The organism is Methylobacterium sp. W2 (genome assembly GCF_020662345.1).
GTDB lineage: Bacteria > Pseudomonadota > Alphaproteobacteria > Rhizobiales > Beijerinckiaceae > Methylobacterium.
Genome location: NZ_VMOA01000036.1, coordinates 1 through 56,016, shown reverse-complemented (window position 1 = coordinate 56,016; position 56,016 = coordinate 1). Strand labels below are relative to the sequence as shown.

The 56,016-nt window shown below is 68.7% G+C and carries 51 protein-coding genes and 1 other RNA gene (1 of these 52 only partly in view); 25 read left to right on the top strand and 27 right to left on the bottom strand.

Annotated features, from left to right (window positions below; all coding sequences use genetic code 11):
• Together FPV16_RS18695 and FPV16_RS18690 are read left to right on the top strand one after the other, a co-directional pair.
• Window positions 1–1,652 carry the 3' portion of a CHASE2 domain-containing protein gene (locus FPV16_RS18695; protein ID WP_227439882.1) on the top strand. The gene continues 205 nt to the left of window position 1, outside the view, so only the last 1,652 of its 1,857 coding nucleotides appear in the window; its start codon lies off the left edge, out of view; it ends in the stop codon at window positions 1,650–1,652.
• A 131-nt stretch (window positions 1,653–1,783) separates the two neighbouring features.
• A complete protein-coding gene (locus tag FPV16_RS18690; RefSeq protein WP_227439881.1) occupies window positions 1,784–2,698 on the top strand; it encodes a calcium-binding protein in 915 nt (304 codons plus the stop codon).
• A 69-nt stretch (window positions 2,699–2,767) separates the two neighbouring features.
• Here FPV16_RS18690 and paoC read toward each other — a convergent pair whose 3' ends face one another.
• The 4 genes from paoC to ssrA all read right to left on the bottom strand — a co-directional run bounded on the left by paoC (window position 2,768) and on the right by ssrA (window position 7,259).
• The gene (gene paoC / locus FPV16_RS18685) at window positions 2,768–4,975 is read right to left on the bottom strand and encodes an aldehyde oxidoreductase molybdenum-binding subunit PaoC (RefSeq protein ID WP_227439880.1); all 2,208 of its coding nucleotides are present in this window, start codon (window positions 4,973–4,975) and stop codon (window positions 2,768–2,770) included.
• Between the two features lie 3 nt (window positions 4,976–4,978).
• Complete coding sequence (locus FPV16_RS18680) at window positions 4,979–5,929, bottom strand: FAD binding domain-containing protein (protein WP_227439879.1); 951 nt, start codon at window positions 5,927–5,929, stop codon at window positions 4,979–4,981.
• Window positions 5,926–6,561 (bottom strand): aldehyde dehydrogenase iron-sulfur subunit PaoA, encoded by a 636-nt coding sequence (paoA, locus tag FPV16_RS18675; RefSeq protein WP_227439878.1) that lies wholly within the window; start codon window positions 6,559–6,561, stop codon window positions 5,926–5,928. Before paoA ends, FPV16_RS18680 begins: the two co-directional genes overlap by 4 nt.
• Before the next feature lie 370 nt (window positions 6,562–6,931).
• Window positions 6,932–7,259, bottom strand: a transfer-messenger RNA (tmRNA) gene (gene ssrA / locus FPV16_RS18670).
• A gap of 140 nt (window positions 7,260–7,399) precedes the next feature.
• Here ssrA and FPV16_RS18665 point away from each other — a divergent pair.
• Window positions 7,400–7,969, top strand: coding sequence for a peptidase S14 (locus FPV16_RS18665; protein ID WP_319802253.1), 570 nt, complete (start codon window positions 7,400–7,402; stop codon window positions 7,967–7,969).
• A gap of 34 nt (window positions 7,970–8,003) precedes the next feature.
• On the opposite strand, the gene FPV16_RS18660 is transcribed toward FPV16_RS18665, so the two are convergent.
• A complete protein-coding gene (locus tag FPV16_RS18660) occupies window positions 8,004–10,763 on the bottom strand; it encodes a molybdopterin-dependent oxidoreductase (RefSeq protein WP_227439876.1) in 2,760 nt (919 codons plus the stop codon).
• Window positions 10,760–11,587, bottom strand: a complete 828-nt coding sequence (locus FPV16_RS18655; protein ID WP_227439875.1) for an FAD binding domain-containing protein — start codon at window positions 11,585–11,587, stop codon at window positions 10,760–10,762. The genes FPV16_RS18660 and FPV16_RS18655 overlap by 4 nt, the downstream gene beginning before the upstream one ends.
• A 170-nt stretch (window positions 11,588–11,757) precedes the next feature.
• On the opposite strand from FPV16_RS18655, the gene FPV16_RS18650 reads away from it, so the two are divergent.
• Entirely contained in the window at window positions 11,758–12,654 is an 897-nt protein-coding gene (locus FPV16_RS18650; RefSeq protein WP_227439874.1) for a DUF6925 family protein, read from the top strand.
• Here the strand turns inward: FPV16_RS18650 and FPV16_RS18645 are convergent.
• From FPV16_RS18645 to FPV16_RS18630, 4 genes are read right to left on the bottom strand one after another with little or no spacing between them, the layout of a single operon-like run.
• Window positions 12,651–13,499: an alpha/beta hydrolase gene (locus tag FPV16_RS18645; protein ID WP_227439873.1), complete on the bottom strand. Its 849-nt coding sequence runs from the start codon at window positions 13,497–13,499 to the stop codon at window positions 12,651–12,653. The genes FPV16_RS18650 and FPV16_RS18645 overlap by 4 nt on opposite strands.
• Window positions 13,496–14,275: an ABC transporter ATP-binding protein gene (locus tag FPV16_RS18640; RefSeq protein ID WP_027170607.1), complete on the bottom strand. Its 780-nt coding sequence runs from the start codon at window positions 14,273–14,275 to the stop codon at window positions 13,496–13,498. Before FPV16_RS18640 ends, FPV16_RS18645 begins: the two co-directional genes overlap by 4 nt.
• Window positions 14,268–15,083, bottom strand: a complete 816-nt coding sequence (locus tag FPV16_RS18635) for an ABC transporter permease (RefSeq protein WP_227439886.1) — start codon at window positions 15,081–15,083, stop codon at window positions 14,268–14,270. Before FPV16_RS18635 ends, FPV16_RS18640 begins: the two co-directional genes overlap by 8 nt.
• Window positions 15,084–15,124: 41 nt before the next feature.
• Entirely contained in the window at window positions 15,125–16,072 is a 948-nt protein-coding gene (locus FPV16_RS18630; protein WP_227439872.1) for an ABC transporter substrate-binding protein, read from the bottom strand.
• A gap of 252 nt (window positions 16,073–16,324) precedes the next feature.
• On the opposite strand from FPV16_RS18630, the gene FPV16_RS18625 reads away from it, so the two are divergent.
• From FPV16_RS18625 to FPV16_RS18615, 3 genes are all read left to right on the top strand, one after another.
• Window positions 16,325–17,227 carry a LysR family transcriptional regulator gene (locus FPV16_RS18625; RefSeq protein WP_227439871.1) on the top strand — a complete coding sequence of 301 codons (903 nt, stop codon included), beginning with the start codon at window positions 16,325–16,327 and terminating at the stop codon, window positions 17,225–17,227.
• Between the two features lie 407 nt (window positions 17,228–17,634).
• Window positions 17,635–18,381 (top strand): PIG-L deacetylase family protein, encoded by a 747-nt coding sequence (locus tag FPV16_RS18620; protein WP_227439870.1) that lies wholly within the window; start codon window positions 17,635–17,637, stop codon window positions 18,379–18,381.
• Window positions 18,378–19,226, top strand: a complete 849-nt coding sequence (locus FPV16_RS18615; protein ID WP_227439869.1) for a glycosyltransferase family 2 protein — start codon at window positions 18,378–18,380, stop codon at window positions 19,224–19,226. Before FPV16_RS18620 ends, FPV16_RS18615 begins: the two co-directional genes overlap by 4 nt.
• A 210-nt stretch (window positions 19,227–19,436) precedes the next feature.
• Here FPV16_RS18615 and FPV16_RS18610 read toward each other — a convergent pair whose 3' ends face one another.
• The 4 genes from FPV16_RS18610 to FPV16_RS18595 form a co-directional block, all read right to left on the bottom strand.
• Complete coding sequence (locus FPV16_RS18610) at window positions 19,437–20,513, bottom strand: glycosyltransferase (protein ID WP_227439868.1); 1,077 nt, start codon at window positions 20,511–20,513, stop codon at window positions 19,437–19,439.
• Entirely contained in the window at window positions 20,510–21,625 is a 1,116-nt protein-coding gene (locus FPV16_RS18605) for a glycosyltransferase (RefSeq protein WP_227439867.1), read from the bottom strand. The genes FPV16_RS18610 and FPV16_RS18605 overlap by 4 nt, the downstream gene beginning before the upstream one ends.
• Complete coding sequence (locus tag FPV16_RS18600; protein WP_227439866.1) at window positions 21,618–22,727, bottom strand: glycosyltransferase family 4 protein; 1,110 nt, start codon at window positions 22,725–22,727, stop codon at window positions 21,618–21,620. The genes FPV16_RS18605 and FPV16_RS18600 overlap by 8 nt, the downstream gene beginning before the upstream one ends.
• A 208-nt stretch (window positions 22,728–22,935) precedes the next feature.
• Entirely contained in the window at window positions 22,936–23,322 is a 387-nt protein-coding gene (locus tag FPV16_RS18595; RefSeq protein WP_227439865.1) for a tautomerase family protein, read from the bottom strand.
• 114 nt (window positions 23,323–23,436) lie between these two features.
• On the opposite strand from FPV16_RS18595, the gene FPV16_RS18590 reads away from it, so the two are divergent.
• From FPV16_RS18590 to FPV16_RS18565, 6 genes are all read left to right on the top strand, one after another.
• The gene (locus FPV16_RS18590) at window positions 23,437–24,351 is read left to right on the top strand and encodes a LysR substrate-binding domain-containing protein (protein ID WP_227439864.1); all 915 of its coding nucleotides are present in this window, start codon (window positions 23,437–23,439) and stop codon (window positions 24,349–24,351) included.
• A gap of 209 nt (window positions 24,352–24,560) precedes the next feature.
• Window positions 24,561–24,860 (top strand): hypothetical protein, encoded by a 300-nt coding sequence (locus FPV16_RS18585; protein WP_227439863.1) that lies wholly within the window; start codon window positions 24,561–24,563, stop codon window positions 24,858–24,860.
• Between the two features lie 338 nt (window positions 24,861–25,198).
• Window positions 25,199–26,692 carry an HWE histidine kinase domain-containing protein gene (locus FPV16_RS18580; protein ID WP_227439862.1) on the top strand — a complete coding sequence of 498 codons (1,494 nt, stop codon included), beginning with the start codon at window positions 25,199–25,201 and terminating at the stop codon, window positions 26,690–26,692.
• A 58-nt stretch (window positions 26,693–26,750) separates the two neighbouring features.
• Complete coding sequence (locus FPV16_RS18575; RefSeq protein ID WP_227439861.1) at window positions 26,751–27,356, top strand: sulfite oxidase-like oxidoreductase; 606 nt, start codon at window positions 26,751–26,753, stop codon at window positions 27,354–27,356.
• Complete coding sequence (locus FPV16_RS18570; protein WP_227439860.1) at window positions 27,349–28,071, top strand: FAD-binding oxidoreductase; 723 nt, start codon at window positions 27,349–27,351, stop codon at window positions 28,069–28,071. Before FPV16_RS18575 ends, FPV16_RS18570 begins: the two co-directional genes overlap by 8 nt.
• A gap of 75 nt (window positions 28,072–28,146) precedes the next feature.
• On the top strand, window positions 28,147–28,572 hold the full coding sequence (locus tag FPV16_RS18565) for a GFA family protein (protein WP_227439859.1): 426 nt from the start codon (window positions 28,147–28,149) through the stop codon (window positions 28,570–28,572).
• A gap of 14 nt (window positions 28,573–28,586) precedes the next feature.
• On the opposite strand, the gene FPV16_RS18560 is transcribed toward FPV16_RS18565, so the two are convergent.
• A complete protein-coding gene (locus FPV16_RS18560) occupies window positions 28,587–29,681 on the bottom strand; it encodes an NAD(P)/FAD-dependent oxidoreductase (RefSeq protein ID WP_227439858.1) in 1,095 nt (364 codons plus the stop codon).
• A 283-nt stretch (window positions 29,682–29,964) separates the two neighbouring features.
• Here FPV16_RS18560 and FPV16_RS18555 point away from each other — a divergent pair, with 283 nt between their 5' ends.
• Entirely contained in the window at window positions 29,965–31,680 is a 1,716-nt protein-coding gene (locus tag FPV16_RS18555) for a DEAD/DEAH box helicase (RefSeq protein ID WP_227439857.1), read from the top strand.
• Window positions 31,681–31,881: 201 nt separating this feature from the next.
• Here FPV16_RS18555 and FPV16_RS18550 read toward each other — a convergent pair whose 3' ends face one another.
• Window positions 31,882–32,589, bottom strand: coding sequence for a hypothetical protein (locus tag FPV16_RS18550; protein ID WP_227439856.1), 708 nt, complete (start codon window positions 32,587–32,589; stop codon window positions 31,882–31,884).
• Window positions 32,590–32,614: 25 nt separating this feature from the next.
• Window positions 32,615–33,199 carry a DUF308 domain-containing protein gene (locus FPV16_RS18545; protein ID WP_227439855.1) on the bottom strand — a complete coding sequence of 195 codons (585 nt, stop codon included), beginning with the start codon at window positions 33,197–33,199 and terminating at the stop codon, window positions 32,615–32,617.
• Window positions 33,200–33,360: 161 nt separating this feature from the next.
• Between FPV16_RS18545 and FPV16_RS18540 the strand changes: the two genes are divergently transcribed.
• Window positions 33,361–34,236, top strand: coding sequence for an AraC family transcriptional regulator (locus tag FPV16_RS18540; protein WP_227439854.1), 876 nt, complete (start codon window positions 33,361–33,363; stop codon window positions 34,234–34,236).
• 57 nt (window positions 34,237–34,293) lie between these two features.
• Here the strand turns inward: FPV16_RS18540 and FPV16_RS18535 are convergent, their stop codons facing one another.
• Window positions 34,294–35,319 carry a hypothetical protein gene (locus tag FPV16_RS18535; protein WP_227439853.1) on the bottom strand — a complete coding sequence of 342 codons (1,026 nt, stop codon included), beginning with the start codon at window positions 35,317–35,319 and terminating at the stop codon, window positions 34,294–34,296.
• A 333-nt stretch (window positions 35,320–35,652) separates the two neighbouring features.
• On the opposite strand from FPV16_RS18535, the gene FPV16_RS18530 reads away from it, so the two are divergent.
• A complete protein-coding gene (locus FPV16_RS18530) occupies window positions 35,653–37,128 on the top strand; it encodes an ATP-binding protein (protein WP_227439852.1) in 1,476 nt (491 codons plus the stop codon).
• The gene (locus FPV16_RS18525; RefSeq protein WP_227439851.1) at window positions 37,125–37,787 is read left to right on the top strand and encodes a response regulator; all 663 of its coding nucleotides are present in this window, start codon (window positions 37,125–37,127) and stop codon (window positions 37,785–37,787) included. The genes FPV16_RS18530 and FPV16_RS18525 overlap by 4 nt, the downstream gene beginning before the upstream one ends.
• A gap of 39 nt (window positions 37,788–37,826) precedes the next feature.
• Here FPV16_RS18525 and FPV16_RS18520 read toward each other — a convergent pair whose 3' ends face one another.
• Window positions 37,827–38,732, bottom strand: a complete 906-nt coding sequence (locus FPV16_RS18520) for a LysR family transcriptional regulator (RefSeq protein WP_227439850.1) — start codon at window positions 38,730–38,732, stop codon at window positions 37,827–37,829.
• A 173-nt stretch (window positions 38,733–38,905) separates the two neighbouring features.
• Between FPV16_RS18520 and FPV16_RS18515 the strand changes: the two genes are divergently transcribed.
• The gene (locus tag FPV16_RS18515) at window positions 38,906–39,796 is read left to right on the top strand and encodes an alpha/beta fold hydrolase (protein ID WP_227439849.1); all 891 of its coding nucleotides are present in this window, start codon (window positions 38,906–38,908) and stop codon (window positions 39,794–39,796) included.
• A gap of 29 nt (window positions 39,797–39,825) precedes the next feature.
• On the opposite strand, the gene FPV16_RS18510 is transcribed toward FPV16_RS18515, so the two are convergent.
• Genes FPV16_RS18510 through tsaD form a run of 5 tightly spaced genes read right to left on the bottom strand, consistent with a single transcriptional unit; the run spans window position 39,826 to window position 43,708 of the window.
• On the bottom strand, window positions 39,826–40,242 hold the full coding sequence (locus tag FPV16_RS18510) for an EVE domain-containing protein (RefSeq protein ID WP_227439848.1): 417 nt from the start codon (window positions 40,240–40,242) through the stop codon (window positions 39,826–39,828).
• 50 nt (window positions 40,243–40,292) lie between these two features.
• Entirely contained in the window at window positions 40,293–40,751 is a 459-nt protein-coding gene (locus FPV16_RS18505) for an opioid growth factor receptor-related protein (protein WP_227439847.1), read from the bottom strand.
• Between the two features lie 2 nt (window positions 40,752–40,753).
• Window positions 40,754–41,743, bottom strand: a complete 990-nt coding sequence (locus tag FPV16_RS18500) for an NAD(P)H-dependent glycerol-3-phosphate dehydrogenase (RefSeq protein WP_227439846.1) — start codon at window positions 41,741–41,743, stop codon at window positions 40,754–40,756.
• Window positions 41,740–42,657 (bottom strand): GNAT family N-acetyltransferase, encoded by a 918-nt coding sequence (locus FPV16_RS18495; RefSeq protein WP_227439845.1) that lies wholly within the window; start codon window positions 42,655–42,657, stop codon window positions 41,740–41,742. Before FPV16_RS18495 ends, FPV16_RS18500 begins: the two co-directional genes overlap by 4 nt.
• Before the next feature lie 7 nt (window positions 42,658–42,664).
• Window positions 42,665–43,708 carry a tRNA (adenosine(37)-N6)-threonylcarbamoyltransferase complex transferase subunit TsaD gene (tsaD, locus tag FPV16_RS18490; protein ID WP_227439844.1) on the bottom strand — a complete coding sequence of 348 codons (1,044 nt, stop codon included), beginning with the start codon at window positions 43,706–43,708 and terminating at the stop codon, window positions 42,665–42,667.
• Window positions 43,709–43,849: 141 nt separating this feature from the next.
• Here tsaD and FPV16_RS18485 point away from each other — a divergent pair, with 141 nt between their 5' ends.
• The 4 genes from FPV16_RS18485 (at window position 43,850) to FPV16_RS18470 (ending at window position 49,920) form a co-directional block, all read left to right on the top strand.
• Window positions 43,850–44,602 (top strand): uroporphyrinogen-III synthase, encoded by a 753-nt coding sequence (locus FPV16_RS18485; protein WP_227439843.1) that lies wholly within the window; start codon window positions 43,850–43,852, stop codon window positions 44,600–44,602.
• A gap of 102 nt (window positions 44,603–44,704) precedes the next feature.
• Entirely contained in the window at window positions 44,705–46,957 is a 2,253-nt protein-coding gene (locus tag FPV16_RS18480; RefSeq protein WP_227439842.1) for a hypothetical protein, read from the top strand.
• A gap of 141 nt (window positions 46,958–47,098) precedes the next feature.
• Window positions 47,099–48,679, top strand: coding sequence for a heme biosynthesis protein HemY (locus FPV16_RS18475; RefSeq protein ID WP_227439841.1), 1,581 nt, complete (start codon window positions 47,099–47,101; stop codon window positions 48,677–48,679).
• A 107-nt stretch (window positions 48,680–48,786) separates the two neighbouring features.
• The gene (locus FPV16_RS18470; protein ID WP_227439840.1) at window positions 48,787–49,920 is read left to right on the top strand and encodes a DUF2336 domain-containing protein; all 1,134 of its coding nucleotides are present in this window, start codon (window positions 48,787–48,789) and stop codon (window positions 49,918–49,920) included.
• Window positions 49,921–49,944: 24 nt separating this feature from the next.
• Here the strand turns inward: FPV16_RS18470 and FPV16_RS18465 are convergent, their stop codons facing one another.
• Window positions 49,945–50,286 (bottom strand): DUF1491 family protein, encoded by a 342-nt coding sequence (locus FPV16_RS18465; protein WP_227439839.1) that lies wholly within the window; start codon window positions 50,284–50,286, stop codon window positions 49,945–49,947.
• 68 nt (window positions 50,287–50,354) lie between these two features.
• On the bottom strand, window positions 50,355–51,494 hold the full coding sequence (locus FPV16_RS18460) for a diguanylate cyclase domain-containing protein (RefSeq protein WP_227439838.1): 1,140 nt from the start codon (window positions 51,492–51,494) through the stop codon (window positions 50,355–50,357).
• Window positions 51,495–51,587: 93 nt separating this feature from the next.
• Here FPV16_RS18460 and FPV16_RS18455 point away from each other — a divergent pair, with 93 nt between their 5' ends.
• The 3 genes from FPV16_RS18455 to FPV16_RS18445 all read left to right on the top strand — a co-directional run bounded on the left by FPV16_RS18455 (window position 51,588) and on the right by FPV16_RS18445 (window position 55,092).
• Window positions 51,588–52,061, top strand: coding sequence for a hypothetical protein (locus tag FPV16_RS18455; RefSeq protein WP_227439837.1), 474 nt, complete (start codon window positions 51,588–51,590; stop codon window positions 52,059–52,061).
• Between the two features lie 14 nt (window positions 52,062–52,075).
• Window positions 52,076–52,845, top strand: a protein-coding gene (locus FPV16_RS18450; RefSeq protein WP_156467730.1) for an IS5 family transposase whose coding sequence is annotated in 2 segments (ribosomal slippage) — window positions 52,076–52,391 and window positions 52,391–52,845 — 771 coding nt in all. Because the reading frame shifts where the segments join, the coding sequence is not laid out codon by codon here.
• A 213-nt stretch (window positions 52,846–53,058) separates the two neighbouring features.
• Window positions 53,059–55,092 (top strand): YgiQ family radical SAM protein, encoded by a 2,034-nt coding sequence (locus tag FPV16_RS18445; protein ID WP_227439836.1) that lies wholly within the window; start codon window positions 53,059–53,061, stop codon window positions 55,090–55,092.
• A 327-nt stretch (window positions 55,093–55,419) separates the two neighbouring features.
• On the opposite strand, the gene FPV16_RS18440 is transcribed toward FPV16_RS18445, so the two are convergent.
• A partial coding sequence (locus tag FPV16_RS18440; RefSeq protein WP_227439835.1) for a peptidoglycan-binding domain-containing protein occupies window positions 55,420–56,016 on the bottom strand: 597 nt, incomplete at its 5' end.

Genomic DNA, 56,016 nt, shown 5'->3' with positions numbered 1-56,016 from the left:
ACGCGACCATCGCCGCGGCCGGGGCCTACCCGGTGCCCCGCACTTATCTGGCGAAGCTCCTGCGGACCCTGGCAGCCAAAGCGCCGAAAGTCATCGCAGTCGACGTCTTGTTCCTCGATCCGGGAAAGCCGGATAGCGACGCGGATCTTGCGGACGCCCTGGCGAGTTCTCCCACCATCATCGGCATGGCGGCGAGCTTCCCACGCGGCGGGCGGGAGGCGCGGGCCCGCCAGGGGCCGGTCGAGAACATTCCCGTCGCGCAGACGATCCTGCGTCCCGTTATGGAGTTGCGGTCCGCGACACGGCTCGGCCTCGTCAATGTCTCCATCGACGCGGGCGGCACCCCTCGTCATATTCCCCTCCTGATTGCCGAGGACAACACCCTCCAGCCTGCCCTCTCGCTCCGAACCGTCAGCCTGGCGACCGGAAGCCAGCCAATTCTCACAGCTGATTCCGTCATCCTGGGCGCCCGGGAAACCCCCATCGACATCGGTGCCGGACTGGCCCTGCGCTTCTACGGCCCCCAGGGCACGATCCGGACCGTGAGTGCCAGCCGTGTGCTGGACGGGAATGGAGGAGAGAATTTCGACGGAAAGGTTCTTTTCGTCGGCTCCACCGCCCTCGCCAGTGGCGATACGTTGGGCACGCCGTTCGATCCGGTCTTTCCGGGCGTCGAATTGCTCGCCACTGCCGCGTCTCATCTGATGCATAGCGATGCTCTGAAGCGGACCTCCACCGTGCGGCTCGCCGATGCGGCGACCGCCGTCATCCTGCCGATCCTGATGGTGATGGCGCTGTCCATCCGCCGCGTCGCCCTTGGTATCGCGCTCGCTTCCCTTTTGCTCGGCGCTTTCATCGTCGTCACGATCGTCTCGTTCGCCCACGGTATCTGGCTCGCCATGGCCCTTCCTCTCGTGGCCGTGGCCTTTCCCCTCGCGCCGTTCCTGGCGGCCCGGCTCTGGCTCGACCGGCGCAGCGAGCGGCGATTGACGGCGGCCCGCGACGGGTTGCTGCGCTTCCATCCCCCTGCCGTGGCGGCAAAGCTGTCGATTCAGCCGGACTTCCTGATGAATCCGGTGGAGCAACGCTCGGCCATCCTCTTCATCGACCTGTCCGGCTTCACCGGCATGAGCGAGCGCTTCGGTCCGAGGCGAACACGCGCGCTCCTTAAGGAGATGCACGATCTCGTCGAAGACACCGCCACCCGCCGCGACGGATCGGTGACGACTTTCATGGGCGATGGGGCGATGATTCTGTTCGGATTGCCGGAGGCGCGGCCCGACGATTCCGGGCGCGCCGTGGAGACGGCCTTTGCCCTCCTCACCGATCTTGAAGGATGGATCGCGCGGCTATCGGCCGAGACCGGGGCGGTGACCGGATTGCGCATCGGCGGCCATGTCGGACCGGTGGTGATCTCTCGACTCGGCGGCTCCCACAACCAGCACATCACCGCCACCGGTGACACCGTGAATGTCGCGAGCCGCCTGATGGATGTGGCGAAGGCGGAAGGCGTTGCCGTCGTCCTGAGCCGGGAGCTCGTTGCGGGTCTCGATCCGCCCGAGGCCGGCCGGGCCAAGCGGGTCATTCTGCGGGGACGGCGTGAGCCGATCGACGTCCTCTGCCTTCGCCCGCTCTCGTCGCGCGAGGGGTAAAGCCGGGAACACCACTCCCCCGTGCTGCCCCTCGACCTTTGTGTGATCCGCATCACGGAAGGCCGCCTGAGTTGAGAGCAGTCTGCGGTCATGGAGATCGATCACCGATCGCCCGACCTCAGGAGCACATCATGGCGACGATCCACGGCGACAAGAACTGGTTCTTCAAAGATGATGAACTCGTCGGCACCACCAACGCCGACTGGATCTACGGTCTCGACGGCAAGGACGTCCTGTTCGGCAGGGACGGCAACGATCGCCTCTACGGCGGCAGTCATGATGACCGCCTCTACGGGGAGGATGGACGGGACACCCTCAGGGGCGAATGGGGCAACGACCGTCTCTACGGCGGCGCGGGGAACGATACCTTCATCGACATCAACGGCACCGACCTCATGTCGGACGGTACGGGAGTCGACAGCGTCGATTACAGCGGGTTCTACGGCCGCGTGACCGTTGATCTCACGCAGGGCACCGCGGTTCAGCGAGAGGCGATCTACCACCTCGATTCCGGTATGCTGTTCCACTACGTCGACACGGACACGCTCCGCAGTATCGAAGACGTCAAGGGCGCCCAGTTCGACGACGTTCTGTCCGGCAACGCTTCGGCCAACCGCCTGGAAGGCGGGACCGGCGCGGATACGCTGAACGGGAGGGGCGGGAACGATGTGCTGATCGGCGGGAGCGATACCGATAGGCTCACCGGCGGCGCCGGCCTCGATACCTTCGTCTTCGACAGGTCAGTGACCCCGAACAATCCGGTCACCATCACCGATTTTCGGCACGCTGACGATACGATCCAGCTCGATGGTGCGTTCTTTACCGCCCTGGGACGCGGCGAAGTATCAGAGCGTGCGTTCAAGATCACCGACACGTACGATGCCAGCGACCTCGATGTGAGCGACAGGATCGTCGTCTCGACCTGGAACAACCTCGTCTTCTATGACGCTGACGGATCGGGCTCCGCCTTCGATCCGGTTGCCATCGCGAGGATGACGCAGACGGCGGTCGCCTCCATCGCGGCGGACGATTTTCTGGTCGTTTGAGTGACGTCCACCGCCGCGACCACCGACGAGGGCGCGAACGAAGCGCGCCCTCGGTCGATATCAATTGTCTCAGGCCGCGTCGGGCATCCGGTCCAGGAGCTTGTCGAGGGTGAGCGGGTAATCGCGCACCCGTATGCCGGTGGCGTTGTAGACCGCATTCGCCACCGCCGCGCTGACTCCGCAGATGCCGAGTTCGCCCACCCCCTTCGCCTTCATCGGCGAGGAGATCGGGTCGGTCTCGTCGAGGAAGATCACCTCCTGATGCGGAATGTCGGCATGGACCGGGACTTCGTATCCGGCAAGATCGTGATTGACGAAGTAGCCACGCCTCGTGTCGACGGCCAACTCCTCCATCAGCGCGGCACCGACACCCATGGTCATGCCTCCGATGACCTGGCTGCGGGCGGATTTCGGGTTGAGGATGCGTCCGGCCGCGCAGACTGCCAGCATCCGTCTCACCCTGATCTCGGCCGTGCTCACATCGACGCCGACCTCGACGAAATGCGCGCCGAAGGTCGATTGCTGGTACGTCTTCGACAGATCGCCGCCGAACTCGATCGTATCCTCGGCGACGATGTCGCCAGCCTTCACCGCTTCGGCCAGCGGCACGGAGCGGTTGCCCGAGCGGACGCGCCCATCCTCGAACACGGCATCGTCCGAATTGAATCCGAGCGCTAGCGCCACCGCCTCACGGAGCTTGACGCAAGCCGCGTAGACCCCCGACGTCGAGGAATTCGCACCAAATTGGCCACCAGATCCCGAAGAGACGGGATAGGCGGAATCGCCGAGCCGCACCACGACCCTGTCGAGGCTCAGGCCCATCATCTCGGCGGCCGTCTGGCCGATGATGGTGTAGCTGCCGGTGCCGATATCGGTCATGTCGGTCTCGACCGTCACCACGCCCTGTGCGTCGAGACGGACGCGCGCACCCGACTTAACGTTCATGTTGTTGCGGAACGCCGCGGCGACGCCCATTCCGACGAGCCATCGTCCGTCACGGACCTGACCGGGCTTGACGATCCGCTTGTCCCATTCAAAGCGCGCCGCGCCCTGGCGCAGGCATTCGATCAGGCTGCGCTGGGAGAACCGGCGCTCGGGCTTCTCGGGATCGACCTGGGTGTCGTTGCGGATGCGGAACTCGACAGGATCGAGGCCGAGCTTCTCCGCCATCTCGTCCATGGCGATCTCCAGCACCATCAGGCCCGGCGCTTCGCCTGGCGCGCGCATGGAATTGCCTTCCGGCAAATCGAGCATGGCGAGACGGGTCTGAGTCATGCGGTTGGCACCGGCATAGAGTAGGCGCGTCTGCTGCACCGCCGCCTCCGGCTTGCCGCCGGGCAGGTTGCCGGACCAACTCTCATGGCCGATGGCCGTGATCGTGCCGTCCGGCGTCGCACCGAGGCGGATCCGCTGGATCGTGGCAGGCCGATGCACGGTGTTGTTGAAGCTGAGCGGACGCGTCAGCGCCACCTTCACCGGCCGCTTCGCGGCGCGGGCACCGAGGGCGGCCAGTACCGCCTCCGCCCGCAGGAACAACTTTCCGCCAAAGCCGCCGCCGACGAAAGGCGAGACCAGACGGACCTTCTCCTTCGGGATGCCGAGGGTCAGGGCGAGATCCCGCGTGCCCCAGGCGATCATCTGGTTCGAGGTCCAGACCGTCAGGGCGTCGCCATCCCAGGACGCGATGGACGCATGCGGTTCCATCATCGCATGAGCCTGATCGGGCGTGGTGTAGGTGGCGTCCAGTTGAACCGGGGCCGAGGCGAAGGCCCCGGTGAAATCACCGATGGCGGTATCGGACGGGGCACCCGCCAACTTCTCGGGCTTGCCTGTATCCTTCACCGCCGCAAGGTCGAACGCGCCTTTGGTTTCGGCGTAATCGACACGAATGAGAGCCGCTGCGGAACGGGCCTGCTCGAACGTCTCCGCCACGACCAAGGCCACCGCCTGGTGATAATGCTCGATCTCGGGGCCGCCAAGAAGCTTGGCGGCGTTGAGCTTGCCCTTGTCGAGGGGACCGGCATTCTCTGCCGTGACGATGGCGAGCACGCCGCGCGCGGCCCTGGCCTCGTCGAGAGCCATCGCCTCGATCCGCCCCTTGGCGATGGTCGCGCCAACGACGAAACCGTAGACCGCTTTCGATTGGGGATCGTGCCAGTCATAGGCGTAGTTCGCGGTGCCCGTGGTCTTGAAGGGACCATCGATCCTGTCGGTCGCCTTGCCCACCACCTTCAATTGATCGATGGGGTTACGGCCTGCGGGAGTGTCGAACTTCATGGTTCAGGCCCTCGCTTCGGACAGGACGGCACCGAGCGCACGCTCGGTGAGCTTGAGCTTGTAGGCGTTGTCGTGAGTTGGCTTCGCTCCCGCGAACAAACGCTCCGTCGCGGCCTTGGCGCCCTTCGGCAGCTCCGCTTCGGCGGCCTCGTCGCGCCATGGCTTCGGGGCGACGCCACCAACGGCGATGCGTCCGCTCCCGTCGCGCCGGACGATTCCCGCAATGGAGATCAGTGCGAAGGCGTAGGAGGCCCGGTCCCGGACCTTGCGGTAGACATGCGTCCCCGCCACCGGCTTCGGCAGCGTCACCGCCGTGATGAGTTCGCTGGGCTGCAGGCTCGTCTCGATCTGCGGCGTGTCACCCGGCAGGCGGTGGAAGTCGGCAATGGGGATCGTCCGCGTGTCACCCTTGTCGTTCACGGTCTCCACGTTTGCGTCGAGCACCCGCATGGCGACAGCCATGTCGCCGGGATGCGTGGCGATGCAGGCCTCGCTGGCCCCCACGACCGCGAGCTGGCGGCTGATGCCACCGATGGCCGAGCAGCCGCTTCCCGGCTGGCGCTTGTTGCAGGGCTGCGCCGTGTCGTAGAAATACGGGCAGCGGGTGCGCTGAAGCAGGTTGCCCGCCGTCGTTGCCTTGTTGCGCAACTGGCCGGATGCCCCGGACAGAAGAGCCCGGCTCAGCACGCCGTAGCCGCGCCGCACCCGCAGATCGGCAGCGAGATCCGTGTTGCGCACCAGGGCGCCGATCCGCAGACCGCCCTCCTCCGTCGGCTCGATCGTATCGAGATCCAAGCCATTGACGTCGACGAGATGGGTCGGCGTTTCCACCTGCAACTTCATCAGGTCGAGGAGATTGGTGCCCCCGGCAATGAACTTCGCGCCGGGCACGCGAATGACGGCTGCGGCGGCCTGCGCCGGCGACGTGGCGCGCTCGTAGGTAAAGGACTTCATGCCTGCCTCCCCGCAACTTCGGTCATGGCGTCGATGATGTTGGAATAGGCGCCGCAGCGGCAGATGTTGCCGCTCATGCGCTCACGGATCTCGTCCGCCGTGATCGCGGCACTCGCCGTGAGATCGGCGGTGACGTGGCTCGGGATGCCGGCCTTGATCTCGTCCAGAACCGCCACACCGGAACAGATCTGTCCTGGTGTACAGAATCCGCATTGATAGCCGTCATGCTTGACGAAGGCGGCCTGCATCGGATGCAGGTTGCCGGGCTTGCCCAAGCCTTCGATTGTAGTGATGGCATCGCCCTGGTGCATGACCGCGAGGGTCAGACAGGAATTGATGCGCCTGCCATCGACGATCATCGTACAGGCCCCGCACTGGCCGTGGTCGCAGCCCTTCTTGGCACCGGTCAGATGCAGATGCTCGCGCACGGCGTCGAGAAGCGTCGTACGGGTATCGATGTCGATCTCGTGCGGCGTCCCGTTCACCGTGAGCGACACTTTGGACGTGACCGGGTCGGACGCGTTCCCGGTGGCCGCCCAGGAAGGGGAGGGACAGGCCGTGGCGACGGCACAGGCAGAGGCTCCCGCCATCAGATGGCGCCGGTTGAGTTCGAGGTCTTCAGAGCCATGCATGGCGTTCTCCGAACCTGATCCATAAGACGTGAGATTCCGTTGGTCGTGTCGCGGAAGTCCTCGCAAGGCTTCGACCAGCCCCTGGCAAACGCCCGATGGCGCAGAACTTTCCCTGATGGTGCGAAGTAGCGCAGGCGGGCCGTGCTGCAACGCCTTGGAAGAGTTCCAAAATCCGCATGTGCGTGCGCACACGCGCGCTACGGTCGTCATTGAGCGGCTAAAGGGACGGGTAAAATGCCACTGAACCGGGCGAGACGGGCTCATAGCCCACGCCGGTGAAAGCGAAACACAACAAAGCAGCCTAAAACGGCAATGCCGCGGCTGACTAAACTGCACCAATGATAATCAGAAAAGTGGGTCCCGGAGCCGAAGCCCCGGGTTCTGTTTCGACGGTTACCCTACCGCAAGATGCTTACGCCGCGAGGCGGGCATCCATGACAACGTTATCGTTGGCATTTAGAGTTTTGGCCAAATACTTGGAACAGGGGTTACCTGCGCCAAACCGGTCGAGTCCTTACCGACGCTCTCGCGATCCCTTTACCGCCCAGTCGATCCTATTTCGCCCCCATCAGAAACGCATCACGATGCGCTTTTGGTGGAGGCGCCGGAGTACTGCCCTCCGGGTCCTGAAACGTTATTACGAACCGGTCATCAAACGCAGGTTCGATATAGACGCGGCGACCCGAAAAGTCCAGATCGGCGCCCCAACCGGATGCCAATTGCTGCCGCATGGGGATTTTTCACCGCCCCGGCAACCAGGGGGGCGCGTATGGCTTCTCGATCCGGCACGAGGCATGCGGGGATGCGTCCCGACATGCCTTTCGGCAGAGGATCGATGATGGACAACACGCTGCTTTCCGCCCCGGACTTCAAGGGACCCGCCATCCTGCTGTCGGGGCCGGTCGATCACGACATGTACAAGGCTTTCCGGCGCCAACTCGACGCCGCCTCCGGTCTCGACCTCGTCGTGGTCGAACTCACCACCCTCGGCGGCGACCCGGAAGTCGCCCGGATGATGGGCGAAGACATCCGCTTCGCCAGCGAAGTCACCCCGCATCGCCGTTTCGTCTTTCTCGGCAAGGCGGCGATCTACTCGGCTGGCACGACGCTCATGAGCTTCTTCGCGCGCCCCAACCGCTATCTCACGCGCGGCACACGGCTGATGATCCACGAGCGCAAGATGGCTAAGGCCCTGGAGATCCACGGTCCCCTCACCACCTGCATCGCCACCCTCAAGGCGACGTTGCACGAGATCGAGACCTCCATCGAGATTCAGAACGAGGGCTTCGCCAACCTCGTCACCGGCTCGCAAGTCACCCTGGACGAGGTCATCCAGAAAGCCCCGTACAATTGGTACATCGAGGCCGAGGAAGCCAAGGGCCTCGGGCTGATCGAGGCCGTCTTGTAGCCCCTGGCGCGAACTCCTCTGCGACAGGGCGAGATCATATCGACCCGTCCCGATACCCCACCGCCTCCATCACGGCGAGGTAGATGCGGTCCGGCGCGAAGGGTGTCGCGGTGAGCCGCGCGCCCGTGGCGTCGCGGATCGCATTGGCCAGGGCCGGGGCAACGGGGTTGAACGGGCTCTCGCTCATCGATTTCGCGCCGAGCGGACCGATGCCGTCATAGGTGTCCGCGAACAGGACGCGGGTGCGCGGCACGTCCGCGAAGGCGGGAATGTGATAGTTGCGGAAGGTCTGCGTGAGGACGCGGCCCTCCCCGTCGATCCGCATCGCCTCGTACAATGCCGCACCGATCGCCTGCGCGACGCCGCCCTCGACCTGGCCACGGCACTGCATCGGGTTGAGAACGCGGCCGGCATCGGCGGCGTGCACGCTGTCGAGGATGCGAACCTCCCCGCTCGATCGATGGACCGCGACCCGGAACCCCTGGACGTTGAAGGCGACGGACCGCGGTGAGCCATCGGCTTTCGCTGCGCGCCCGATGGTCCCGCTCGAGACGAGGTTTGCGAAATCGATCTCGCCGTTGGGAGTCGAGACGCCGTCGCGGTGCGGGCGGCATTCGGACGGCGCCCCCCCTCCCCTCTCGGCGGCGGCCTCGCGAAGGGCCTGCGCCAAGGCGAGTGCGGCTTTCAGCGTCGCCTGCCCGGCCACCACGATGCCAGTGGATCCATAGGCCCCGGTATCATGGTCGACGTGGTCGGTGTCGCCGTGGCGCAGGACGATACGGTCGGGGCTCGTGCCGAGCGCCGAGGCAGCGATCTGCGCGTGGACGGTGGTCGTCCCGTTGCCGAACTCGGCGGTGCCGACATCGAGGTGGTAGCGGCCGTCCGCCTGAAGCGCGATCCGCGCCTCGGCGAAATGCCCGCGCGGTGGGATCGTGTCGATCATCGCCATCGCCATCCCCTTGCCGACGAGCCAGTCGGCGGGCGGGGTCTCGGCAGGACCAAGGTCGTCCATGGCGGACGCGACGAGATCCAGGCACTGGTCGAGCCCGTAGCTTCCGTACTCCACGTCATGGGGTTCGAGGCTGTTCGACACCATCGGGTCGCCCGGGCGCACGACGTTGCGGCGGCGCATCGCGAACGGGTCCAGCCCGAGGCCGCGCGCGAGTTCGTCCATGGCCGATTCCACCGCGAAGATGGTCTGGCTCAGGCCGTAGCCCCGGAAGGCGCCGCTCGGCAGCGTGTGCGTGTAGACGGCGTAGCCATCGACGCGTTTGTTGGGACAGCGATAGACGCCGATCACCTCGTTACAGCCGTGATGGATGACGCCACCGGCATGGTTGCCATAGGCGCCGGTGTTGGAGACCACATGCAGCGCGATTGCCGTCAGCGTACCATCGCGGCGGGCGCCGATCTTCACAGTTACCCGCATCGGGTGGCGGGTGGTGGTGGCGGTGAATTGGTCCTGGCGGGTCATCTCCCACTTCACCGGCCGGCCGGTGGCGAGTACCGCCAGGGCCACGAGATCCTCGGTGAGCATCTCCTGCTTGCCGCCGAAGCCGCCGCCGACGCGGCCGCAGAGCACGCGCACGGAATCCCGCTCCAGGCCGTACAGGTTCGCCAGCGCGTCGCGGGTGAGGAACGGTGTCTGGGTGCTCGAGCGGATGACGAGGCGTCCGTCCGCGTCGCGCCAACCGACGGCACCATGGGTCTCGAGATGGGCGTGCTGGATCCGCTGGGACTCGTAGGTCGCCTCGTGGACGAGGTCGGCTTCGGCGAAACCCGCCGGGACGTCACCGATCTCGCCATGCACCTCGGCGGCGAGGTTGGGATGGGATAGGCGCGGCGGCGCATCCTCGCCGGGCCGGTCAGCGCCGTCATGCACGGAAGGCGAGCCGGGCCGCAGGGCCTCGTCCGGGTCGAACACCGCGTCGCGGATCTCGTAATCCACGATCAGCGCCGCGCAACCGGCCTCGGCCGCGGCCTCGCTCGTCGCCACTACCGCCGCCACCCGTTGTCCGACGAAGCGGAGGATCGGATCGAGCACCCGCGTATCCGGTGCGTCGTCGAGGGGATTCTCGTGCCGCCCGGTGGAGAACCGTCCGGCGGGGACATCCTCGTGGGTAAAGACCGCCGCCACACCCGGCACGGCGAGAGCACCCGCCCGGTCGATCCGCAGGATGCGGGCATGGGCATGGGGCGAGCGCAAGACCTTGAGATGGAGCAGGTCGGGCACGGCTAGATCGAAGGTGAAGGCGGCGCTGCCCGAGACGATTCCAGGCCCGGCCGGGGCCGGGACGCTGCGCCCGCACGGGTCGTCGCCCCCATCCGCCGGGCGTTCCACACGCACCACGCCCGCCACGGCGTCGGCGATGGCGCCGTAGCCGGTGCAACGACAGAGATTGCCCTTGAGGGCGGTAGCGAGATCGCCCGTCTGCCCCTGGTCCAGGGCCGACGCGGTCATGATCATGCCGGGGGTGCAGAACCCGCACTGGTACCCCTGGGCGCCGAGAAAGGCCGCCTGCATGGGATGGAGCGGGTGCGCTCCCCCCTCCCCCGGCCGACAGGGGCCTCCGAGCCCCTCGATGGTGGTGACGCTGCGCCCCTCGGCACGGAAGGCTGGCAACAGGCAGCTATGCACCGGCTCCCCGTCGAGATGCACCGTGCAGGCACCGCAATCCCCGGCATCGCAGCCCTTCTTCACCCCGAACCAGCCGAGTTCGCGCAGCATCGTGCGCAGACATTGGCCCGGAAACGGGGACGCATCCTGCTCGTGGCCGTTGACGTGCAGGATCATGCCCGAATCTCATCCTCGAACGCGCGCCTGATCTCTTCGGCAAGGGTGAAGGTCATATGTCTGCGCCAATCCGGCGTGCCGTGAACATCGTCGTGATACAGCGCCACCGGAACCGCCTCGGTGAGGGAGGCGGCCAGAACCGCGGCATCGGGGAGCGTCGGGAAGACCAGGCGCAGCGGGCGTCGCGTGGAGGCCGTGATCGTCAGCGCGAAGGCGCCGCTCGCGTCCAGGGTGCCGATGAGCAGGGCGCCGGAGCGTCCGTTTGGGCTCAAGGAAACCTGGCGGAAGGCGGTCCGGCGCTTCAGCGCGGCCAGGGGAAGATCGATGCGCCGCAGGATTTCGCCGGGTGCGAGCGACGTGCATTGCGCGCCGAGGACGAGGTCGGTGATGGCGACCTCACGCTCGGCCCCCTCCGGTGTCCAGACCAGGCAGGTTCCCTCCAGGGCGGTGGCGAGCGCAATCATCGGCGCGGCCGGCAGGGCGAGGCAGACGTTGCCTCCCACGGTGGCCATGTTCCAGATCTTGAACGATCCGAGCAGCGCCCGGCAGCATTGTGCGAAGAGGGGCGCCGCGGTCCAGGATGCGGGCAAATCGAGGCGGAACAACTCGGCGATGGTACAGGTCGCGGCGAGCGAAAGGCCCCGTTCGCTCACCTCATGGGCCTGCCAGCCGAGGCTTGAGAGATCGACGAGGCGGCGCAGGCGCGGCTGAGGCTCGGAAAACAGCCATGTCCCTCCGGCCAGCCAGGCATCGCCGTCCCGCCACCCGGAGAGGTCGGAGCGGTTCCGCGGCACGGCGACGGCGCCGATCGAGTTCAGGTCCATCGTTGGATTCCAGGGACGAGCCTGCGGCGAGATTGCCCGGTCGGGACGGCGATGGGAAGCTCACGAGCCAAGCGAGGGCGCCTGGGCTTGGGGCAAAGTCAGTGGAGCAAAATCAGTGCCGCCCGGAATCGCATCTCGCGCGCTTCGGTCCGCCCCGCTAAGCTGCGACGATGGAACACGAAGCCGTCGCGAGTCTTCTGGCGAGCGCCCTCGACGACCCGTTCACCACATGGAGCCTTGGCAGTTTCGGCGCCGTCGCGAGCTTCCTCCGCGATCCGGAGGAGGTGGCGATGCCCGTGGCCGATGCCCGGATGGGTCTCGTCACGGCGCGGGGGGCCATCGCCCTCGACTCCGCCGCCCTGCTTCGTCCGGTGGCCTTCGAGACCGGGTTCGCTTTCGGCTGGAACCACGCCCTGGCCCTGTGCCTGCCGCGCGACGCCTGCGCCATGGGACGACGGTCCGTCGTCACCGAACTCGGGCCGGATCGCGAGGCCGCCGGGATCGCGCATCGCGACCATATCCTGTTCGATCTCGGCCTGAACCTGCTGGCGGTGGATGCCTGTGTCCGGACTGGCGACCCCGTCCTGATCGATCTCCTCCGCAGCCGAGCCGGGCGGGGAATCGTCAATCCCGACAAGACCATCGCGGCGGAGCTCGTCGCCGCCGGTCCCCACCGCGTCTTCGTCACCCGGATCGGGCGGATCGAGGTGTTCTCGCCCATCCGCATCGAGGCGGGATCGGCTCCGGTCGGCCCGAGGACCCACATCCTGCCGCAGATCCTGCGCCTTGGCCGGACCCATGCCGCCACGGCTCCGATCCCCGCCGGCTGGGTGCCCTGCGGTACGATTCATCCACCGCACCCGTGTAGAGATGTTGCTGGTGGAAGAATTTCCTTTCAGCGCGACCGTCACGAGGCTTTCCAGGCGCTGTTGGCACGCTGGGGCGACCCGGACCTGATCGCGGCGAAACACGCAGCGATCCGTGGGGAGGCCGTGAGCGGACGCCATGCCAGGAGCGCACGGCGAGCCGCCGAGGCTCAGGAAGCGTGTCTGCGCGGCGAGGGCTAGGTGCCCTTCCCGGCGAGCTTCACGGCGAGGGCGGTCAGTACGCCGTCGGGGCGGATCAGTTCGTCGAGGATCGAGAAATGGTCGTGGCCGGGCAGTTCGGCGACGACCGAGGCGTTCCCGGCGGACCGCCACGCGTCGTGGTAATCAGCGGAATGCCGCCGTAATTCGGGCAATTCGTCCGATCCGCACACGATGGCGAGGGGCTTGTCCGAACGCGGCACCTGCCGGATCGGCGAGAGGGCTTCGATTTCCGCATCGGTCAGGTGCAGGCGGTCGTCGAGCTCGGTGTGCCGGATCGGCTCCAGATCGAACACGCCGCTGATGGCGAGGCCGGCATCGACCTCGGGCCACGCCATGGCGAGCGCCGCGAGATGCCCGCCGGCCGACCATCCCGAGACGACGAGGCGGCGGCGCCCCCTCCCCTCCTCCAGACCGCGCAGGACAACCAGCGCCGCCCGGATCTCGGCGGCGATCTCGGTGAGGCTGGCGTCGGGCGCCAGGGTATATCCCACCAATCCCACATCGAGACCGTGATGCAACGGTCCTTCGGCCATGCAGGCGAAATCCTGGCGGGTATTACGGATCCAGTAGCCGCCATGGATGAAGACGAGGAGCGGCGCAGCCTCCGCCCCGCTCCGGAACAGGTCGATCCGGTTTCGCTCGGCCGGCCCATAGGCGAGGTCGAGAGCGTGGGGATGGAGCGCGCGAAACGCGGCGCTCCGGGCCCGCCAACCGGCCAGCCGCGCGGCAGAGTCGGCGACGGCGCCGGTATTGTCGTAGGCGCGGGTCAGGGTCTCGCGGTCCATCCGGCGCCAGTCGCCGGATCGCGACGCTGCCCCGATCATGCGGCCACGGGGGCGTGGTGGCTGTGGAGCTGGGCCGAGAGCATCCGGCGCACATCGTTGAAAGCCGGGCTCGACACATCGCGGCGGCGGGCCAAGTCGATGCCGTGGATCGCATCGATCCGGCCGGGGCTCGGCGACATAACCACGACCCGGTCGGCGAGGAAGATCGCCTCCTCGATGGCATGGGTCACGAACAGCACGGTGAGCCCGGTGCGGCTCCACAGGTCGAGGAGCTCGTCCTGCAGCCGCTCGCGGGTCATGGCGTCGAGCGCACCGAACGGCTCGTCCATGAGGACGATCTCGGCATCGTTCGCCAGCACCCGCGCGATGGCGACCCGCTGCTTCATGCCGCCGGAGAGTTGGTGGGGATGGGCGTCGGCGAAACGCTGCAGCCCGACGAGGGCGAGGTAGCGCTCCACCGTGTCGCGGATTTCCGCCGCCGGCCGGCCACGCGATTTCGGGCCGAAGCCGATATTGTCGCGCACGGTGAGCCAGGGGAACAGGCCGTAATCCTGAAACACCATGCCCCGGCTCGGGCCGGGGCCTTCGATGGGCTTGCCCCACATCAGCGCCTCGCCGGCGGTGGCGGATTCGAACCCGGCGACGATGCGCAGCAAGGTGGACTTGCCGCAGCCCGAGGCGCCGAGCAGGCAGATGAACTCGCCCTTGGCCACGGTGAGGTTGGCGCCGCTGAGCGCCTGGACCGTGCGGCCCTGGACGGCGAAGGATTTCGACACGCCGCGAATGTCGAGGATCGGCACGGTGGGCTCAGCCATGGGAGGGGCTCCAGGCAAGAAGGCGCTGACCGACCAGCATCACGGCCCGATCACAGACGAAGCCGGCGACGCCGATGACGATCATCCCGCAGATGACGATGTCCGTGCGCGAGAGTTGCCGCGCCTCCATGATGATCGCGCCGAGGCCGGTGGGAACGCCGGTCATCTCGCCGACGACGATCACCACCCAGGCAAAGCCGAGGCCGAGGCGCAAGCCCGTGAAGATCGACGGCAGGGCCGCCGGCAGCACCACGCGGGCGAACTGCGCCGAACCCCGGCAGCCGAGCATCGCGGCGGCCTCGAACAGGCGCGGCTCCACCGAGCGGACCCCGAAGATGGTGTTGACCAGGATCGGGTAGAACGCGCCGAGGAAGACGAGGAAATAGGCCGAGCGCGGCCCGAGGCCGAACAGGATCATCGCCAGCGGAAGCCAGGCGGTGACCGGCACCGGGCGCAGGATCTGCAGAGTCGGGTCGAGGAGCTGACGCATGAGCGGCACCCGGCCGATCAGCAGCCCGAGGGGCACCGCCGCCAGGGCCGCGAGACCGAACCCGCCGAAGACGCGGGTGAGCGAAGCCACGAGATGGGTGAGCAGCGTGCCGCTGAAGGCGTCGCCCTCCGGTCCGCCGATGGCGAGATCCACCATCGCCGTCCAGACTTCCGCAGGCGGCGGGATCAGGCTGTAGGGCTTGCCCACCGTGAGCCAATGCCAGGCAATGCCCATCGCCACGGGCAGGGCGAGCGCGAGGAGGGGCTGGCGCAGGCGCGAAAGACTCGGGAGCACGCGGCTCGGCAGCGCCTGACGCATCGTCTCCTCCGACACCGCCGGCGCGGAAACGGCCGGGGCGCTCACGAATCCCTCATCGCATCGACGAAGCGGGTATCGATGAAGCTGGAGAAGTCGGGCAGGCGCTTGATCTGCCGCGCCGCCAGCATGTGCTCGGAATAGGCTTTGGCCTGCTTTACCTCGGTCTCGCCGAGCTTCCACTTGAACTCGACATTGGGCACGGAGAGCTCGATCGCCTCCCGCTTCTGCCCGAGTTTCTGCACCGCCATCGCCACGGTGGCGTCGCGGTTCGCTTGCGCGAAGTCCGAGCCCTTGCGGTGGATCTCCAGCATGGTCTTCACTACGTCGGGCCGCTCGGCCAGCGTATCGCGATGGGCGCCGAACACCATGTTCAGGGAGCCCATCTCGGTGCCGTAGGGATACTCGACCAGGGTGCCGATGCCGGTGGAGAGGCTGACGCCGGGGGCGGGTTCGGCGCCGACATAGGCATCGACGTCGCCGCGCGCGAGGGCGATGTGCATCTCGCTAAAGGAGATGCGGACCGGCGTGATGTCCTTCACGCTCACCCCCTCCATGCGCATGCGCTCCAGGGCGAAGACCTCCTGGGTCGAGCCGGGCCAGATCGCCACGCGCTTGCCCTTGAGGTCGGCCACCTTCTCGATGCCCGACCCGGTCTTGGCGATGATGGCCATGCCGCGATTGCAGGTGGAGGCGATGACCACGATGGGCTCGCCGGCCGCGGCGCCGAGGGTGCCGGCGGCGATGCCGAACGTGCCGAAATCCACCGATTTCGTCACCACCGCGTTCTTGCACTCGGTGGGGCTCTCGAACGGGATCACCTCCACGGTGACGCCGGGCGGCGCGAACTGGGCGTAGAAATACGGTGCGATGGAATGGATCAGCTTCAGCGATCCCATCCGGATCACGGTGGGCGTCTCGGCCCGCAGGGCCGAGGGTCCGACGAGGGCCCCGGCGCCGAGGCCGGCGAGGAAGGTGCGACGACGAATCATCTGTGCCGGCTCCGTGTTGATGTGAACCCGGACAGGGTATGTCGGAGAGCCGTTGCAAACGAGTGCTGCTTATCGACTATGGTGTTGCGAATTTCGCAACACTTTGCGAAGGGCGGAGCAGTGCCTTGGAGATCGCCCGCCACGAGCGTGTTCGCGTCATTTGTCCAAGGCTTCACCTCAGGATGAGGTGGTCTGCTGGAATGATCGACTGTAGCGCGAGTCGCCGCTGAGAACCCCGACCGAACAGGCTTCATGAAGCATCTGCGGACCCTCACCTACGTTTCCGAGGTGGCCCGGCGCGGCTCGATCCGCCGGGCGGCGGAGGCCTTGAACATCGCGCCCTCGGCGCTCACGCGGCAGATCCAGGATCTCGAATACGAACTGGGGACGCCGATCTTCGAGCGGCTGGCCCAGGGCATGCGCCTCAACGCGGCCGGCGAGTTGCTGGTGCGCCATATCCGCGATCAGGTCTCCGACATGGAGCGGGTCCGTTCGCAGATCGCCGACCTGTCCGGCGTGCGGCGGGGCCATGTGGCGCTGGCCTGCAGCCAGGCCTTCGTCAATCAGGTGGTGCCCGACGAAGTGCGGGCCTACCGCGCGCGCTTTCCCCAGGTGTCGTTCACGGTCCAGGTGCGCGACCATGCCCAGGCCGTGGCGGCACTGGCCTCCTTCGAATCGGACCTCGCCCTGGTGCTGCAGCCGCCGCCCTCGGCCGATCTCCACGCCCTGTTCACCTGCCGGCAGACGCTCTGCGTCGTCATGCGCGCGTCGCATCCCCTGGCGCGGGAGGACGGGCCGGTGCGGCTGCGCGACTGCCTGACCCATCCCCTCGCCCTGCCCGACCGGTCGCTGGCGATCCGCCATCATCTCGACGATGCGCTGGCACGGCGGGGGACGCCGGTGCATCCCGCCGTCGAATCGAGTTCGCTCGAATTCCTGCGCAACCTCGCCCTGCGCGAGGATGTGGTGAGCCTGCAGGTGCCGAGCGGCATCCCCGACGACCAGCGCCTCGTCAGCCGGCCCATCGACGAGCGCGACCTCTCCCCCATGACCCTGATCCTCGGCCAGCTGCGCGGCCGGATGCTCCCCGTCGCCGCCGCCAAATTCGCCGACGGCCTCGCCGCGAGCCTCAACGACCGCTACGGCGCGGCGTGACTTGTTCAGGCGGCATTCCGGTTCGATTGATACACTCATCCCGTCTTCGCTACGGACGTCCCGCCCAATCCCCTCATCGCTACGGCATTCACCCATTTGCTCTATCAACCAGAGCGCACCCCTCTCCCCTTTGTGGCTACTAGATTCACACATCTGCTCGAAGGCCGTTAGCTCTATCCAAAAGGGTTCGAGCTGAGGCGCGACGGGCTCCCTCTCCTGGAAGGAGAGGGCTGGGGTGAGGTGTGGTTCCTTTCCGGAAAGCCCACACACCTCACCCTGTCCCTCTCCTTCCAGGAGAGGGGACCCGCGCGGCCCGCGACATGTGTGGATGCCGTAGGGATGAGGGGAAGGGTCGGGACAATCATGGCGATGGCGCTGCCATCCTTTCTCAGGGACTAATCGCTTCCATGCATGCCGACGCCTTTCTCGCCGCCGCCGAGACCCTGCCCGTGGCCGATCTCGATGCCCTGACCGATGGTGGCGGCCTCGTGGTCGTCGCCCCGCATCCGGATGACGAGAGCCTCGGTTGCGGCGGCCTCATCGCCGAGGCCTGCGCGCGCGGGCGCGACGTGCGGCTCGTCATCGTCAGCGACGGCTGCGGCTCGCACACCCATTCCGCCCTCTATCCGCCGCTCCGCCTCCGGGCCCTGCGCGAAGAGGAGACGCTGGAAGCGGTGGCGGCGCTCGGCCTCGCGCCCGCCAACGTCACCTTCCTGCGCCTGCCCGATGCGGGGGTGCCAAGCACCGGGCCGGAGGCGCAGGCGGCGGCGGATGCGGTGGTGGCCGTGGCCCGGGAGAGCGGGGCCGGCGCGGTCTGCGTGACCTGGGCGCACGATCCCCATTGCGACCATCAGGCGGCGGCCGCCATCGTGCGGCTCGCCCAGCCGCAACTCGGGACGACGAAGGCCTTCGCCTATCCGGTCTGGGGCTGGACCCTGCCGAAGGGCACCGAAATCGGCGCGCCTCCCGTGGGTTACCGCGTCGATGTCGGCGCGCATGTGGCGGCCAAAGCACGGGCCGTGGCGGCGCATCGCTCGCAGACCACCGACCTCATTGCCGACGACCCGACGGGCTTTCGCCTCGCGCCGGAGATGATCGCGCGCTTCCTCGGCCCCTACGAGATCTTCGTCGCGATGCCGGCGGACGCCGCATGAGCGCGACCGTCATCACCCTGAACAAGGGCCGCGACGCGCATCTGGCGCGCCTGCTCGAAGGGCTCGGCCGGGGAACGCATCCGGCCGAATGCATCGTGGTGGAGATGGGGGCGGACCCCGCCCCCCTCCCCGATCATGGTTTTCCCGTCCGCCGGATCGATCATCGGAGCGCAGGCCTGCCCCTCGCCAGTGCCCGCAATGCCGGGCGTCGCGCGGCTTGCGGCGATCACCTGATCTTCCTCGATGTGGATTGCATTCCCTCGGGCGATCTCGTCGCCAGTCTCGACGCGGATCTCGGCCAGGCCGATGGGCTGATTTGCTGCGAGGTGAGCTACCTGCCCGCGAGGGCCGTCGACGATGACTGGACCGAGGCGGGCCTGCGCGCTTTGGGGCATACCCACCCGGTGCGGAGCTTCCCGGCTTCGGGCCTCGCCCGCACCGACAATCCCGGCCTGTTCTGGTCCCTCGCCTTCGGGGTCCGCGCCACGACCTTCGACCGGATCGGCGGGTTCGACGAAGCCTTCGACGGCTACGGCGCCGAGGATACCGACCTCGCCTTCCGGGCCGATGCCGCCGGCATCCCGATCGTGTTCAGCGCGGGCGGCCACGCCTTCCACCAGTATCACGGGGCGTTCGACCCGCCGCTCCAGCATTTCGCCGACATCATCGCCAACGCGACGCGCTTCCACGCCCGCCACGGCCTCTGGCCCATGGACGGCTGGCTCGACGCCTTCGCGCGGTTGGGCTTGCTGCCGCCGAACTGGCGCGAGGCGCCGACGATCCTGCGCATGCCCACAGCGGACGAGATGGACGCCGCGCGGGTGCCGCTCGACCGGCCTTTTTAAGTCTTCGTGTTGAACCACTGGCGGCTTTGCGCTCAGACATCACAACCGAGGGCATCCCACCCAATCCATCTCATCCTGAGGCGCCGGAGCGTAGCGGAGGCTTTGAGGGAGCCCTCCAGACACCGAGGCGATGCCTGGACGCCTCCTTCGAGGCCGCTCCGCGGCACCTCAGGATGAGGTGAAGGCTTGGACCACCACCTCAGATAGGCGCTAAACCCGAGGCCCGCGGCGCCGCTCGATTCCCTGGATGACGTCTTCGATGATCGCCGCCGTGCGTCCGATGGCGTCGGCCTGGACCAGCCCGCCGATCACGGTCGGATCGAGGGCGAGACCCGCGCGGATGAGGGCGGGCCAGTCCGAGGCGTCCGGCCAGGTCGGACGGACGATCGCCGCACCCAGCGCCGCCAGGGCGTCGGCTTTCGCCGTCTGCTCGTCGAAGGCGCGGGGTTCCGGCAGGCATAGGAAGCGCTTGGCCCGCGTCGCCACCGCCGCGACGACGCCGTCGCCGCCACCGCCGACGATGAGGGCGGCGCGGTCGAGATAAGGGCCGGTATCCGCAACCCAGCCGTGGAGATGCAGGTTCGGCGGGGCGTCGGTCCCGAGGGGCTCCACCGGACCGAGCACGTGCCAGTGCCGGTCGGGCACGGCACGGGCCGCGGCCGCGAGGTCGGAGGCCGAGCCGCCGGTCCCGCCCCGCCCGTAGATCACCGCGATGGAACCGTCATCGGCCGCGCCGGCCTTGGGAGCGTCCGCCAGGAAGCCGGCATAGAGCGTCTTCGCCCTGACCCAATCCGGCGTGCCGGCGGTCTCGATCTCGGGCGGGTTGAAGGCGAGCAGGCGTTCCGCCGAGCGGAAGCCTTCGAGATGCGGCGTATCGGTCCGGTGACCGGCGAGGCGCACCACCAGGGTCGGCACGGACAGAAGCCGCGCCAGAAGCGTCACTTCCACCGACACGTCGACGATCAGCAGGGCCGGATCGTGCTCCGCCATCCAGGCGGCGAGCATCCCCATCCGGGCGCGGATGCGGTCGATGCCGACGGGGACATAATGAAAGCATTCGGGCCGGATCGCCTCGCCGTCCTGGCCATCGAAGCCGGTGAGGCGGTCGTCGGGCAGGTCGAGGATCGCGCCGTTGGCGGACGAGGTGTCGATCTCGGCCAGGGTGCCGATGAGGGTCACGGGCCGGTCCAGGCGGGCGGCGATGAGATTCGCGCGCTGCCAGTGACCGGCGCCCTGATGATGCACGTAGTAGCCGACGGGGCGCCGGCGCGCCGCGGCCTCGCTCACGCGACGCGCGCTCGGGGCCGGTCGATCAACCGGGCTAGCAGGGTATCGAGCCCGGCAATGGCCTCGTCGAGGGGAATCTGCGACGGCTCGGGCCCGCTCTCGCCGATTCGTTCGCCCACGCGCTCGGCGAAGGCGATGGCGTTGACGCACGCGCCCGGATCGATGGCGGCGATGTCCTCGGCCGAGACGCCCAGCGCCCGCAACCCGGCTTCCGGCCCCCCTTGAGCGCTCCAGGCGAGGCGGAACGCGCGCTGTCGCTCGATCACCGCGAGCCAGTGGCTCGCCGGCGGTAGGAGGTAATTCTCCTCGCCCGCGACGACGCGGGCGCGCCTTGCCATCTCGGTGGCCATGCCGCCGGTGACCCGGCCGGTGCCGCGATCGGACACCGAGATCGCGACATGGGGGCAATGGCGCACGCGCCCGCCCGCGAGGCGGACCTTGGCGACGAGGGCATTGTCCTCGCCGCAGGGGATCGCGGGCAGACCGCCGACCGCGCGATAGAGCGCGGCGCGAAGCGCAAGGCTCGCCGCCACATGGTCACCGTGGCGGGGCGCCGGATCGTGGGCGGGGGGATCGACGGCTTCTTCCAGGGCGCGCACCGCGACCCAGTAGCGCTCGATCCGGCGATGCAGCGCGTGGATCTCCGGGTCGCGGTTCTCGCTCTCCTCCGTCACGATGACGAGGCGGCCGCCCACGAGTTCGGCATGTTCCAGGGCCGCCAGATTGGCGCGGGCCCAGCCGGGGGCGGCGACGGCGTCCGCATCGGTGCTGAGAAGGACCGCGTCCTCGACGCCGTCGGCGTCGAGCCAGTCGGCGCCCGCATCGAGCGCCATCCGGCGCGCGGTGCCCACATGGGCGACGTCGCGCGGGACGGACGCCTCGATCACCCGGAGATCGAGGCGGCGGGTCTCGCCGTCGCGCTCCATCGCGCGGATCAGCGACACCGTGTCGTCGGTGCAATTGTTGGCCAGGATCACCACGCGCAGCAGCGCGCCGTCTCCCGAACCGATCTGCCGGTCGAGGGAGCGCACGAGGCGCGGCAGCACCTCGGCCTCGTTGCGGGCGGGGACGCAGACGACGGCCCGGCCGAGGGAAAGCGGGCCGCTACGCATTGTCGAGGAGGGGTGCGCGAGCGCCGGCCGGGACCGGACGGACGGAGACGGGGGTCGACCAGCGGCGGATTTCGGCATGGTACATCGCCTCGTAGCGGTCGGTCATCGTGTCGGCATCGAACAGGTGCTCGGCCCGGCGGCGGCAATCGTGCCGGTCGAGGCGAATCGCGCAGGTGAGCGCACGTCCGAGATCCACCGGATCGTCGGCCTGGGCGAGAACGCCCGACGTCTCGTCGAGAATGTCGGGGATGGCGCCGCGCGCAAAGGCCGCCACCGGCGTGCCGCAGGCCAGGAACTCGGCGAGCACGAGGCCGAACGGCTCCTCCCAGCGCGGCGTGCACAGGGCCACATGCGCCTTGCCGACGCGACGGGCGAGTTCGGCATGGCCGAGATGGCCGAGATAGGTGATGTCCGGGCCGAGACGGGGCGCGATCTCGGCGTCCCAATAGGCGCGATTGCTCTGCGGGCCGGCAAATTTGAGGGGGATGCCGGCGACGCGGGCGGCATCGATGGCGAGATGCGGGCCCTTCTCGGGGACGAGGCGCCCCATCCAGATCGCATGGGGCTCGCCCTTGGGCACCGAGGAATAGGCGAAGGCGTCGAGATCGATGCCGTTGCCGATCACCAGCGGATCGTCGAGGAAGGGCAGCCACTCGCGGGCCAAGGATTCGGAGACGGCGGCGAAGGTCATGTCGTTCGCCCGCGCCTTCACGCCGCGCACGAACGGCTCGAAGGGCGGCGTATGCAACGCCGTCACCATCGGCGCGCCGAGGTCGCGGGCGCGCAGCAACGGCAAGTAATGCAGGCTGTTGTTGTGGATGATATCGAAGTCGCCCCGCGCCACATCCGCCACCATCGTCTCGTAGGCCGCGAGCTCGGCGCGGTCGATCCGCAGGCCGGACTCGTCGTCGATGGCGCTGCCCGTGGGCGGGCAGATCGCCTTGAGGCATCCGCGCGCGTCCGACCCTTCGGACGCGTAGAGCGTCACGCTGTGGCCGCGGGCACGCAGGGTGCTCGCGAGGAGATGCGTGTGCATCTCGAGCCCCCCGGAGAAGGGCTGGGCGATGGGGTATTTCAGGTGAGCGAGGAGGGCGATCTTCACGGGGCTGCAGACATCACTTCTCGAGTGTCCTACGCCGCGAGTGACGCGGCCGACGGACACTGGAGTGCCCCCACGGTCTCGTTCGACGCGACAGTGAGGCCGACGCAGACCTCTACTGTGTCCATTTAGGGCACCACAGGTGAACGCCGACCGAACGACCTCACCGATATCGCGATTGTCCAATTCCTACCGTTCGGTCGGCCGACGTTCAGCGCGTGAGCCGCCGGTGCTCCTGCGTCAGGCCGTCATAGCCCCAGGCATCGGCCGCGATCTCCTGGACCACCACATAGGTGGCGAGCGGCAACGCGTCCCCGAGCACGCGATGCAGCAAAGCGTTGGCCTCGGCGATGAAGCGGGCCTTCTCCTGCGCATCGTTGGTGCCGGCGGTGATGGCCGCCTGGACATGCGCCGCGACAGCGACCGGCCGCCCTCCCACCTGCCAGCCGGTCGCGGGTACCTCCTCGATGAGGACGGCCGTGAGATCGCGGTTCTTGCCGAGAATGTCGGCCATCAGCGCCGTCACGCCGCTCTGCAGGCGGCCGACCTGATCCGCCTCGATGCCCGGACCTGCGATCTTTACGTTCACGAACGGCATGACGCTCTTCTCCCTGTCGCATCGCGGACGATCCGCGATTGACGAGGGGAGCTTGCCTCGACAGGATGATTTGGAAAATCTCGTAATTCTGAACCAATCGTTTGGAAAAACTCAATGCCGCTGCCGGTCAACCTCGACATGGACGTGCTGCGGTCGTTCGTGACCGGGATCGAGCTCGGCAGCTTCGCCAAGGCGGCGTCACGGCTCGGCCGGTCGCCTTCTGCGATCAGCCTGCAATTGCGCAAGCTCGAGGATCAGGTCGGACAGGTCCTGGTGCAGAAGCTCGGCCGCGGTCTCGTCCTCACCGAAGCGGGCGAGATGTTGCTCGGCTATGCCCGCAGGCTGCTGGAGCTGAACGATGCCGCCCTCGGTGCGCTCGGTTCGCCGGCCTTGTCCGGCCGGGTCCGGATCGGCCTGCCGCAGGATTTCGCCGAGACCTGGCTTCCGGAGACCCTCGGGCGCTTCGCGCGCCTGCATCCCGGCGTGAGGATCGATGCGCAGGTGGACCGGAACGCGACCCTGCGCTCGGGCCTGGACGAGGGCCATCTCGATCTCGCGCTCCTCTGGGACGAGGAAGGGGGTGAGCGGGGCGGCGCCGTCCTCGGAACCCTGCCGATGGCCTGGATCGGACCGCGTCGCGGCATCACGCCCGGCGCCGACCGCCCCCTTCCCCTGGTCCTGTTCGGATCGCCCTGCCTGTTCCGGCACGCCGCCCTGAGCGCCCTCGACGCGGCGGCGATCCCCTGGCGGATCTCGTTCAGCAGTCCGGGTCTCGCGGGCCTGTGGGCCGCCGTCTCGGCCGGACTCGGCCTGACCGTTCGCACCCCCCACGGCCTGCCCGCCTCCGTCACGGCGCTCGATGCGACGGAATCGGGCCTGCCCGATCTGCCGTCTCTGTCCTTGCGTCTGCTCAAGGCTCCGGCGAGGTCCGATCCGGCCGTCGAACGTCTCGCCTCGCTCCTCACAGAGGTCCTGAGCGTCGCCGTCGACGAAATGGATCATTCGACGATCGTCTCCCCGCATCGATAATCACAGCATTAGATGTTCGCCGTGGACGATCTTGTGCAACGCAAAACAACGAGCACAAACAACGGCGCACTGCACCACCGCACTGATAAGCTTGTCCTTACCGTCCCTTGCGATTTTGTCTTTCCGTAAGCGGGACAATTCAGAAAGATCCGGGAACGAATGAAGCCCCGCTTCCGTTGTGAGGGCAGAACTACTTCCTGGAGGAATAGATGCGACAGATTTCCAAGCTCGTCGGCGCCGGCGCCATCGTCATGCTCAGCTCCGCGATGGCCATCGCCGCTCCCTGCGCGACCGGTTCGACGGCGGACGGGAAGGCAGCCACGAACGACAAGAGCTCAAAGGTCGATCCCGCCGCGACCGGCAATGTGAGCCCCGGCGCGAAGGCCGAGTCGCCCGGCACCGTCGGCGCTATGAACAATGTCGGCGCCAACACGGCGACCTCGGCCTCCGATGTGGCCAAGCAGCAGGACGGCAAGCCCACCGCCGCGGACGCCGCCAAGGGCTGCTGAACCACGCACTCCGACAGTCAAAGAGCGCCCGCCCGGTTCCACCGCGGCGGGCGTTCCGCGTTTCTGGGTCGGCGAGAGCCGTCGAGCGTGTCGATTCGGACGTGGTTCACAACACAACGTCGGAGGCCTTATCTTATGTATGTAAACATACACTAATTGAGGCAAATTAACCGTTCGGGAAACCATCTCGCTCGCGCCGACCGATAAGTCGAGATGAAGCCTTGCTTGGGCTTAACTCGGGCGTACAACGTATCCCGTCCGAATCGCTTCCTGGCGAACGGGTCCGATTGTATGTCGAGGCGACGCGTGAGGCATTCGATCATCCTGGACGATGTGCGGTGATCCACGTCTCCGAACAGGAGCGGATCGCCTCGGAAATCGCGCGCTCCGTCGACGGGCCCGATCCCTTCGCCGCGGCTCTGCGCGCGACCCGGATGCCGATGGTCATCGCCGACCCCAACCTGCCCGACACCCCGGTCGTGTTCGTGAACGCCGCGTTCGAGCGCGCCACCGGCTTTGCGCGTGCGGAAGTGCTCGGTCGGAATTGCCGGTTCCTCCAGGGTCCGCAGACGGATCCGGCGGATGTCGCGCGCATTCGCGAAGCCATCGGCAAGGCCGTCCCGATCGAGATCGATCTTCTTAACCATCGCAAGAACGGCGAGGTCTTCTGGAACCGCCTTCTGATCGCGCCGGTCTTCGATTCCAATCGCAAGGTCGCCTATCTCTTCGCCTCCCAGCTCGACGTGACGTTGGAGAGGGACCGTCTCGTCCGGCTGCAGAACGACCGCGATGCCCTGGAGACCGAGGTCGAGCGCCGCAGCCTGGAGCTTCGCCGCAGCGAGACCAACCTGCGTTTCGCGCTCGGCGCCGGCCGGCTCGGCTCCTGGACCCTCGATCTCGTCGGCATGACCCTGGAGACGTCGGACCATTTCCGGATGAATTTCGGGCGGGATCCCGACGCGCCGCTCAGCTATGACGAATGGCTCGCCATGATCCATTCCGGCGATCGCGAGCGGATGCTGGCCGAGGTGCGCCGCTGCATCGAGCGGAACGTCGATTACGATATCGAGTATCGGGTGATCGCGCCGTCCGGCGACCTGCGCTGGGTCCATATCCGCGGCCAGACCTTCTACCGCGCCGATGGAACGCCGGTCAGCATGGCCGGCATCTGCCTCGACATCACCGAGCGCAAGCATGCGGAGGAGTATCGCAGCCTGCTCGCGGGCGAATTGACCCATCGGGTCAAGAACACCCTGACGCTCATCCAGTCGATCATCCGGCAGACCCTGCGCACCGCGCCCTCCCTCGAAGAGGCCGGCCGATCCCTCGAGGCGCGGGTGGTGTCCCTGGCGGCGGCGAACGACGTCCTGACCGAGGAGGCCTGGGACAGCGCCGCCATCACCGATATCGCGGACCGCGCGCTCACCCCGTTCCAGAGCAAGCGGCGGGAGCGCGTCGACCTCGACGGCGGCGAGATCAGGCTGCCGCCGCGCAGTGCCCTGGCCTTGGCCATGGCGCTCCACGAACTCGCCACCAACGCGGTGAAATACGGCGCGCTGTCGAACGATACCGGGCGGGTCCGGCTCTCCTGGAGCCTCCTCGACGGCACCGGGCCGCGCCGCTTCCGCGTCACCTGGGAGGAATCGGGCGGGCCGCCGGTGCCGGTGCCGACGCGGACAGGGTTCGGCTCGCGGCTCATCGAGCGCGCCTTCGCGCAGGAAATCGACGGGACCGCGAAGATCGCGTACCGGCCGGAGGGAATCCTGTTCGTCGCCGAGGGAATCCTGCCGGGACGTCTGCAGGACGAGGGCGAGTGTCCGGGCACAGCTTGACCCGCTCGGGCCGAAGCTCGAAGGAAGACGCTCAGCAAGCGCGCGGACGGAGACGGGCATGGCGACACGCGGTTTCACGGGACGACGGCCGCCGGAAGCGACGCGCGAACGGCTTCCTCCGGGCCAGTATCTCGAACAGGACTTCCCCGTCCTGCAGATCGGTCCGAACCCGCGCATCGACATGGACCGCTGGAGCTTCACCCTGCGCGAAGGCTCGCGCCCCCTGAAGAGCTGGAACTGGGAGGAATTCTCCGCCCTCCCCCGCACCGCATGGCGCGGCGACATCCATTGCGTGACGAAATGGTCGAAGTTCGACACCGGCTGGGAGGGCGTCAGCGTCGACGACATCCTTGCCGCCGCCGGGATCTCGGCCCCCACCGAGTATCTGCTCGCCGAAGGCTATGACGACTACATCACCAACGTGCCCGTCGCCGATCTCACCGGCCCGAAGGCGATGGTGGCGACCCATTACGAGGGCAAGCCGATCGAACCCGATCACGGCGGCCCGGCCCGGCTCCTCGTGCCGCACCTGTATTTCTGGAAGAGCGCCAAATGGGTGAAGGGCCTGCGCTTCACCAAGAAGGACGAGGGCGGATTCTGGGAATTGCGCGGCTACCACATGTACGGCGATCCCTGGCGCGAGCAGCGCTTCACCGGTGATTGATCCGGTCGCACGGCCCCTCCCCTGGCAGACCGCCACGCTTCTGGCGATCAAACCGGTCACGCGGCGGGTGAAGAGCTACCGGTTCCGCATCGCGTTCGACCGGCCGATTCTGGCCGGGCAGCATGTGGACGTGCGCCTGACGGCCCCGGACGGCTATCAGGCCCAGCGCAGCTACTCCATCGCCTCGGCGCCGGGCGCGGACGGCACGATCGAGCTGATGATCGAGGGCCTGCCCGATGGCGAGGTCTCCGGCTTCTTCGATTCCGTGGCCGAGATCGGCGACACGATCGAGCTGCGCGGTCCCATCGGCGGCTCGTTCGTCTGGCGCCCGGAGGATGGCGGCCCCCTCCTCCTCGTCGGCGGCGGCTCCGGCGTGGTGCCGCTCCTCGCGATGCTGCGCCACCGCGCGGCGGCGGCCCCGCAGGTGCCCGCCCTGCTGCTGTATTCGGTGCGCAATGCGAGTGAGATCATCGCGGCGGAAGAACTGGCCGTCCGCGCGCGCGACGAGGCGCATTTCGACCTGATGCTCACCCTGACGCGGGCCGGCGGCCGGCGGGTCGACGGGGCGATGATCGGCGAAGCCCTGGACCGGCTCGGTGCTCCGCGCCACGTCTATATCTGCGGCGGAAACGCCTTCGTCGGACAGGCGGCCGACCTCCTCCTCGATGCCGGGATCGAGCCGGGCCTCATCCGGACGGAACGTTTTGGCGGCTGATCTGAGGGGGACGGGAGACGAAAACCATCTCCGGCATCCCCTTGGATAGTCTCAGCAAGCGGAGCTCGAAACGCCATGGCAGCCGATTTCAATCAGCGGACCGGACAATGCCATTGCGGCGCCGTTCGCTTCGAGGCGACGCTCAGCGCCGGCCTCGGCACGATCCGACGCTGCACCTGTTCGTACTGCCGGATGCGGGGGGCCGTCGTGGTCTCGGCGGAGACCGGCGGCGTTAAGGTGCTGCAGGGTGCTGACACCCTAACGAGCTATCGCTTCAATACCGGTGTGGCGCAGCACTTCTTTTGCTCGCGCTGCGGAATCTACACGCACCACCAGCGTCGCTCGAACCCGAACCAGTATGGTGTGAACGTCGCCTGCCTCGACGGGCTCAGCCCGTTCGACTTCGCTGAGATCCCCGTCTTCGACGGCGTGAACCACCCGAACGATACCGGCGGCACGACCCGCCTCGCCGGCACACTGCGCTTCGTTTGCGAGAGCTAGACGGCGCCACATCCTCAGGCCTCGGCCCCGACCAGCCGGTCCGCCACCTCCTCCGCCAGCGACAGGCTCGAGGTCAGGCCGGGGCTCTCGATGCCGAAGAGATGGACGAGGCGGCTCAAGCCATGCTCGTCCGGTCCGTCGATGAGGAAATCCGCCGCCGGCTCGCCCCGTCCGGTGAGTTTCGGCCGGATGCCGGCATAATCCGGCGTCAGGGCGTGATCGGGCAGCCCCGGCCAGTAGCGCCGGATAGCATGGGTGAAGGCCTCGGCGCGGCCCGCATCGACGACGTAATCCGGCGCCTCCACCCATTCCACATCCGGCCCGAAGCGCATGCGGCCGGCCAGATCGAGGGTGAGATGGATGCCGAGGCCGCCCTCCATCGGGGCGGGATAGATCAGGCGCGAGAAAGCCGGACGGCCGAGGCAGCCGAAATAGCTGCCCTTGGCGAGGACTTGCCGCGGAATCCGCTCGACCGGATAGGGCTCGACCGCCCGCGCCACCGCCTGCGCCCCGAGACCGGCGGCATTGACCACGGCGTCGAAGGGCAGTTCCTCGCCGCAGACCTCCACCCGCCAGCCCCCTTGATCGCGCCGGATCGCCCCGACCGGGCTATGGAAGGCGATGGCCCCGCCGGCATCCTCGATCTCGCCCTGCAGGGCCAGCATCAGGGCGTGGCTGTCGACGATGCCGGTCTCGGGCGAATGCAGCGCCGCGACGCAGGACAGATTCGGCTCCAGAGCGCGGGCCTCCCGCCCCTCCAGGACAACGAGACCCTCGACGCCGTTGGCCCGGCCGCGTTCGGCGATCCCCTCGAGGGCGGCCCGCTCGTTCTCCGACGTGGCGACGATGAGCTTGCCCGGCCGGGCATGGGGCACGCCGTGGCTCCAGCAGAAATCATAGAGCCTCCGCCGCCCTTGCGTGCAGTGGCGGGCGCGCAGGGAGCCGGCGGGGTAGTACATCCCGCCATGGATCACCTCGGAACTGCGCGACGACACGCCGGTCCCGATCGCGCCCTCGGATTCCGCGACGATGACCGAATGCCCGCGCCGGCCGAGGACCCGCGCCACCGCGAGGCCGACGATTCCAGCGCCGATGACGAGTACGTCCATCCGGGGTTCCTGCCTGAGGGCTGACGACCGGGCGAGGATAGCCGAATCGGACGGAGAACAGCCAGATGACGGGAGGAGCGGGCCGGCGCGCGCTCCCGGATCTACGCAAACGACGCTTGGAAGCATTGCAGCATGGGGCGTGGCGTCACGGCGCCATTGCAGTTAGAAGCAACCTCTCCGTAACCGAACGAGGCCGGACCCACGACCGGATGAAGCGACGTCGCCGCGAAGGGCGAGTCGAATCCGCAGGGTTTGCCTTGTCTGCCTGCAAGGCCCCTGCCCCGTGCCCTTTCCTACCCTGCCGGCCCCGCTCGTCCGAGCGCTCGAGGCCCGCAACTACGAAGACCCGACCCCCGTCCAGAGTGCTGTGATCGAGGCGGCGGCCCAGGGCCGCGACCTCCTCGTCTCGGCCCAGACCGGCTCCGGCAAGACCGTCGCCTATGGCCTCGCCTTCGCCGAAACGCTCCTCGGCGATGCCGAGCGGCTGGAGCCGGCCGGCCCGCCCCTGGCCCTCGTCATCGCCCCGACCCGCGAGCTCGCGCTCCAGGTCCAGCGCGAGCTCGAATGGCTCTATGCCGAGACCGGCGCCCGCGTCATCGCCTGCGTCGGCGGCATGGACCCGCGCCGCGAGAGCCGGGCCCTGGCCGAGGGCGCCCATATCGTCGTCGGCACGCCGGGCCGCCTGCGCGACCATCTGGAACGGCGCAACCTCGCCACCCAGAACCTGCGCGTCGCCGTCCTCGACGAGGCCGACGAGATGCTGGATCTCGGCTTCCGCGACGACCTCGAATTCATCCTGTCGGTGACCCCGAAGGAGCGGCGCACGCTGCTGTTCTCGGCGACCCTGCCGAAGGCCATCGCCAGCTTGGCCGAGCGCTACCAGAACGACGCCCTGCGCATCGCCGTGAAGGGCCAGGAGCGCGGCCATACCGACATCACCTACCGCGCCGTGCGCGTGGTACCGCGCGAGATCGAGCACGTGGTGGTCAACACCCTGCGCTACACCGATGCGCCCACCGCCATCGTCTTCTGCAATACCCGCAACGCCGTGCGCCATCTCCAGGCGGTGCTCACCGAGCGCGGCTTCTCGGCGGTGGCCCTGTCGGGTGAACTCGGCCAGGGCGAGCGCAACGCCGCACTCCAGGCCCTGCGCGACGGCCGCGCCAAGGTCTGCGTCGCCACCGACGTCGCGGCCCGCGGCATCGACCTGCCCACCGTGAGCCTCGTCATCCATGCCGACCTGCCCCACGATGCCGAGGTGCTGCAGCACCGCTCCGGCCGGACCGGGCGCGCGGGCCGCAAGGGCACCAGCGTCCTGCTGATCCCGGCCTCGAAGCGCCGCCGCGCCGAGCAGATGTTCGCCATCGCCAAGGTCAACGCCGAATGGGCCGCCCCGCCCACGGCGGACGAGATCCGCCGCCTCGACGGCGAGCGCATGTGGCAGGACCCGCTCTTCACCGAGACGCCGGCCGAGGAAGACCTCGCCATGGGCGAGGCACTGCTCGCCCAGCGCACGCCGCAGGAACTCGCCGCCGCTCTGGCCAAGATCTACCGCGCCCGCCTGCCCGAGCCCGAGGACGTCACCGATCCGGGCGCCGGCCCCGAGCGCAAGGAACGCAAGGTCTACGACCCCGCCGATTCGGCGCGGATCGATGCGGAAGGCCCCTCGGTCTGGTTCCGGCTCAATCTCGGCCGGCGCGACAACGCCGACCCGCGCCGCCTCCTGCCGATGCTGACCCGTCGCGGCAATATCGGCCGCCAGGAGATCGGCGCCATCCGCATCTTCGACCGGGAGACCAAGTTCGAGATCCGCGGCGGCGCCGCCTCGCGCTTCGCCGCCACCTTCGCCAAGAACGGCTCGCCGGAAATCCAGGTCGAGGCGCTGCTCGGCGGCGAGCCCGACCGCGAGGCCGAGGGCCCGAAGGGCTTCAAGAGCCCCCGCGCCGCCCGCCACGAACGCGAAGCCGGCAAGAAGCCGCCGCAGCGCAAGCCGCGCTGAGGGAAGACCGCATCCCTCTCCTCCCGCGTGCGGCTACGGCATTCACACCTAACGCGGGATGCGCGGGTCCGCTCTCCTTTCAGGAGAGGGAACCCGTGGCGCCTATCGAACCCTCTTGGATAGAGCTGATAGCCGTCGAGCAGAGGTGAGAAGCCGGCAGCCGCTCGCGCGGGGGGGAAGAGTGCCGGCAAGACCGCTCGGTCAGTCGAACGATGCGGTGACGAACTGGTCCATCTCGTTCGCGGGCCGGTAGGGCGTCCGGCGCAGGGTCACGGAGCGCCCGGCGAAATCCGGGTCGTCGTCCCGCACCACCTGAACCTTGCCGTCCGGTGAGACCCGGCTGAACGCGAAGAGCGAGACCGCGAGGGTGTCGAACGCGGCTTCGTTTGAGCGGAACCGGCCAGGGGCACCGTTCGCCCGCTCGAACAACCGCAGCACCTCCCGCGCCGTCAGCGAGAAGACGCGCTCGTTGCGAAAATGCGTCCCGGCATGCCGCGCTTCGACCGTCACGCCGTCCAACCGGCCGTCGCGGTATTCGAGTAGGATCGGCGTGCGGTCCTTCTCGAGGTTCTGCCGGTCCATGGCCGCCAGATCCCTGGCGGCTTGTCTCATGGCCGAGACGTCGGCCGCCGACAGCGAGGCGCCCAACCCGGCGATCATGGCGTCGGTATCGGCGGCGGCCTCCGCGCCGCCGATGAGCGGCGTGGGCACGCCGTAGACCGGATCCGCCACGGCCGCGACCTCCGCCGAGGTGAGGCCGAAGACGAGACGACCGATCCCGAGATGAGGCTCCACCCGCCAATCGGGATTCATGTTCGCTCCCTCCCCCACCATCGGATGGGCGAGCGCGGAGGCGGCCGCCAGAAGGCACGCCCAGAAGGCCAGGCGCCATGGCAGGATTCGCGTCATGGTCGGCTCGCCTCCTCTGCGCCCATCACGCCGCCACCTTCGATCGTGCAGCCCGCATGTCCGCAACACCGCGGCGGTACCGAGACAGTGTCAGCCACAAAGCCGACAGGAGAAAATAGAACGCGCCGAACGCGGCGTAGGGCGCGAGATCCATGATGCCGGGCACGGCGACGCCGTTCGCCTTCGTGAGGAAGAAGACGCCCGCGAGCGCCGATTGCGCTCCGCTGAGAACCATCGCCCATTGCGCACCCGTCTTCCAGCGCCGGATTCCGGTGGCGAGTTGCAGCAGGCCGGCGAGGATCGCCCAGATGCCGAACACCGCGAGCACCGCATGGAGGCTCATTCCGAGGGAGACGGCGACCGCGACAGCGGTGACGACGCTGATCGCGGCGTTGACGATCTGGCTGGTATTGGCTCTCCATCCGCCGCTGCGCTGCGCATCGACAAGATTGGCCACGGCATCCCAGGCGGGATAGGCGACGAGGAGTGCCGCCGCGACCGGAGGCATGGTCGGTCCGACGGTTACGGCGGCGGCGACCCACGCGGCGGAAACCCCGGCTCGGGCGAAGTAATAGGATGTCAGCCAACGTGATGCGGTAGGAGTTGCCATGTCGGTGTCCTTCTCGTGTGTAGACCATTCCAAGGATCGGCAAATCATCGCGCGCGACGTGAGCGGCGAGATCCTCAGGTCTTCGTGAGACGTCGTCCGTTCGTGTTACGGCGGGACGTCTTCACTGACCGCATGTGTAAATTTCGGGGCCGGTATCAGCCATGACGGATACGCGGAAAGACTTGACCGATCGTCCGGAGTTGGGTCCGCCGGACGCCGCGAATGCCGATCTCCTGTCGCAGGTGCTGGCGCAGATCCGGCTCACCGGCGATCGGGTCCAATCCCGTAGCGTTTCGCATAGCGAGCCGTTGGAGCTGGATGCGGACGCGGCGCATGCTCTCGTCGTCGCCGCGGGCGCGCTTCAATTCGGCGGTGGCGCCGAGAAACCCCTCGTGATCGACACGGGCGACCTCATACTTCTGCCCCGGGGTCCCGGAACGGCGCGGCTCCTGGGGTCATCGGAGCCGACCAAAATCATCCTCTGCCGGTTCTGGTTCGATCCCTACAGCCTGCGCGGCATGATCTCGGCCCTGCCCGACCACATCCACATCCGCCATGAAGAGGGGGCGGAATGGCTGGACGGCATGGTGCATTTCATGATGCGCGAGACGACCGATGCGCAGCCCGGCGCGGCCCTGATGATCTCGCGGATCATCGATCTGCTCGTCATTCGCACCCTGCGCACCTGGGTCCATCTCGGGCATTCGTCCGGCTGGCTGAGCGGCCTGTCCGATGCCCGCATCGCACGCGTGCTCAAGCTCATGCACGAGCGGCCGATGCAGCCCTGGCGTCTCGACGAATTGGCCGGCGCGGCCGGCATGTCCCGCTCGGGCTTCGCCGAGCGGTTCACCGAGCTCGTGGGACGCGCGCCGCTACGATACCAGAACGAGTGGCGGCTCCATCTCGCGCGGGACATGCTCGCGAGGCGCGAAGCGCGGGTCGGCGAGATCGGTTTGCGGATCGGCTATACCTCGGAGGCCGCGTTCAGCCGCGCCTACAAGGCCCTGTTCGGGCATCCGCCACGGGACGAGATCTGAGTCTTCGGACGGCCCATGCGGGTCCGCAGCCCCCGCATTCGACGTCGCAATCGACGATCAGAACTGGTTCGGCAGGTTCTTCACCGCGTTGCCGAGGGCTTCCACGCTCTCGGCGATCTTGCGTCCGGCCGGGGCGAAGGACGGCACCTTCAGGCCGAAGATTTCGCTCTGTTCCGGTTCGGGTGCCGCGACGGGGGCCGCTGCGGGTTCGGCACTGGCCTCCTGCACGGGCTTGGCGGCCTTGACCGGCTTCGGCTTTGCCACCGCCACGCTCGGCTTGGCGACGGCGGGCTTCACGACGACGCTGGCGCTGGGCTTGACCGTCTCGGTGACCGCCGCGGCACGGGCGGGCTCGGGGGGAAGGGACGCGAAACTGGTCTCGGCCGCGCGCGCCCGGATCGTCTGGGCCGCGCTCGGGGCGATCACGGCGGCGACGCGGTTCGGCACGATGGGCGAGAGCGCGTTGGGCGGCAGGGCGAGACTCACCGGCTCGATCGGCGGCAGCGCCTTCGAGCGGGGCGCCTCGGCCTTCACGACGGGGGGAGCGGGCGTCGCCGCCGCCAGCGTCACCGGAGCTTCGACCTTCGCGGGGGCTTCGATCCGAGCGGGAGCTTCGACCTTGGCAACGGCTTCGACGGATGCGGGATTCTGGACCTTCGACACCGTCTCGGCCTTCGCCGGCTCCTCGACGAGGGCACGCCTCTCCACGAGCTGGATACCGGGATCACGCACCGGCGCGGACGATCCGGCGGCCGAGGCCAGGGCCGGCACGCCGTCACGCAGGTCGGGCCAATCGGCGGCTTTGGCCTGGGCGCCTTGCGCCTTCTGCATCTGGTAGAGGTTCGGCCGCACCACCTGCGGACCGGCGAGGCTGCCCATCGCCGAATAGGCCGCGTAGGACAGGCCGGCCACAGCCACGCAGCCCAGCGTCCCGAGGGCGATCACGCGACCGCGCCCAGCGGGCTTCGCCACGGGCTTGACCGGCCGCGCCGCCGCCGGCTTGGCTGGACCAAGCTTGGCCGGAGCGGGCTCGCGGGAGCCGGCGTCGCGCCGTTCGCTCGGATCGATGGCAACCTGCATCATCGGGCGAGTTCTCTAACACTGCTCGAAAAAACGTTTGACCGTCACGGAATCGCGACGGCGTAGAGCGGACGTGAGGCCGACATTCGGGCACAAAGATGTCCTCGGACATCTCGCCAGTCACGCCCGTGTCGTCGCTCACATCAATCTGGATAAAGCATCGGCGCTTAACGCTCGGTATAAGGCGAGGACTTGAGGCCGGAGGCCATTTTCAGATGGCTTTGCGGCGGGGAGAAACGGGCGCGGTGCGCTCCGCCCCGGATGCGCGCCTTCCCGGCGGATGGGATATCGCTACAAGCGCCAAACCGCCCCCGATCCATCCCGGTACGCTCGACGATGACCCTGTCTCCCCCCGGCCCTGCTCCCGTGGAAACGGCGAGGGGCGCCTCGCGCCGCCTGACCTGGGCCGCCCTGCCGACGCGGGCACGCCTCGTCGTCCTCGTCCTCGCCATCGACCTCTTGGCCGCCCTCGTCTCGTTCAGCCTGATCGTGGTGAACGCCCGCTCGGCGGTGGAGGTGGAGATGAAGGCGGCGCTCGCCAATATCGAGCTGATCGTCTCCGATACGATCGGTCTCGCCCAGTCGGATTCGCCCGCGCGCCTGCTCCAGACGCTGGAACTGCGCGTCCAGGGGCTTCGCCACGTCCGGGTCGCGGTGTTCGATGCCGAGGGGCGCAAGGTTGCCCTCGCCACTCCGCGCCCCCGCCGCGAGACTCATCTGGCGCCGCGCTGGTTCGCCGACCTGATCGCCCCGACGCCGCAGCGGGACGATCTGCCCATCGTGGCGCAGGAGCAGCGGATCGGCACCGCGCTGATCACCACGGAACCCCTCGACGAGATCGACGAGGTCTGGGGCTATACCGTCTCCCTCTCGCTCGCGAGCCTGTGCCTCAATCTCGGCCTGCTCGGCGCCCTCTACCTCGCCTTCGGCCGGGTTCTCGCCCCCCTGACCCAGCTCGCCGACGGGCTGACCCAGCTCGAACGGCACGATTACACCGCGCGGCTCGACCCGCCGGCCTCGCGCGAACTGGCCGTCATCGCCGAGCGCTTCAACAGCGTGGCCGGGGCGCTGGCCGAGGCACGCGCCGCGAACGGCCGCCTCAACCGGCAGCTTCTCACCGCCCAGGACGACGAGCGCCGCCGCACGGCCCTCGAGCTCCACGACGAGTTCGGCCCCTGCCTGTTCGCCCTGGAGGCGAACGCCGCCTCGGTCACCCGGATGGCGCAGGGCGCGTCCGAGCCAGACCGCAGCAAGCTCGCCGCCCGCGCCGACGAGATCAGCACCATCGTCGGTCAGGTCCAGGGCCTCAACCGCGACCTTCTCAACCGCCTGCGCCCGCACGCCCTCGGCCAGGTGCCGCTCGCCGAGTGCCTGCAGCTGCTGCTGCGCAACTTCCGCATCCGCCATCCGGGGACGACGTTCTCGGGGACCTTCACCGACCTCGCCCGCGGCTACGGCGATCTCATCGATCTCACGGTGTTCCGCTGCATCCAGGAGAGCATGACCAACGCCGTGCGCCATGGCGCGGCACGCACGGTCACGGTGGAGGCGAGCGAGCGCGCGGCCGCCGACGAACTGCACCTCGTCATCCGCGACGACGGCGCCGGCCTGCCCGCCGACCACGGCACCCCATCCGCCAGCCTCGATGGCGGCTTTCGCGGCGGAATGGGTTTATCGGGGATGCGCGAGCGCGTGGAGGCCCTCAGCGGCACATTTCGGCTTGACAACGCGGCGCCGGGGACGGTTGTCCGGATAGCGATACCGCTCGATCCCGAGCGGGCCGAGGACACGAGCCCGATCGTTTCCGTATGAACGCGTTCACACCGACATCGACCCACGCGCCCGTCCTCGTGATCGACGATCATCCGATCGTCCTCCAGGGCTGCCGCCGTGTCCTCGAGGACGCCGGAATCGAGCGGATCGCCGAGGCCACCAGCACGGTGGCCGGCTATCGCCTGTTCTTCCGCCTGCGCCCCTCGATGGTGATCTGCGACCTGACCTTCCAGGGGAGCGGGCTCGCCGGTCTCGATCTCATCCGCCGGATGCGCAGTGCCTCGCCCGACATCCGCATCCTCGTCTTCAGCATGCACAACGATCCCGTGATCGTCTCGCGCGCCCTGGAGGCCGGGGCTTTGGGCTATGTGCTCAAGGACCACGCCTCGATCGAATTGTTCGAGGCGTTCGAGAAGGTCCGCGCCGGCCAGGTCTATCTCGACCGGCGTCTGGCCACCGAGGTCGCCATGCTGCGCACCGACCCGCGCCGCACGCCCGAAGGCCAGCTGACCCCACGCGAGCAGCAGATCCTCACCCGCCTGGCCCAGGGCAAGTCCTACGGCGCGATCGCGAGCGACCTGTCGGTGAGCTACAAGACCGTCACCAACGCCTGCTCGCAGATGCGCCAGAAGCTCGGCGTGCGGACGCTGGCCGAACTCATCCACGTGGCGGTGACCCAGGCGCAGCGGCAGGGCTGAACCGCCCTGAGCTGCTGACGCTGCGCGGGGGCGTGCCGGTCACGAAACGATGCCGTCGATCCGGCGCAGGGCCGGGACGGCGAAATCGACGAAGGCGCGGACCGCCGGCCGTAGGAACTTCGCCGAGGAATAGGTCAGGTAAAGCTCGGTCGGGCGGATCTCGTGATCGCCCAGGACCCTGACGAGACGCCCGCTCGCCAGATCCTCCGCGACGAGTTGGACCTGCGCCGTCCCGATCCCACGCCCCGACAGCAGGGCGTCGATGAGGACACGAGCGTTGTTGGTCGTCAGCACCGGCCTCACCGGGACCTCGGTGATCTCGCCGTTCCGGCATAGGGGCAGCGTCTCGGCCCGAGACAGCACCGTGTCGGTGACGAGGAGGCTGTGATCGAGGAGATTGTGCGGCTCGGTGACCGAAGCCCGTGTCTCGAGATACGACGGTGCCGCGACGAGGATGCGCTGGACCAGCCCGATCCGACGCAGGATCGCCTCCTGGTCGACCGGGCGGCCCATGCGGATGGCGAGATCGAAGCCTTCGTGGATGAGATCGGCCGAGCGGTTCTCGAGGGTCAGGCGGACCGAGACGGCCGGGTGCCGATCCTGAAAGTCGGCGACGATCCGGTGGAGGCGGCTTTCTCCCAGGCAGACCGGGCCATGCACGCGCAGGGAGCCTCCGATCATCCCGGCCTCGTTGCGAGCTTCGTCGATCGCCGCGTCGATGGTGGCGAGGGCACCGTTGGAGGCTTCGTAGAGACGCAGACCCACGGGGGTCGGCCTGACGGCGCGGGAGTTCCGCTCCAGCAGCCGGGCTCGCGTATGGGCCTCGAGATTGCGCAGGAGCTTGCTCACTGCCGGCTGCGAAATGCCGAGATCCTGCGCAGCGGCCGTCATCGAACCGCGCTCGACGGTGCGGATGAAGGCCCGCAGGGCGACGGTGAGGTCCATGCATAACCCCCGGTTATGGCAACGAGCGCTGTCCATCGCCTAGACACTGCATCGATGGCGGACAACCATCCCGCATCACGACGATGACGGATGCCGATATGCCGATCCAGCGCAGAGACTTCTTCCGTTCCGCCGCGTGCGCCTCGGTCGCGCTCGGGATCCTCCCCGATCTCATGACCGGGCCCGCGCTCGCGGCCGCATCCGATTCCGGGTTGGATGCGGGCGTGCTGCCGCCGGGCGCGATCAGTCGCTTCGCGCAGCTCAATGGCATCCGCCTGCACTACGTCGTCGCCGGGTCCGGCCCGCCCCTGGTCCTGCTGCATGGCTGGCCGCAGACATGGGCGGCCTGGAGGGGCACGATGGCGGCTTTGTCCGACCGCTTCACCCTCATCGCCCCCGATCTCAGGGGCCTCGGCCTCTCCGAGCGCACCGTCTCGGGCTACGACAAACGCACCATCGCCGAGGATATCCGCGCCCTCATCGATCACGAAGCGGGTGGGCGCGCCCGCGTGCTCGGACACGACATGGGCGGCAAGGCGGCCTACGTCCTGGCGCATCGTCACCCCGACCGCGTCTCCCGGCTCGCTTTGGTGGATTGCCTCCTGCCGGGAACGGAGAACATGGATTCGCTGCGCGGCGGGGCGTGGCACTATGGGTTCCACATGGCCCCCGACATCCCCGAAATGCTCACCGCCGGTCGGGAACGAGCCTATATCCGCGAACAGATCAGGGCGTGGTCTCGCCGCAAGGACGCCGTCACGGAGGACGCGATCAACGAGTACGCGCGGCACTACGCATCGCCCGGCGGCATGAGGGCGGGTTTCAACCACTACCGTGCCCTCAGGGACGACGCGGCGCTGGCCGCCACCTTCGCCGGGAAGCGCCTCACCATGCCGGTCCTGGCCATCGCCGGCCGTTACGGTGTCGGGTCGCGACTGTCCGATGCGCTGAAGGGCGAGGCCAGTAGCCTGACAACGGTGATCGTCGAGGAGTCCGGCCATTTCGTCGCCGAGGAAGCCCCGGACGCGTTCCAGCGTGCCGTGGCGCAATTCATGACGGCCTGATCGCCGGATCGGATGAGGGGGGCAAAGCCCTAACCGAGGCCGCCCATCTCCCGCACGATCCCCCATTCCTCCGCCGTCACCGGCTGCACCGAGAGGCGGGAATTGTTTCCGAGCACCATCGCCTTCAGGCGCGGCTCGGCCTTGATCGCCTCCAGGGTCACGGGGCGCGCCAGCGGTTCGACGGCGCGGAGATCCACCATGCCGAACCGGCCGGTCGGGTCGGTGTCGTCGGGGTAGTAGGGGCGGATCACCTCGACGATCCCCACCACCGCCTTGCCCTCGTTGGAATGGTAGAAGAATCCGCGCTCGCCCACCTGCATCGCCATGAGGTTGAGCTTGGCGACGTGGTTGCGCACCCCGTTCCACGGCGTGCCGTGCTCCCCCGCCGCGACCTGCTGGTCCCATGACCAGGTCTTGGGTTCGGATTTGTAGAGCCAGTACGCCATCGCTCGCCTTTTCGATCGTCGCGCCTCCTTAGCGCGGGAAAGCGTGGCCGTCAGGCGTCGCGGAGGGCCGATCCCCAGTAGCGCAGGCTTTCGTCGTTGATCGGCGAGCCGGCTTGCGCGTTGCGCGCGGTGACGAAGGCGTGGAACGCCTCCGCCTCGGCGGGACCGAGGAGACTGCTGATCGCGGTGACGATCCGGGTGATGCGCAGGTGGTTGTGGTCGTAGGGGCGCAGCCAGCCGTCGGTGCGGGTATAGAACAGGCGCATCCGCGCGAGCGCCGCGCGCAGGCCGGCGCGGGCGGCCTCGTCGGATCGGATCGCCTCGGCCTCGTCGCGCCCGAGAACCGGGGCGCCCGGCACCGCGCGGCTGGCTTCGCTCAGCGGAAAACACCACTGGATGTAGTCGTGCACGCCCTCGATCCGGGCGTCGTCGAAGGCGAGGATGTCGGCGAGGCTGCGACGCGCGCCGTCGCGTCCGTGACCGGCGAGGAAGGCGTGAATCGGCCCCATGCTCATTCGGCCTCCCGCTTGAGGGGACGGGCGAGGAGGCCCGCCACCACGGCGTCGACGCTGGCCTCCCCCGCGACGATGGCGGCCACCGCCTCGGCCACCGGCATCTCGACCGTGTTGCGGCGTGCCAGGGCGATGAGCGCGGCGGCGGTGAAGGCGCCCTCCGCGAGCTTGCCGCCGGAGGCTTCCTCCGGGGTGGCCCCGGCGCCGAGACGCTGGCCGAAGGCGAAATTGCGCGATTGCGGCGAGGAGGCGGTGAGCACGAGGTCGCCGAGGCCGGACAATCCCATCAGCGTCTCGGGCCGTCCGCCATAGGCGCGTGCGAAGCGCATCAACTCGGCGAAGGCCCGTGCGATGAGGGCGGCGCGGGCGCTCTCGCCGAGGCCGCGCCCGGCGACGATGCCGGAGGCGATGGCGAGCACGTTCTTGCCCGCCCCGCCGATCTCGACGCCGCGCACGTCGTCGGTGTGGTAGACGCGGAGAGCCGGGCCGGACAAAGCGGCGGCAAGGCGGCCGGCAAGGGCGCCATCCTCCGCGGCCAGGGTCACGGCGGTGGGCAGGTTGCGGGCGACATCCGCCGCGAAGCTCGGGCCGGACAGGACCGCCACGGACGCGCCGGGCATCGCCTCGGCGGCCACCGCGCTCATGAAAGCGTCGCTGCCGCGCTCGATCCCCTTGGCGCAGAGCACGATGGAAGCCTGCGGATCGATGGACGAACGCAGGGTTCCGAGAACGCCGCGCAGAGTCTGGGCCGGCGTCACGATCAGGACGATGCCGGCCCCGGCGAGATCGCGTGCCTCCCCGGTGGCGCGGATACCGTCATGCAACGTCACGCCGGGCAGGTAGCGGGCATTCTCGCGGCTGGCCTGAAGCCGCGCGGCGGCCTCCGCGTCGCGCAGCCACAGGGTCACGGGCCGCCCCGTGGCCGCCGCCGCGTTGGCGAGCGCCGTGCCCCAGGCGCCGCCGCCCACCACCGCAATCCGGTCGCTCATGATCGATGATCCTCAGGCGCCTGGTCCGCCTCGGCGAACGACCCGTCCGCCATCAGGCGATAGAGCACGTGCGGCTGGAGGGGGTGGTCCGCCGGCAGGGCGGGATGGAGGAAGTCCTCGGAGAAGGCCATGCCGAGCCGTTCCATGACCCGCCGGGACAGTGTGTTGCCGGTGGCCGTGAAGGCCACCACCGCCGGCACGCCGCAGCGCCCGAACAGGTCGGCGAGGGCGAGTCGTGCAGCTGTCGTGGCGAGACCGCGCCCCCAGGCGGACCGGGCGAGGCGCCAGCCGATCTCCACCACGGAGCCCGCGACGTCCCCGCCCGCGAACGGCATCGGCCGGATCAACCGCATGGCGCCGACGAAGCCGACGAAGCCCTCCCCCGGCACGTCGAGCGCCCAGGGCCCGAACCCGTCGGATTCGAAGCGCCGGTCGATGGCTCTGGCCTCGATCAGGCTCTCGCCCCGGTTCTTGGTGGCGGGGAAATGCCGCATCACCTCGGGATCGGCATTGAGCGCGGCGAAGGGCGCGTCGTCGGCCCGGACCCAGCGCCGCAGGACGAAACCCTGCCCCGTGAGCGAGGCGGGGGTCGAGGTGGGGACCGCCCGCCTGATCTTGCCGCGCCAGGCGAGGGAGCGGCGGTTCAGGAGCCCGAGATCGGCCTTCGCCGCCAGCACCGCCTCGCCGAGATCGATGGCGACGGCCAGGCGTTCGGGCGGCATGTTGGCCCAGGCCGGCGGGGCCACGCTCTCGCGCCAGGGGCCGCCGCAGGCATTGTCGAGGAGGATGCGCGCGAAGCAATGATCGAGGCGCACCGGCCAGTCCGGCCGGGCACGGGCCGCCTGGGGCAGGCGCCGGTCGACGAGGTCGCGCCAGCGCCTTTGCAGGGCGACGGGCGGCACGGTCCCTGCCAAAAGACCCTCAGGCAACCGCCGCCGCCTCGGCGAAGGGCCAGCGGGCGCGGGCCGGGGCGGTGAGATCGTCGACGAGGCCGAGGCGCAGGCGCTCGATCCCCGCCCAGGCGATCATCGCGCCGTTATCGCCGCAGAGGGACAGGGGCGGCGCCACGAAGGCGAGGCCGGCCTCGTTGGCCTGGGTCGTCAGCGCCCGCCGGATCGCGCCGTTGGCGGCGACCCCGCCGGCGGCGACGAGGGCGGTGGGATGGCCGGCGATGGCGCCGAATTCCCGCAGGGCGACGCGGACGCGGTCCACCACCACGTCCACCACCGCCGCCTGGAAACTGGCGCAGAGATCGGCGACATCGGCGCTGGAGAGCGGTGTCAGCCGTTCGGCCTCGATCCGCAGGGCGGTCTTGAGGCCGGAGAGGGAGAAGTTCGGCTCGCGGCGGCCGAGCATCGGGCGCGGCAGGGCGAACCGCTCAGGGTTGCCGGTCTCGGCCATGCGCTCCACCTCGGGGCCGCCCGGGTAGCCGAGGCCGAGGAGCTTGGCCACCTTGTCGAAAGCCTCGCCGATGGCATCGTCCACGGTGGTGCCGAGGCGGACGTAATCGCCGACCCCCTTCACGGCCACGAGCTGCGTGTGCCCGCCGGAGGCGAGCAGCAGCAGGTAGGGAAAGCCGATGCCGTCGGTGAGCCGGGCCGTCAGCGCATGCGCCTCCAGGTGGTTCACCGCGATGAGGGGCTTTCGCGCCACCAGCGACAGGGTCTTGGCGGTGACGAGGCCGATCAGTACCCCGCCGATCAGGCCCGGCCCCGCCGCCACCGCGATGCCGTCCATCTGCGACAGTTTCATCCCGGCCGTATCGAGGGCGCGCGCCACAAGGCGGTCGAGGACCTCCACATGGGCGCGGGCCGCGATCTCGGGCACGACGCCGCCATAGGCCGCGTGTTCGGCGATCTGGCTCAGGACCTCGTTGGAAAGGATGCGGCCGCGCCCATCCTCGCCCGGCATGACGATCGAGGCGGCCGTCTCGTCGCAGGTCGTTTCGATGCCGAGGACGTTCATGGCGCTGCTTTGGAGTTCGCGGAAAAAGAGGTCTCCACCCTAGCCGGGCATGGCGCCCGAGGGCAACGATGGGCGCCTGCCAAGCACGACGTGTCATCGAAGCGGCTTGCCAACGCCGCGGCGAGGGGCGAATCCAGAGCGATGGTGGCGAAGCGGATATGGATCGCGCGGCCCGAGCCGGGGGCCACGCGCACGGCCGGGCGGCTCGCCGCCTTGGGCTACGAGCCCCTGGTGGCGCCGGTCCTCGTGGTCGAGGCGACGGATGCGCCCCTGCCTCCGGGCGCATGCGACGGCATTCTCGTCACCAGCGCGAACGCGCTTCGGCAGGCCTCGGACTGGCGGCGGATTCACGCCATCCCCGTCTTCGTGGTGGGCGCGCGGACGGCGGCGCTGGCACGCGCATGCGGATTCGTTTCGGTGAGAACGGCGGAGGGTAACGCCGCCAATCTCGTCGGTCTCGTGGGGCGGGAGGCCGCGCCGGGAGCCTCGCTCCTGCATCTGGCGGGTGAGGACCGCAAGTCGGAACCGGCGGCATCCCTGACCGGAGCGGGCTTCCGGGTGACCACCCACATCGCCTATGGCGCGCGACCGGTGGCCTCCCTGCCCGCCGCCGTAGCGACGGCGCTCGGTCCCCCTTCCACGCTGGAAGGCGTGCTGCACTACTCACGAAGAAGCGCCGCGACGGCTTGCGAACTCGCTTGGCAAGCGGGATATGGCGGAGCTTTCGCGGCGCTCAGGCATTACTGCTTGTCGGCGGACGTGGCGGTTCCCCTGGTCCAGGCCGGGATCGCCCCTCATTTCGTCGCGGAACAGGCCAACGAGGAGTCGCTTCTCGCGGGCCTGACATCAGGTTTCCGACAAGCGGTCTCGCCGAGGCCGCGGCCTCGGTGCTAGGACGAACGCATACGCTGTGACCGCAGGGCGGCAAACGGAGCGCGCTACGCGCCGGGGTTGCTTCATGCGGCAGACGAAAGTCGGGAAGGGAGCAAGACGCCCGTGAATCCATCCAACAGCGACGGAAAAGGTCCGGGAACTTCGACGGGGCCGAACGGCCCCAAACCCGAGGCAGGCAAGCCGGAAGCAGGCAAGCCCGAGGCGATCAGGCCGGAGGCGGTCAAGCCCGAAGCAACCAAGCCCGGCACGACGGGTCCCGGCTCCACGACTCTCGGTGCCACGCCCCCCGGCGCGGTCAAGCCGTCGATGCAATCTTCGGCATCGCCGTCTCAGCCGGCCAGGACCGATGCACCGAAGCCCGCCGTGCCGCCGGTCTCGACGGCTCCGAAGCCTGCGGAAGGCAAGCCCCTGGAGGGAAAGCCGGGCGACGCGAAGCCCGATGCCGCGAAGGCGGCCGCCCCCCTGACCGAGCCCGTCAAATCCGAGCCGCCCAAGCCGACGGCATCGACCGTCGATGCCGGCAAGGCCGGCGGTCTCAAACCCGAGCCGTCCAAGACCGAACCGTCCAAGACCGAGCCCGCCAAGGCTGAGCCGTTCAAGACCGAGCCGCCCAAAGCCGCCGGTCCGGGCGCTGCGGGCGCGAATCCGTCTTCCATGAGGACCGAGCCACCGAAGACCGGCCCATCCGGCAGCGGGGCTCAGTCCATGCCGTCGAAGGCGGATCTCACCGATGGACCGATCATCGATCTGAAGGCCAAGCGGGTTCCCGATCCGACCGAGGCCGCGAAGGCCGGCTCCGCGTCGAGCGCGACGAAGCCGTCCGGCTCCGGCACCTTCACCACGAACCCGGACAAGGCCTCGTCCCCGTCGGATGCCAAGCCCACAGGCTCCGATACCAAGCCCGCCGGCTCCGACACCAAGCCCGCAGGCTCGACCACTCCCAAAATCGGCCCGGCCGTCGCCGTGGCCGAACCCAAGCGCGGCGGTGCCGGTTTCGGCTCGGTGGCGGCGGCGGGGCTCCTCGGCGGCGTCATCGGCGCGGGCCTGCTCTTTGCCGTCGAGCGTTCCGGTGCCCTGGGCGTCGGTGACGACGGGCGCATCGCCGCCCTCGACCAGAAGATCGCGACGCTCGCGCCCAGGGATGCGCTTGCCGCCCTCGACAAGCGCATCGGCGCCAACGAGGCCGTCCTGAAGCCCCTGCCGGAGGCGATCCGCTCGGCCGATGCGGCCGCCAAGGATGCCTTGCAGAAAGCAGGCGCCGTCTCGGCGAGCCCGCCGGCCGAGGGGTCCGCCCCGGCGGCGGCGCTGCCGCAGGATCTCGTCGCCCGCCTCGACGGGCTCGACCAGCGCGTGGCCGCCCTGCAGGAGGAGCCGGGCCGCGACCAGTCCGGCAACGCCGCCCTCACCGCCCTCTCGCCCCAGGCGCTGTCCGGTCTCGACGACAGGCTGAAGGCCGTCGAAGGCAAGGTGGAGAGCGCGACCAAGCCTGCGGTCGACGAGACCCTGGCCAGTCAGGTCACCGCTCTGAAGGGGGATCTCGAGAAACGGACCAAAGCGAGTTCCGAGGCGGACGAGGCCCTGACCCAGAAACTCGCCAGCCTTCAGCAGACGCTGGAAGCGCGGGTGAAAGCGGCGACCGAGGCGGTCCAGGCGGCGACGCAGGCGAGCCAGCAGGCGGTCGACGCCAACAAGACGCAGGCGGCGGAAGCCGCGAAGGGCGTCGAGCGCCTCTTCCAGGCGCAATCCGACAAGATCGCCGGCCTCGACAAGGCCGTGGCCACCCGTGCGGAGGCCTCTAGCCTGCAGGCCGCCATGCGGGTCGTCGCGGCCGATCGCATCGTCGGCGCGCTGAACACCGGCTCGCCCTATGCCGATGCGCTGGCGGCCCTGCGCAGCTCCGAACCCGGTGATCCGGCACGCCTCAGCGCCGTCGCGGCCTTCGCCGACAAGGGCGCCCCGACGGCGCGGAGTCTCGCCGCCGAGTTCCGTCCCATCGCGGAGCGGATCGCCGCGAGCCGCAAGGCGGCGCAGGCGAAATCGGTGGCCGAGACCGGCGATATCAAGCAGCGCCTGATGAGCATGGCCGAATCCATCGTCCAGGTCCGCAAGGTCGACGCTCCCGCCGCACCCGGCGAGGCCGTGGCTGACGACGCGGTGCCGAAGGTGCAGGATGCCCTGGATCGCGGCGCCATCGCCGAGGCGGCCAAGGCGTTCGCCGGCCTGCCGGAGGATGTGCGCGCACAGTCCGGCGAGTTCGGCACCAAGCTCGCCTCGCGCGCCGCGGCGGGTGACGCCGCGCAGGCGCTGCTGGCGGATGCGTTTAAGGCGCTGCCCTCCACCGGCACCGCCCGGTGAGGATCGCCCCTCCGGCTCCGCCGTCCGGAATGCCGGACGAGGCCAACTCGATCATCATAATATGTGGGCGCGGCGCGCCCGCCTTTCCCGATACGCGCGTCCCCTCCCCGGCCGACGCCACCTTCCGGAGTTCGTGATCCCATGTGGCGCGCCCTCGCCTTCCTAGCCCTTCTCGCCCTCGCCGCCTTCGGGGCGACGTGGATCGCCGACCGCCCCGGCACGGTCACCATCGTCTGGAACGGCTACGAACTCGCCACCAGCCTCGCCATCGCCCTGATCGGCGTCTTCATCGCCGCCATCGTCATCGGCTTCATCTGGGCCATCGTGCGGGGCATCATCACCCTGCCCGAGACCCTGGTCCGCGGTTCCAAGGAGCGGCGCCGGGCCAAGGGCTTTTCCGCGCTTTCGCGTGGCATGGTGGCGGTCGGCTCGGGCGATCCGCTCGCGGCACGGCGCCATGCCAGCGATGCCGAGCGCCTGCTCGGCGCCGAGCCCCTGGCGCTTCTGCTGAAGGCGCAGGCGGCGCAGATCTCCGGCGACCGCGAAGCGGCGGAACAGGCGTTCCAACGCATGGCCAACGACCCCGAGACGCGGGTCCTGGGCCTGCGCGGTCTCTTCGTCGAAGCGCGCCGCCGCGAGGACGACGTCGCCGCCCGCGCCTATGCCGCCGAGGCCGCGCGCCTCGCCCCCAGCGTCACCTGGGCCAACGAGGCCATGCTCGAAGCGCAATGTGCCGATGGCGATTGGAGCGGTGCTGTCCAGACGGTGGAGCGCCGCGCCTCCTCGGGCCTCATCGAGAAGGGGCTCGCCCGCCGCCAGCGCGCCGTGCTCCTCACCGCCGCCGCCCAGACCCGCGAGGCGGGCGAGCCCGAGGCGGCGACGCAGCGTGCCCTCGACGCCGTCAAGCTGGCGCCGAACCTCGTCCCCGCCGCCTGCGTCGCCGGGCGCCTCCTGGCGCGGCGCGGCGACCTGAAGAAGGCCGCCAAGATCGTCGAGGCGGCCTGGCGCGCCAATCCCCATCCGGATCTCGCCAAGGTCTATCTCGGCCTGCGTGTCGGCGATTCCGTACGCGACCGTCTGGCCCGGGCCGAAAACCTGGCCCGGATCTCCACCTGGCATCCCGAAGCCCGCCTCGCTCTGGCGCAGGCGGCCCTCGAAGCGCAGGAATTCGGCAAGGCGCGCGAGGCCCTGTCGCCTCTTCTCGCCGACCGCCCGACGGTGCGCGCCTGCCTCGCCATGGCGAAGGTCGAGGAAGCCGAGCACGGTGCCGGTTCCGGCCGGGCGCGCGAATGGCTGGCCCGCGCCGCCCATGCCCCGCGCGACCCGATGTGGATCGCCGACGGGGTCGCCTCCGAGCGCTGGGCGCCGGTCTCGCCGGTCACCGGCCATCTCGACGCCTTCGTCTGGAAGGCACCGACCGAGCTGCTCGAAGGCCCGTCCGGCAACGATGTGACCGGCGATCTCGACGACAGGGACGACCGCAGCCAGCCCGCGCTCACGACCTCGATTCCGGGCACGGAGATGCCGGCCCCGGTGACGACGCCCGCAGCCGCACCGGCAAAGCCCGCCGAACCCGTCGCCGTGAACGGAGCGACGATAGCCTCGAAGCCCTCGGCTCCCGTGACCGGCCCGATGGCCACGGGGGCTGCGACGCCGGTGGTGTTTCCGCCGCCGAAGGGGCCCGATGCCGCGCCCGAATCCAAGGCTCGGCTCGTCGGCTGATCCCGCAATGGGGCAGGAAGGGCGCCGTCGCGGCGGCGCCCTTTAAAGGTCGGTTCACGCAAGCTCGCTAAAGCTGTGTCCAGCGAGTTCTGCGTAAACGAAGTGCCATGTCCCCATCTCTCGACGATGCGCCGGACTTCTCCGGCCTGATCGAACTGTCGCGTCTCGGTGACCTCGATCTGAAACCTGTCATCCTCCGGGTGCAGACCGATCTGTTCCTCACCGCCTCGGTGCGGGACCGGAAGACGGTGGAGGCGTTCGAATCCCTCGCCGGCGGTCTGATCCCGACGGTCGACGACGAGACGGCGGAGATCGTGGCGCGCAAGCTGGCGCCCTTCCCCGCGACCCCGCAATCCGTGCTGGCGGCGCTCGCCGCGCGCGGCGGCGAGATCAGGGATCTCATCATCGCGCAGGCGCCGGACCTGTCGGCCCGCGTCATCGAAGCCGCCCTCGCCGACGGCTCCGACATCGCCGTCGCCATCGCCCGCAGGGCCGATCTGAGCCGCAGCCTCATCGAAGAGATGGCCTCGCGCGACGTGGCCGCCATCGATCTCGCCCTGGCCGAGAACTGGCAGCTCGCCCTTCAGGGCACCACCGTCGCCCTCCTCGTCGGCCGTGCGCGGACGAAGCCCGACCTGGCCCAGGCGCTCCTCGCCCGCCCCGACCTCGCCCCGGGGGATCTGGCGCCGCTGTTTCTTTTCGCCGACGAAGAGCTGCGCGAGGCGATCGGCCGGGCGATCAGTTCGCGAGCGGCGCTTCGGCCCTCCCCCCCCATGCCGCGCGAGGCGGGCGCCGTCCTCACCGGCTTCTCGGGCCGAAACGATGTCGCCGGCTTCGTCGCGGCTCTCGCCGAGATGCTCGGCCTGCAGCGCAACTTCCTCGCGGCGACGCCGGACCCGAGCCAGCGTTACGAACTCCTCACCCTCGCCCTTCGCGCGGCGGGGCTGCACGAGGAAGAGGCGGTCTATGTCTTCCTCACCCTCAACGAGACCGTGGCGCGGTCGGTGGACCGGGTCTACGATCTGGTGAAGCTGTTCCGCACCATCCCGCGCGGCGCGGCCCGCGACCTTCTCAGCGGCGTCCTCGACAAGCCGCTGCCCGAGCGGCTCAACGGCGGCACCGCCCACCAGCCCTACACGGCCCCCGATGCCGCCCGCCCGCGCATGGCGCCGGCATCCACAGAGCGCGCCCCGCTCCGCCCTGCCCTTCCGGGCCGGGTCAGGCAATCGGCGTCGAACTGACAATCCGCCGGGGCGCGCCTCGTCCTATTCGGCGAGATCGAGATGGTGGCGCCCCGCGCGGTCGTCGATCTCGATGATCCAGAGGTCGTCGTCGAAGCGCAGTTCCTTGCCGAGGCGGAGTTCGACATCGGGCGGCGAGGCTTCGCTCATCACCTGGACGAAGCTGCGATCGCCCCCATCCCCGGTATCGACGAGGGATTGCGGGGCCGGCCCATAGAGATCGGCCCGGCCATCCAGGCGATCGACCTTCACGAAGATCGCGCCCGCCTCGGGCGCACCGCGCCGGCGCTGCACCGCGTCGATCCCCTCGACGGCGAGACGGCGGAGATGGGCCGAGACCCAGAAGTCGGAGCGCAGGCGAGGCATGGCCCGCCTATAGCACCGAAGGCGTGGCGCGGGGACCGCGCCTGAAGGAGGGCCGACAGAGAAGGCGCTCAGAACCGAAAGGTATTCCGGCCGGCGGCTTTGGCCCGATAAAGCGCTCGGTCGGCGGCAGACAGCAGGACGTCCGGAGATGTGCCATCGCACGGCGCGCGGGCGATGCCGACGCTCAGGCCGACACGAAACTCCTGGCCGCCGTAAGGGATCGGCACGCTGACCGCGGATACGAGGCGCTGGGCCAACTCGGGCAGTTCCGGTTCACCGGCGGTCAGGATGGCCGTGAACTCGTCACCTCCGAGGCGGGCAACGAAATCGCATTGCCTCAGCTCAGCGCGCAGACGGGCCGCACAGACCTTCAGAACGCTGTCACCGGCCGCATGCCCCATCGTGTCGTTGATACCCTTGAAGTTGTCGAGGTCCATGTAGAACAGCGCAACGCTTTCGCCGATGCGGCTCGAGCGGTCGAGCGCGGCTTGAAGGCGTTGGCTGAACTGCGACCGATTGGGCAGGCCCGTGAGAGGATCGAAGGACGCAAGCTGTTCCAGTCGCTCTTCCAGCAGCTTGCGCCGCCCGACATCGCGAACTGAGACGACGTAGCCGTTCGGGGCCTGCGTATCAGGATCGCGGCTCAAGCGCAGGGAGGCTTCCATCCAGACCCACGCGCCGTTCTTGTGCTGGAGACGCAGTTCGATGACGGCGACGTCGATATGACCGTCGCGCACGCTCTGCATGAACCGCCGGAAGCTCGGGATATCGTCCGGGTGGGCGATATCGATCGCCTTGCGTCCCACGAGTTCTTCCGGCTCGTATCCGAGCAGCGCCCGGATGGAGGGTGAGACGTAGAGGCGGACACCGTCGAGATTGCCGCGAATGATCGTATCGGTGGACATTTCCGCGAGGTGACGAAACTCCGCCTCCCGCTCCGTGGCCCCGCGTACGGCGCGGGCCAGGTCGTAGATCTGCCCGGCCATGGCGGCGAGGTCGGTCAGGAGCCTGATTTTCTCGGCCGAGCCGGCTTGCGGACGGGTATCCAGCACGGACAGCCGGCCGATCTGATCTGGACCGAACGGGGCGCTCGCAAAAAAGCCGATCTCGGCGTTCCTGGCCGGCAGCCATCCGGTCAAGGCCGGGTCGGTTCGCATGTCGTCGCACCAGAGCACGGGCCAGTCCCAATCGGGCCGTCCATCGGCCATCTCAGCCGCATTCCTCAGTTGGGGGCCGGCATCGGAACCAAGATCCGTCCAGGTCCGGGAATTTCCGCGAAGACAGACGGAGGCGGCCGCGGCATGGAAGAGCGCCCGCGCGATCCGACAGCATTCCGAGAATTCAGGTTCCGGCAGGATCGGCCTTGCAGGGCCGCCGATCGATCCCACCATTTCGTGTCGCGTCATACCGCGGATGCCGATCCCTGCGTGACCGATGCTCTGTCAACAGCAAATTGGTTAATATGCGATGATGGGACACGGTTCGCGTCAGTAGATCGGGTCTGGATTCGATCGGCACCGGACGATGATGATGGCGGCGAGCGCGAGGACGAAGTCATCGTTGCCGGTCAGCTTGTCGTACCGGCTGGCAAGACGACGGACGCCGTCGATGCGGAAGAAGGTAGCCTCGACGCGCCGGTGTTCGCGGTAGCGCGACTTTTCCTAGCAGCACTTGTCATATCTAATATTGTAATTCATATCGCACTTGCTGAAAATCCTTCTAGGGCCTGTCGTCGCTTGAACGGATTGGCGCGTTTTGCGTTTTCGTCTCTCTGATTGCGGGAGGGACGATGCTGAGCGATGCGCAATGGTCTGAACTGGAGCCGCTGGTCGAGGCCTGCCGGCCCAAGGCCAAGACGCCACCGCAGCACCTGCAACGCACGCTCTCGGCGATCCTCTGGCGGCATCAGAACGGGGCCAAATGGCGGGCGATCCCGGAGGAACTGGGTCCGTGGTGGCGGGCTGCCCAGATCTTCATTCGCTGGTCCCGGGCCGGTGTCTGGGAGCGGCTGCTCAGCCTGGTGCAGGAGCGCGGTGTCCAACTCGGAATGGTGTTCCTCGACGGCACGAACGTGCGGGCTCACCAAAAGGCGGCCGGGGCCGCCAAAAGGGGGGATCTGCGGCCGAGCGAGATCATCGTGAAGCACTTGGCCGCTCGCGTGGCGGCTATGGCACCAAGGCTTGCGTGATCGCCGACGGGCGGGGCCGCGCCATCGCCTTCCGGCTGGCGCCCGGTCAGGCCCATGAGCTGCCCCATGCGGTGCCGCTGCTCGACGGGCTGCCCAGCGTGCCGAAGTGGGTCGTGGGCGACCGTGGCTACACCAGCCACGCCTTCCGCGAGCACATCTGGACCATGGGCGCACGGCCCGTGATCCCGCCGCAGCGCCATGAGGCACCCGTCGCCTGCCCGGACTGGATCTACAACAACCGCAACCAAGTCGAGCGCCTCTGGGCCAGGCTCAAGGAATGGCGGGCCATCGCCACACGCTACGAAAAGACAGCCGCCAGCTTCATGGGCATCCTCTACCTCGCCGCCGCACTCGATTGGCTCAAGCGATGACACGCTCTAATCGTGCCAATTTTTGAAAGGTGAGCGCGCAGCCAATCGGCGCGGTAAGCCTTGTCGGCGGCTGAAGTGTTCGATCCCGGCCCGTGCCGCTTTTCCGCTTGCAGTGCGAACGGAAAGCCAATCTCATCCGCTCCGATGCGGGCGCGGCGCCCGGCCTTCTCGCTCTTCGTTGAGCTCTGAGCCTCGGCGGTCTATGCACGGCCCATGGACCTCCAAGCTTCCGCGAGTCGATCCCCGGCTCCCATCGCCTGCAAGCTGCCGCTTTACGGGAAGGCGGCGCCGTTCCTGCCCATGAGCCGCGCCGAAATGGACGCGCTCGGTTGGGATGCCTGCGACATCGTCCTGGTGACGGGGGACGCCTATGTCGATCATCCGAGCTTCGGCATGGCCATCATCGGCCGGCTGCTCGAATCGCAAGGGTTCCGGGTCGGCATCATCGCCCAGCCCGACTGGCAATCGGCGGAGCCGTTCAAGGCCTTGGGCCGGCCGAGGCTGTTCTTCGGCGTCACCGGCGGCAATCTCGATTCGATGGTGAACCGCTACACGGCGGACCGTCGCCTGCGCAGCGACGACGCCTATACGGCGGGCGGGGAAGGCGGCGCCCGCCCGGACCGCTGCACCATCGTCTACACGCAGCGCTGCCGCGAGGCCTACAAGGACGTGCCGATCATCCTCGGCGGCATCGAGGCCTCGCTGCGCCGCATCGCCCATTACGATTACTGGTCCGACAAGGTGCGCCGCTCGATCCTGGCGGACGCCAAGGCCGATCTCCTCCTCTACGGCAATGCCGAGCGCGCCGTGGTCGAGGTGGCGAACCGCCTCGCGGCCGGCGCGGCGCCGAACGAGCTCGACTCGGTCCGGGGCGTGGCCCTGTTCCGCCGCGTGCCCGAGCATTACACCGAGCTGCCCGCCGACGATCTCGACTCGGCCGACGAGGCCGCCATGCGCCGCCCCGGCGAGACCGTGATCCGCCTCCCCGCCTACGACGAGGTCAAGGACGACAAGGAGGCTTATGCCCGCGCCTCGCGGGTGCTGCACCGGGAGGCCAATCCCGGCAACGCCCGCCCCCTCGTCCAGCGCCACGGTGACCGCGACCTGTGGCTGAACCCGCCGCCGATCCCACTCTCCAGCGAGGAGATGGATGCGGTCTACGATCTGCCCTACGCCCGCGCGCCCCATCCCGCCTACGGCGACGCGAAGATCCCCGCCTGGGACATGATCAAGTTTTCGGTGACGATCATGCGCGGCTGCTTTGGCGGCTGCACCTTCTGCTCCATCACCGAGCACGAGGGCCGCGTCATCCAGAACCGCTCGGAGGGCTCGATCCTGCGCGAGATCGAGCTGATCCGCGACAAGACACCCGGCTTCACCGGCGTGATCTCGGATGTCGGCGGACCCACGGCCAACATGTACCGGATGGCCTGCAAGGACCCGAAGATCGAGGCGGCGTGCCGGCTGCCGTCCTGTGTCTTTCCGGACATCTGCCCGAACCTGAACACCTCGCATGACGACCTGATCCGGCTCTATCGCAAGGTCCGCGAGGTGGAGGGCGTCAAGAAGGTGATGGTCGCCTCCGGCGTGCGCTACGATCTCGCGGTCCGAAGCCCGGAATACGTCGAGGAACTCGTGACCCACCATGTCGGTGGCCGTCTCAAGATCGCGCCCGAGCACACCGAGCGCGGCCCCCTCGACCTGATGATGAAGCCGGGAATCGGTACCTACGACCGCTTCAAGGAGATGTTCGACGCCGCCGCCAAGAAAGCCGGCAAGAAATATTATCTGATCCCGTATTTCATCGCGGCGCATCCGGGCACGACCGACGAGGACATGATGAACCTCGCCGTCTGGCTCAAGAAGAACGACTATCGCGCCGATCAGGTCCAGACCTTCCTGCCTTCGCCCATGGCGACGGCCACGACCATGTATCACACCGAGATCAACCCGCTGCAGGGCGTGCGGCGCGGCGGCAGCGAGCCGGTCGACGCGATCAAGGGGATGCGGCAGCGCCGCCTGCACAAGGCGTTCCTGCGCTACCACGACCCCGAGAACTGGCCCCTGTTGCGCGAGGCGCTGCGGGCGATGGGCCGCGCCGATCTCATCGGGCCGAGGCCGGACCAGCTCATTCCGTTCTCGCAGCCGCCGGGAACGGGCTCGGGTAAGCCGGGAGGCCAGCCGCGCCCCATGCGCCACCCGGGCGCGCCGCGCTTCACCACCAAGGGCGTGCCCCTGCGGAAATGACGGTTTCGTCCGTCCGATAGCCGGATACTTCGAGGGGCTTTCGAGGCTCTATGCGCCGAGGCGGACCAACCGGAACGCCACCCCTCGCTGAGCTATGGCATTCACACAGCTCACGAGCGTCGCGGTTCCCCTCTCCTGGAAGGTGAGGTGTGCGACCTCTCCGGATGTGGACCACACCTCACCCCAGCCCTCTCCTTCCAGGAGAGGGAGTTCCGCTGCGCCTCATGCGAACCCTCTTGGATCGAGGGAACGGCTGTCCAGCAGATGTGTGAATCCAGTAGCCTCGCGGAGACCGCGAGCGGCTTCCGAACGCCGGATTCCTTGCCGCTACCCCTTGGTCGAACCGGCGCGGGAGGCGAGTTCGCGCAAGGTACGGCCGGCGGCGACGCCCTTGACCGGCAGCTTGCGGTCGCGCTCGAACTTCTCGATGGCCGCCCGTGTTCCGGGGCCGAGGACGCCGTCGGCGACGAGCGGTCCGTATCCGAGCTTCACCAGGGCCCGCTGCGCCTGCGCCACGGCCTGATCGGGTTTCGGCGTCACCGAGGCCGTGGTTTCCCCGGCCTTGATGATGTCCGCAATGACGTCGCGCTTGGTGGAGGGCGCGGCTGACGCCGGCTTGGGCGCGGGTCTCGCCGCCTCGATCGCCGGCGCGGGCTTGGGCTCGGGCGCAGCCTCGACCTTCGGCGTCTCGATCCTGCGCGGCGGGGCCTCCGCGATCTTGACCGGTTCAGGCGACGGACCGGCCGTGGGCTTGGCGGCGGTGCCCTTGCCGAGGGTAGGGAAGAGCGGCGCCGGGTGGCGTCCCCCCTGGTAGCCCAGCGCATTCATGGCGACGGCCGCCACCGCGCCGATGGCGACGACCGAGCCGAGAACTTCGCCGGGCCTGCGCAGGCAGAGCCGACCGAAACCGCCGATGGCCGACGC

What these genes read in the sequence shown, in the direction of transcription:
- FPV16_RS18690 (WP_227439881.1), top strand. Translation starts at nt 1,784, where the DNA reads ATGGCGACGATCCACGGCGACAAGAACTGGTTCTTCAAAGATGATGAA.
- paoC (WP_227439880.1), bottom strand. Translation starts at nt 4,975, where the DNA reads ATGAAGTTCGACACTCCCGCAGGCCGTAACCCCATCGATCAATTGAAG.
- FPV16_RS18680 (WP_227439879.1), bottom strand. Translation starts at nt 5,929, where the DNA reads ATGAAGTCCTTTACCTACGAGCGCGCCACGTCGCCGGCGCAGGCCGCC.
- paoA (WP_227439878.1), bottom strand. Translation starts at nt 6,561, where the DNA reads ATGCATGGCTCTGAAGACCTCGAACTCAACCGGCGCCATCTGATGGCG.
- FPV16_RS18665 (WP_319802253.1), top strand. Translation starts at nt 7,400, where the DNA reads ATGGACAACACGCTGCTTTCCGCCCCGGACTTCAAGGGACCCGCCATC.
- FPV16_RS18660 (WP_227439876.1), bottom strand. Translation starts at nt 10,763, where the DNA reads ATGATCCTGCACGTCAACGGCCACGAGCAGGATGCGTCCCCGTTTCCG.
- FPV16_RS18655 (WP_227439875.1), bottom strand. Translation starts at nt 11,587, where the DNA reads ATGGACCTGAACTCGATCGGCGCCGTCGCCGTGCCGCGGAACCGCTCC.
- FPV16_RS18650 (WP_227439874.1), top strand. Translation starts at nt 11,758, where the DNA reads ATGGAACACGAAGCCGTCGCGAGTCTTCTGGCGAGCGCCCTCGACGAC.
- FPV16_RS18645 (WP_227439873.1), bottom strand. Translation starts at nt 13,499, where the DNA reads ATGATCGGGGCAGCGTCGCGATCCGGCGACTGGCGCCGGATGGACCGC.
- FPV16_RS18640 (WP_027170607.1), bottom strand. Translation starts at nt 14,275, where the DNA reads ATGGCTGAGCCCACCGTGCCGATCCTCGACATTCGCGGCGTGTCGAAA.
- FPV16_RS18635 (WP_227439886.1), bottom strand. Translation starts at nt 15,083, where the DNA reads ATGCGTCAGGCGCTGCCGAGCCGCGTGCTCCCGAGTCTTTCGCGCCTG.
- FPV16_RS18630 (WP_227439872.1), bottom strand. Translation starts at nt 16,072, where the DNA reads ATGATTCGTCGTCGCACCTTCCTCGCCGGCCTCGGCGCCGGGGCCCTC.
- FPV16_RS18625 (WP_227439871.1), top strand. Translation starts at nt 16,325, where the DNA reads ATGAAGCATCTGCGGACCCTCACCTACGTTTCCGAGGTGGCCCGGCGC.
- FPV16_RS18620 (WP_227439870.1), top strand. Translation starts at nt 17,635, where the DNA reads ATGCATGCCGACGCCTTTCTCGCCGCCGCCGAGACCCTGCCCGTGGCC.
- FPV16_RS18615 (WP_227439869.1), top strand. Translation starts at nt 18,378, where the DNA reads ATGAGCGCGACCGTCATCACCCTGAACAAGGGCCGCGACGCGCATCTG.
- FPV16_RS18605 (WP_227439867.1), bottom strand. Translation starts at nt 21,625, where the DNA reads ATGCGTAGCGGCCCGCTTTCCCTCGGCCGGGCCGTCGTCTGCGTCCCC.
- FPV16_RS18595 (WP_227439865.1), bottom strand. Translation starts at nt 23,322, where the DNA reads ATGCCGTTCGTGAACGTAAAGATCGCAGGTCCGGGCATCGAGGCGGAT.
- FPV16_RS18590 (WP_227439864.1), top strand. Translation starts at nt 23,437, where the DNA reads ATGCCGCTGCCGGTCAACCTCGACATGGACGTGCTGCGGTCGTTCGTG.
- FPV16_RS18585 (WP_227439863.1), top strand. Translation starts at nt 24,561, where the DNA reads ATGCGACAGATTTCCAAGCTCGTCGGCGCCGGCGCCATCGTCATGCTC.
- FPV16_RS18575 (WP_227439861.1), top strand. Translation starts at nt 26,751, where the DNA reads ATGGCGACACGCGGTTTCACGGGACGACGGCCGCCGGAAGCGACGCGC.
- FPV16_RS18565 (WP_227439859.1), top strand. Translation starts at nt 28,147, where the DNA reads ATGGCAGCCGATTTCAATCAGCGGACCGGACAATGCCATTGCGGCGCC.
- FPV16_RS18560 (WP_227439858.1), bottom strand. Translation starts at nt 29,681, where the DNA reads ATGGACGTACTCGTCATCGGCGCTGGAATCGTCGGCCTCGCGGTGGCG.
- FPV16_RS18550 (WP_227439856.1), bottom strand. Translation starts at nt 32,589, where the DNA reads ATGACGCGAATCCTGCCATGGCGCCTGGCCTTCTGGGCGTGCCTTCTG.
- FPV16_RS18545 (WP_227439855.1), bottom strand. Translation starts at nt 33,199, where the DNA reads ATGGCAACTCCTACCGCATCACGTTGGCTGACATCCTATTACTTCGCC.
- FPV16_RS18540 (WP_227439854.1), top strand. Translation starts at nt 33,361, where the DNA reads ATGACGGATACGCGGAAAGACTTGACCGATCGTCCGGAGTTGGGTCCG.
- FPV16_RS18535 (WP_227439853.1), bottom strand. Translation starts at nt 35,319, where the DNA reads ATGATGCAGGTTGCCATCGATCCGAGCGAACGGCGCGACGCCGGCTCC.
- FPV16_RS18530 (WP_227439852.1), top strand. Translation starts at nt 35,653, where the DNA reads ATGACCCTGTCTCCCCCCGGCCCTGCTCCCGTGGAAACGGCGAGGGGC.
- FPV16_RS18525 (WP_227439851.1), top strand. Translation starts at nt 37,125, where the DNA reads ATGAACGCGTTCACACCGACATCGACCCACGCGCCCGTCCTCGTGATC.
- FPV16_RS18520 (WP_227439850.1), bottom strand. Translation starts at nt 38,732, where the DNA reads ATGGACCTCACCGTCGCCCTGCGGGCCTTCATCCGCACCGTCGAGCGC.
- FPV16_RS18515 (WP_227439849.1), top strand. Translation starts at nt 38,906, where the DNA reads ATGACCGGGCCCGCGCTCGCGGCCGCATCCGATTCCGGGTTGGATGCG.
- FPV16_RS18510 (WP_227439848.1), bottom strand. Translation starts at nt 40,242, where the DNA reads ATGGCGTACTGGCTCTACAAATCCGAACCCAAGACCTGGTCATGGGAC.
- FPV16_RS18505 (WP_227439847.1), bottom strand. Translation starts at nt 40,751, where the DNA reads ATGGGGCCGATTCACGCCTTCCTCGCCGGTCACGGACGCGACGGCGCG.
- FPV16_RS18500 (WP_227439846.1), bottom strand. Translation starts at nt 41,743, where the DNA reads ATGAGCGACCGGATTGCGGTGGTGGGCGGCGGCGCCTGGGGCACGGCG.
- tsaD (WP_227439844.1), bottom strand. Translation starts at nt 43,708, where the DNA reads ATGAACGTCCTCGGCATCGAAACGACCTGCGACGAGACGGCCGCCTCG.
- FPV16_RS18485 (WP_227439843.1), top strand. Translation starts at nt 43,850, where the DNA reads ATGGTGGCGAAGCGGATATGGATCGCGCGGCCCGAGCCGGGGGCCACG.
- FPV16_RS18475 (WP_227439841.1), top strand. Translation starts at nt 47,099, where the DNA reads ATGTGGCGCGCCCTCGCCTTCCTAGCCCTTCTCGCCCTCGCCGCCTTC.
- FPV16_RS18470 (WP_227439840.1), top strand. Translation starts at nt 48,787, where the DNA reads ATGTCCCCATCTCTCGACGATGCGCCGGACTTCTCCGGCCTGATCGAA.
- FPV16_RS18465 (WP_227439839.1), bottom strand. Translation starts at nt 50,286, where the DNA reads ATGCCTCGCCTGCGCTCCGACTTCTGGGTCTCGGCCCATCTCCGCCGT.
- FPV16_RS18460 (WP_227439838.1), bottom strand. Translation starts at nt 51,494, where the DNA reads ATGGCCGATGGACGGCCCGATTGGGACTGGCCCGTGCTCTGGTGCGAC.
- FPV16_RS18455 (WP_227439837.1), top strand. Translation starts at nt 51,588, where the DNA reads ATGGAAGAGCGCCCGCGCGATCCGACAGCATTCCGAGAATTCAGGTTC.
- FPV16_RS18445 (WP_227439836.1), top strand. Translation starts at nt 53,059, where the DNA reads ATGGACCTCCAAGCTTCCGCGAGTCGATCCCCGGCTCCCATCGCCTGC.